The following is a 56,895-nucleotide window of genomic DNA, read 5'->3' on the forward strand; positions in this document are numbered from 1 at the left end:
TTCTCACAGACGCTTTGAAGAATTGATTGAAGAGCGTGCCAAGACGATTGATGGTATCCGAGTCACCATTGAGCGTATCCGCTACTTAATTGATTTAATCGCAAAACAGATCGAATTAGAGCAGCAGTGGTCGAACGCTAATCCTGACTCTAGGCTGAATACAGCTAGGGACGATGATCAGCCTCTAGGCAACGGGGCCTAGAGGCTGATCAAATTTTTTTGCCACCACCACATCTATGATGCACTCCTGACTGCGGCGCAACCAATCCGTCAGCCCCTCTTATTGGGAGTCTAACGGTGTGAATCTGGTTAATCTGCGATCGCCCAACGTAGATAGGGTTGGCCCTTCACCACGTTTTGATAGGTGATTTCGCTCAAAGGTCTCCCCTTTAAGGCATCTAGATCGAAGCGGAAGTAAGCGTTGCCAAATTGCAGCCAGATATTGTACTCAGGCGCGTTGGGAGCGACGACCCAGCCGACACAAGAAGCGTAGGTTTTCTGCAAAGGCGCACCATAGATCACCACGCGATCGCGCACATCCATAAACTTGGCAGGCGCTGAGGTGATCGCAGACATATTCATGATCACGGTGTTTTCGGCTCCGCCTTCGTGGTAACGCGAGGCAGTCCAGAGACGAATGGTAGAAGGACAATTCCCAGAAGACCGTCGCACTGGCAACGTGGTGTTGGGTGGCCCGGAGAGAATTTCTGGCACCTTGACTGGAGTCGTTCGGACGGCAGCGGATTGGGCGGTAGATTGGCTACTGGGTTGCGTGATCGCAGGGGCAGCAGTGGTTAGGAGCACTGACAGCAGCCCCACGGCAGTTGAAGCTGTGGTTTGAGCTGACCAAAAGTTTTTCATACAGAAAAGTTGGGGGTGAAGGGATGTGGATAACTCCAAGAACTTCACCCCCATTTCTTAAGCTGTATGCCAGTCTTTGATCTGTCTACTTATGTTTAGGCGGCTGTGAGCTCGGCGTAACCTTGCAGGTTCTCCGGTTCAAACTGACGCAGCACATGAGTTGCTTGGTGAGTCAGCTCTTCAGACCCTTGCACCACCACCAAGTATTTCCCTGCATTCAGGCGATTGCGGTAGGGCAGCGCATCACCACTTCCTACGGACAAACCCACGCCCCCACCAACCAAGAAAGCCCCCAAAGCCGCAGACGCAGCTCCCAGAAGCCCGCCAATAATATGGTTGCCAACCGCAGCGATCGGCAAGATAGCAATTCCGGTTAGATAGTTGAAGGCGTAACCCGCCACAAAGCCAAAAGGAATTAACCAGATAGCTAAGCTTGTCGCACCTTTTTTCGCTTGGCTATTGGGGTCAATCAAGCCATACTCATCTGCACTTTTGTAACCCCTGCCCAGAATATCTACCTGACTAAGAGGTAGACCTGATTTTTCCAAGGCTGTATAAGCGGCCTCTGCCTGGTTCCGATCGGGTAAAACCGCCACTAGATAATTCATACAATGTCTCACTTTCCCGCGCATCCTTTACCTTGAATGGTAAGTAGGTGAGTGAGGTCAGCTTCAGTCTGCGGGGAGAAATAGTCATGGCTTCGCTAACGATTGGGTGTGACGGTGACAACTTGCGTATCTGGGGCGATCGCTACCTGAGCCAAACCAAATTGCTCAATCACCCAGGCATTGGTTGTTAGGTGTAAGCTCACCTCTGCGACTCGGTATTGGCTCACCTCTGTAGCAAGAGCCGCAGGCAACAATAACTGATCGGCCAAATGCACATCTATCGGCGCATCTGTCGCCTGAAATGCCAGGAACTCCTGTACGGCCATTTCTGCGACTTTTTCCGCCGCTAAACCGACTTTGCCGATGGCACTGAACCCAGCCCGACTATGTTGGTATTCTGCGGTGAGAAACATCCCTGCCCCAGGCGCGATCCCTTTTGCTCGCAGGGGTTGCACATCGGATCGCAGTTGCGCTTGCTGTAACAGGTTATAAGCTCGGCTCGCCATCCGCTGAGGGATATGGGCAGGCAACTCTGTCACCACAGCCAATCCCTGTATCCGCTTCAGCTTGCCCCGCTCTAGCACTTCAATGCTTTGCAACGGTGTTTGGCTCCCTGTAATCTCTAGAGCGACCTCGCCGTTTCCCTGGGGATACCAACCCCAAGCTTGTAGTTGCATTTCTGCTTGCACTCCCATCTGCTGCACCATCGGCAGATACACTTGCTCAATGTAGGTGGCCGGTGGACTCCAAGCCACATGTGTGCCGCCTCGAAGGGTGACCTGGGAGTTCCCAGAACTGAGCGCCAAAGGTAGCAGCACCGTTTGCAAAATTAATGTGATGGCTCCAGCCGAACCTGCCCCTGTCGTTTCTGCCACATCAAATCTGTATTGTCCTGGTTGTGGCGACACCGTGGGCCGAAATTCTAGGGTAGTGGAGCCGACCGCATCTCCTAATAGCTCCGCTCGACATATCTCGGCAGCAGCTCGGACAGCCGTGAGGTGCTGAATCGCTAATCCTGGTTTCTTGCGTCCTGCTCGGATGCGATCGATCCGGATGGGTTGCCCTGTGATTGCCGCCAAACTCAAGCTGGTGCGGAGAATCTGGCCGCCCCCTTCACCATAGGAACCATCAATTTGCAACATAGCCTTACCCAACAGTTGCTTTCTTCTCTCTCAGGTTTACCGCACTATGCTTGTCGCCCACTCTCCCCTTTGACTACTGCTGCGGTAATGAGGTGAGCAATTCGCAGGGCTTCTGGCACATGGCCGCGATCGCTAAGACGAGGCAGCGCTTGAGCAATCAAGTCAGGCGCTGCCCCACACACTTGAAAGTAGAAAGGCGATCGCGCATAGATACAACCCGCTTTTTGCATCATCTCCAAGCGACGATCTGCTTCTGGTAATCGCTGCATCGCGTGTTTGACTGCCATCAAGTCAGGCTGCCGTCGCATCACTGCCGCACAAGGTTTACCGAGTCGTTCTGCCAGCAAAGGGAGATCAATCACATTGAAGCCGCCCAAGGAGATGCCATCGAGCAACACCAAATGCAATTGTGGCAAAAACTTCCGCCCGATCAGCAAACGACAAAGCTCCTCCGTGGCATCCCAGCCATCCGGTTGGATTTGTCCCCAAACCATGCCTTCAAACCGAGTCCCCGCACAAACGACTCCTGCGACTGGCACCGGATCAGGCGATCGCCGCACAAAGGGTGCATCATCAAACCCAATCACCCGAATCGTCCGATTGTTTCGCAGCAGCCCTTCTAAATCCATGCACTCTCGCTACAATCTTGAATCTCAATCTTCTCATCTCCAAGGCTGATGGATTGACTCTGGACTTGTGCCACTATGCGGGAAATTTGATGCAAGGGGAAATTGCAGTGGCGCTCAAAGGTGTGATTCTGGATGTTGATGGAACGTTAGTGTTGAGCAACGATGCTCATGCTCAAGCTTGGGTGGAAGCCTTTGCTGCTTTTGGCTATGAAGTTCCTTTTGAGAACGTGCGGCCCCTAATTGGCATGGGTGGTGATCACATCATTCCGCAGATGGTGTCAGATCTAAATAACAAAGAAGGGGTGGGAAAAGAGATTAGCACTCGCCGCAAAGAGTTGATGCTCAACAAATTTGGCAAGGAATTAGATTCCGCCAATGGTAGCCGAGACCTGGTGTTGAAGATGCAGGAGCAAGGCTTACACCTGATTATTGCGACTTCCGCTACTAAGGAAGAACTGAAAACATTACTAAAAGTCGCTCAAGTAGATGATCTGCTCCATGAAGCCACTGCCTCTGGGGATGCCGAACATTCTAAACCTGCGCCGGATATTGTGGAAGCAGCTCTAGCTAAAAGCCAAATGGCTCCAGGAGAAGTCGTGATGATAGGCGATACGCCTTATGACATTGAGGCAGCAGGCAAAGCGGGAGTTGGGGTAATTGCGGTGCGTTCCGGTGGCTTCCCAGATGAGCAACTGGCGGACGCGATCGCCATCTACAACGATCCAGCGGATATTCTGGCTCACTATGACAATTCTCCTTTAGCTCAGGCAGCATAGTCAGAGTAGTTTGAGGCAGCGACAATGGTGGAGCAATGGAGCAAGCCATAAAGTCAGGGACGCAAATAGGAGTTATTGCCGATACTCACGGGCTTTTGCGTCCTGAAGCGATCGCTGCCTTAAGGGGTTCTGATCTGATTCTGCACGCAGGAGACATTGGCAAGCCAGAGGTATTGGCAGGATTGCAAGCCATTCCTACTCCTGCGTCAGGGCAATCTCCCATGCCTGTCATTGCTATCCGAGGCAACAATGACAAAGCTAGTTGGGCGGAGGCGATTCCAGAGCAGGAGAGCATCAAAATTGCAGACATCTCCATCCACATGCTGCATATCCTCCAAGAGCTCAAGTTTGCTCCCCAAGCGGCTGGATTTCAAGTTGTGATTAGCGGACATTCCCACAAACCGTTGATAGAAGAACGGGGAGGTGTCTTGTATATGAATCCAGGGAGCGCCGGGCCAAAGCGCTTTAAGTTGCCTATTTCAGTTGCCCGTTTGTCCATAACAGGGGCGAAGGTACGAGCAGAAATCATTCAACTGGCTGTGTAATGCTTTCCAGGCAATTATAATTATCTGAGCGATCGCCTATTTAGGTTCGTATCAAGGGCGATCGCTGATTGGGTTCTCACTCAACCGAATAAATTGCTAAAGAAAGCAGGGTTGCTGCGGCGTAGCCAGTTTAATAAGGACAGGATGATCTGGAGGTTCACTTCATGGCAACTCCTGTGCATAACACCGCTAGCAATAGTCTTTGGCCGAGCCTGCCAGTGACGGCATGGCAAGATACCTATGCAACTCTGCATCTGTGGACTCAAATTGTCGGTAAGATTCGGCTCGCCCTGACTCCCAAATTGAATCACTGGTGGCATTCCACGCTGTATGTCACGCCCAGAGGCTTGACGACCTCTGCTATTCCTTACCAAACCCGTCTCTTTCAGATTGATTTTGACTTCCTCGATCACAACTTACGCATTGAAACGAGCGATGGCGCTACCAGAAATATCCCTCTCGTTTCTCGTTCTGTAGCAGATTTTCACCAAGAGATCATTGGCACCTTGCGTGAACTGGGGATTGCAGTCCAAATATGGACTATGCCGCAAGAAATCGCTGATCCCATTCGCTTTGAGCAAGACCATCAACATGCTACCTATGATCCACAGTATGCTCAGCAACTTTGGCAGATTCTGGTGCAAACACACCGGGTCATGACTGTATTTCGCTCCCGCTTTATTGGTAAAGCGAGTCCGGTACATTTCTTTTGGGGCAGCTTTGACCTAGCAGTAACCCGCTTCTCGGGTCGTCTTGCCCCAGAACATCCTGGTGGCGTTCCTCACATGGCCGATTGGGTAACCAGAGAAGCTTACTCGCATGAAGTGAGCAGTTGTGGCTTCTGGCCCGGAGGCGGCACCGTGGCGGAGCCGATCTTCTACGCCTATGCCTATCCTGGGCCTGAAGGGTTTCGAGATTATGTGATTCAACCTGCGGAAGCCTTCTACAGCCCCGATCTCCAAGAATTTGTTTTGCCCTACGCAGCTCTACAACAGGCAACCGATCCAGATGCCATGCTCCTTGCCTTCTTTCAAACCACTTATGAAGCTGCTGCCGACTTAGCTCATTGGGATCGAGCTGCGTTAGAGCCTACCAACCAGTAACAGCAAGATGCGCTCAATTCAATTATTCATTGCTACCAGTCTAGATGGATATATTGCCAGAACATCAGGAGACGTGGATTGGCTATTTACAGACCAAGACTACGGCTACACTGAGTTTTTTGAACAAGTCGATACAGTTTTGATGGGGCGTAAAACCTATGAGCAAGTTTTGGGCTTTGGCGAGTATCCCTATCACGGCAAAAAAGGATATGTTTTCTCCAAAACACAACAACAGCAACAAGATGAAAATGTAGAGTTTATCAGCGCTGATTGGGTTAACTTCCTAAACCAGTTACGTCGCGCTCAAGGGCAAAATATCTGGCTAGTAGGCGGCTCTGAACTCATTCGTTTTTGTCTCCAGCATGGTTTTGTGGATGAACTGATTCTCTCAATTCATCCCATTATTCTGGGTGGTGGCATTCCTTTAGTTGCTCATGACCCCACTTTAGAGACATTGCTAAAGCTGCAACATACCAAAACCTATGATACAGGGCTGCTACAAGTCACTTACTCGATTCAGCCATAGGTGAAAAAATAGCTGCTCAAGCTTGCGATCGCCACAGGCCAGACCCAACCCATTCTGTTAGAGCTAATTTTGCTGGGGGAATACTAGGGGGATTGGTAGAGTTTACTTAACTGTCACGATGGCCATCTCTAATCAGACCCGTAGGATTCTGTGGAAACGATCGGGCGATCGCTGTGCTGTTTGTCAGCGTCGATTGGTCGTGCATGCCACTGAATCATACTTAGAGTCGGCAATTGGGAATGAATGTCATATTGTGGCACCCAAACCCAATGGCCCCCGTGGTAATTTCCCGCTGACTGTGGAAGAGCTAGATGACTACTCCAATCTCATTTTGCTCTGTCAAATTCATCATCAACTGGTTGATGCTCAGCCCCACACATATCCTGTAGATAAGTTAAGGGAGATCAAGCGCAGACATGAAGCGTGGATCAGAGCTGCTTTTAACCTAGAGCCGCCAGCATCAGAACCAATTCAATCTCCTTTACTACTCTACCGAATGGAGACTGGTCTTCAGCTTATATCTTTATTGCGCGGTAGCCATGCTTCCCGGTTTCATCATGACCATCTAGATAGTGATAGAACCGAACTGGCAAACGAGTTTTTGCAAAACATTCAGGAGCGTCTTGATAGCTGGGATGCGATCGCCAGTCAAGATAGAATCAGTGCTCAACTTACACTAAACCGCGCTATCTGCAACCTAGAGGCGAATGGCTTGTTGGTTTATGCGGCCCGACAGCAGGAGCGACACCAAGTAGAAAATTTAGTCATAGATGACTGGCAAGTTGGTTACTTATTGGTCGTCAACCAAGCCAACCCCATCACTGCCAATCGGAGTGAAGCTCTAGAACGGCTGATGGGATTCAAGCTGGCAACAGATCGTGAGTTTGCCAGTTATATCCTGATTCAGCTACAACATGAACAAGTTCGATAAACAACGAATCAGTACCGCATCATCCGGGCTAAGCCTAAACTGACTCCTGTTTCTCGACTTGGTTCGTCTTGTACCAAGAACCAAACTCCTGTTTCAGGCTACCGATGCAGGAGTTAGATAAAGATTGGCGTGGCTTTTCCTGCCTGTCAGTAAATAGGCTGTGATGGCTCCTTTCCCCTTGACCTCAATTGAACCTCTAGGCTCGAAGCTGTAGTCATCTCGGAGGCATTCGTAAGTAGCCGCAGTAACTTGAATTTCTCCTGGTAACCCATGAGATTCCATGCGGCTGGCAACGTTGACGGTATCGCCCCATAGGTCGTAGATGAACTTCTTGGTGCCAATTACCCCAGCGACTACTGGCCCTGTGTTAATGCCAATTCGGAGGCTGCAATTTTGGTGATAGCGGCTATTGAATTTGTGAATCTCTTCACGCATGGCTAGAGCCATTTCGGCGATCGCTTGGGGATGGTCAGGTCGTAGCGTGGGTAAGCCTCCCACCACCATATAGGCATCTCCAATTGTCTTGATTTTTTCTAAGTCATATTGTTCGCTCAGGCGATCGAAGGCAGAAAAGATCTCATTCAACATCGCCACGAGTGCTTCAGGAGGAACTTGTTCAGCCAATTGGGTAAAGTTGACCAGATCCGCAAACAAAATCGTGGCCGAGGCAAAACCATCTGCAATATTGCTCTGACCGTCTTTGAGCTTTTGGGCAATGGGGGGTGGCAAAATATTTAGCAACAAGCGTTCTGATTTTCCTTGCTCGATCGCTAATTCCTGATTTGCAGACTGAAGTTGAGCCGTACGCTCAATCACGCGCAACTCCAACTCTTCAGAAGTTTGACGTAAGCGACCAATCACCAATGCAATTCCTGATAGCGCTAGGAGCGACAGAGTGGTGAGCATGAGGAAGGTGCCACGTAATCCAGCATTGGTTTGAGCCATAAACGTATCGAGCGGTCGTGTAATCTCCAGTGCACCTCGCACATCTCCGACCCGCCAATCTCGTTTCGGGCTATTGGGGTCATTATTATGGCAACTGACGCAACTAGCCTGCATGATGTCTGCTTGGGCATAGCGCAGAGCCGGACGACCTTGAAAAGTTTCGATTCTATAGAAGGGTTGCTCTGGATGTTGGGTCAGATAACGCAGCGCTTCACGCTCAAACTCATCTTTAGGGCCACCTTCAGCTTTTCGGCTAGGAAATGGGTAGTCACTATACAGCCGTACCGACATGCCAGGATTTTTGTCGCTCAGGTGATGGCTCAGCTCGATCAAATAGGTGGCTGGGACTGGGATTGCACCTGGCGTATTTGTGTAGTCATACGTCACTGTAATTCCGGGAACACCTGCGACTCGTCTGACCGCTTCGGAACTGTAGAGGGTACGAGCTTCTTCAATGGCTTGAGCGTACAAAGCAGCACTCTGAAGTGCCTGGGACTTAATCAAGCTAGATGAGAGCCGCGACATATTCCACAAAGCCCCCGACACCCCAGCAATGAATAGGAGAGTCAGAATCAAAACGGTTTTTCTATTCAGGAGTTGCAATAGAAATTGAATGCCGTTTGAGAAAAAATGACGGGTGGAACGCTCAAACGAGTTAGCGGCTTCTCGATGCATTACTCCTTTCCTGGTTGCTTGCGGTGTTGTCTCTCCATAACCAGTATCTACACCCATTCCGGAGTAATTACTTAGGCTCTGTATACTTTTCGTGCCAGAACCTAGTTTAACCGGAGAGCCACTCAGCAAAAAATCAGTTCATCATGACTTTATGGATTAGGTGCATATCAACTGCGATCGCTCACATAACTCGTCGTTCCAGCACCGCTAAATATCCAAAATCACCAGGGCTGTCCACCCATCTGCTGTCTGTTCTAGCTTGAATCGGTGTAATGTCACCGCTTTTACATCGACTCGCTGCTGGTGGCGTTCTGGATCAAGCTCTTCTCCCTTTGCCATTGCCGTTAGGTAATAAAGTGTATCCTTTTGCTCGATTTGTACCTGTTGGGGGCGCAGGAGGAGTTGTTCACTGTCTTTGTAGTAAACAAACTCTTGTAGAAAATTAAATAACAAGAGATCTAACTCGTCGTTATCTAGGGTAAAGGTGCGGGTTTCTTGAGGTGCGATCGCCTCTAGGTTATCAATCATGGTATTGGTAACGGCATCTCCCGCCGCCAAAAACACTTCCTCCAAATCCTTGCCCCAAGCTTGGAACGCTATATCCGCGATCGCAATATCTTCTAGAAATTCGTAAGACATACTATTTGTTGGTTAAATCGTAATTATCTTTTAGCTCTATGTTTACAGATCTAAATTGGTTCTACGTTGCTCTCAGGTAAGGGAAACCAAGCAGAGAAAGTGCTGCCAACTCCACAGGTAGAGGTAAACGAGACCTTGCCTCCATGTAACTCGACTAATCGCTTAGTCAGGGCTAACCCCAAACCTGTTCCTCCATGCCGTCGATCGGTGGCTCCATCTACTTGCTGAAAAGTTTGAAACAATAAATGTTGATCTTCAACAGGAATACCAATTCCTGTATCGCTAACGGATAACCCTACGAACATAGGAGTAGATGCACCCTGCAAAGTCGTTTCTTCCTCTACCTCCAACACATTGAAGCTCTGTAACTCCACATCAGTTACAACTTGAGTCCTCAGCGTAATGGTGCCGCCTCCTGGCGTAAACTTGATCGCATTGGATAGATAGTTCAGCAACACTTGTAAAATTCGCTGGCGATCACCCAGAATGAATTCACAAGCCAGAGGAAGTTCTTGAAATAACTGCTGCTGTTTACTCAAGGCTCGCACCTCTACCATTTCTAGAGCGGCTTGGCATAACGCTGCGAGATTCAGCTCCTCAAAATCAAGCTCTAGTTTGCCTGCTTCGATTTTTGCCAGATCCAACAAATCATTGATCAGTGCGAGTAAATGGTCGCCACTAGAGTGAATCAGGGATAAATACTGCTCTTGTTTAGGATTCAAAGCTCCAAAATTCTTTTGCAGCAACACGCTGGAGAAGCCTAGGATCGAAGTGAGGGGTGTCCGCAACTCATGCGACATATTCGTGAGAAATTCTGACTTTAAGCGCGAAACTTCGGTGAGTTGTTCATTCTGGGCTTGTAATTGGCGTGTTAACGCTTGCAATTGCTCGTTGGCTTGCTTGCGTTCGGTGATATCTTCCACAGTGCCCACATGACCCATGAGCTGACCATTATCGGCAAACAAAGGAGACGAGCGAGAATGTACCCAGCATACTGTCTCTCGCCGTTGGAAGCGAAACTCATCTGAGTACGCTTGGCCCGATGACGCGCAGTAAGACCAATAAGCGGCCACTCGCTCCCGATCTTCGGGATGAATCGCTTGAGCCCACCCTTCGCCTAAGGCTGCTTCAAAGGTAAGACCTGCGATCGCCTGCCAGGAAGGATTGGTATAAGTGCAATTTCCTTGAGTATCCGTGAGAAAAATCCCCAAGGGAGAACAGGCACTCAAAGAGCGAAAGCGTTCTTCACTTTGCCGCAGGGCTTCTTCCCCTTGCTTACGCTCAGTGATATCTAATGAGACTCCACAGAAAGCGTAAACTTCCCCACTTGCGTCCTGAAGCGGAAATTTGATGCGGAGGAAAGTATGAACGCCATCGGGTAAGGTCATATCATTCTCAAATGTCATGACTTTTGCTGAGGCAAAAATCTCTTCATTTTCTTGAAAGAACACAGCCGCTGCTTCAGGAGGCAAAAAATCGCGTAGATTTTGCCCTTCAATTGGGTTTCCGAAAAGTGGTCCAAATATCCGATACCATTCGGCGTTGGCAAACCTCATATAACCATCCACATCAATGATGTAGATGATGGCGGGAGTATAGTCTAGAAGGGCCTGCATTTGGGCGCGTGAGGCGGAAAGCTCTGCGGTTCGCTCTTGCAATTGCTGCGCCAATGACTGCAAGCGCTCCTCAGCCTGCTTACGTGCAGTAATATCTACACAAGACCCTTGAAAGAACTGCACTTGACCTGCCTCATCTCGCACAGGGACAGCCCGATCTAATATCCAATAGAGCGTGCCACTTTGATCTAGAATGCGATACTCGGCTTCAAAAGGTTGGGCTGTGGTCAGGCTTTCGGTGGACGCACGGATCACCCACTCTCGATCTTCTGGATGAATACTATCTATCCAACCGCTGCCCAGAATTTGCTCTGAAGTCAGTCCTAACCAAGAGCATAAGTACTGGTTCATAAACTCACAGCTAGAATTGCCAACAACATACAGCCCGACTGGGGCGTTGTCTAAAATGGCTCTCAATTGTTGCTGGGAATGCGACCCCGGTTGCGGGGGGGATGGAGGCGCATGAAACTTTTTTAGAAATGCACTGATCAAAATTCCTTCTAGTGCAAATACGCTTACTGGAATCAGGTCGTTTGGGGCAACGGCGATCGCCCCACTAGAGGTCAGAGATGGTGGAGAAGAGTAGGCGCAAGCAACACCCATCAGAACTGTAGCGAGGAGACCTGGCCCTAGACCTCCATATCTTGCACTCAAAATGACCGGGGCGAAACCAATCAGCCAAGGGTTTGCTGCAATCGTCGGGTCGGAGGCTAGCAAAATCAGGAGTGAGGCGATCGCAACTAGCAACACAGCGCCACCATAGCGCCAGAGTTGGGAGAGGGCGACTTCCAAAATGCTCTAACCTCCGTATTTCTCAACAAGCGGTCATGGTCAACAGTTCAGTAGAGTGTAACCAATTGACTCTGATTCATGCTATTGCGGAGAATACGCTTGTCTCAATGCTCACATAACTTGAGGCGCTGTAAGATTTCGGTTTGGTGCTCGTTCACCTGTTTGCCAATAAAGACTAGCTCTGTCGTTGCTTGCTCAAAGGGTTCGAAGTCCCAACGACCCGCAACAAAGTTAAATAGATAAATATCGTCTACAAACCGCACAAAGCCTTTAGCTCGATAGACGCTTGGAGCCAAGCTAGCGGCAAATTCTTCAAAACAGGCGCGATCGAACGTCGCAGGAGAGGTGTAGCTGAAGGAATCAAACTCTGGCTGGTGAATGTGATGGGGTGGTTGGAGCGATCGCTCCGCTTTGGCAATCCCAAACAATAAGGCTGGATCGATTTGACCACGCTGGGTGTGGAAGATGGGAGCCGTTTCGTTAAAGCGGTGAAGTTTAGTGGCGATCGCTTCCAGCTCACTCTCTGCCACCAAATCCACCTTGTTGAGCAAAATGGCATCGGCTGCCTCAATCTGAATTCGCCCAGTATGGCCGATTTGCGGATATTGAACCAAACCATCGGCATCAATCACGGTCACTACGCCATCGAGTCGCACAATCGGAATGCTTTCTTGAATGTCAAACACCAGCGCATCCGGTTCTGCTAAACCCGTGGTTTCTACCACAATTAGATCTGGATTGACGGTTTCAATAATCTCATTTATAGCCGCTTCAAACTCACCCAAGAGCGAACAGCAAACACACCCCCCACCCAAGTCAGCCATGCTCACATTCTGGCCTTGAATCACTTTGGCATCGATCGCAATCTCACCAAATTCATTCATCAAGATGGCAATCTTTTGAGGAATAGTAGCGAGAATATGCCGTAGCAATGTGGTTTTGCCACTACCGAGAGGGCCTGTGATCAAGGTTAGGGGGGTGCGAGTTGTCATAGGTTTGAGCCAATGTAGCAGCTTTTAGGGGTGTTAAGTTGGCTTGGAGGGCTGGCTGGTTTCTGTGGCAGTAGCGGGACGAGTGGCGACTGAACTGCGGAGGAGATCAAGTAGAACTTGGACGACACAAGCTAAGGCTACGAGCGTTACCAGATTCAGAGATGAGAGGCGATCGCCAACCATCGCCAGGAGCAGCACTAGAACGGCGGATGCAGTGCGATAAGCGCTCAAAATTTTGCGATACCTCGCAGTTCCCAAGGCGCAGCTCATGTAGTGAATCCCCGCTAACGCCAACAAACAAGTCGCGATCGCCGAGCACAACAGCCACCGTTCCGCACTAGAGGGAATGGCAGTAGCATCATGGGCAATTAGGTGTTCTACACCAACTCCAGCAGCGACCAATCCCATTGCTAGAGGCAGGTGAGCATAGAGCCAAGTGAGAGCAACCCGCATCTTGCCTACTTTCATCGACTTAAGGGGCGAGCCATCAGCCGTATCGAAGTACAACCACCACAGACTAAAGGCGATCGCCAACCCCAACAACCCTACAAGGATAGAGCCTAGGCTCCATTCATGTTCTGCCAACCCTCCCACTACGCCGATCACAGACTCACCCAAGACAATCAAGGTAAACAGTCCTATGCGTTCTAGAACGTGGGGCATACTGGGAGGAATTTTGGCAACGAGACGACCCGCAGAGAGCGGGGTAGAGAGGTCTATCGCTAAGCTCACCACCCACAGCCCTAATCGCAAAGGAGGAGGCAGAAAAGCTGAGACTAGCCAAAGTCCAGCACTTAGGCCAAAGCCAGTGGCATACCAAGTTGTCAGCGATCGCGCGGCTGGTATGTGATGTCCCGCATTGAGATACTGCAAGATCAAGGTGACACGAAACAGAACATAGCAGATGGCAAAGCCACTCCCGGAGCTGCTCAGCCCATGATGTACATTGACTGCCATTGCTGCGACGATCGCCATCTGGACTAAGGCAAACAAGCGATCGACAATGCTTCCGATATCAAAGCGAGTGGCGTAGAAGGTTGCTCCCACCCAGCACCACCAAATGGGCACAAATAAAATTGCAAATTTTAAGCAGCCAGTCCAGGAAATGTTGCCGCTTAAGCTATGGGCTAGTTCTGCGGTCGCAGCAACGAATACTAAATCGTAAAACAGTTCCAACCAGGTAGCGTGACGCTGAGACACTTGCTCTTCATCACGACGCAAACGGGGCGGTTGCCATAAAGCTTTTGTCATGGAACCTTAACTGCCTCAGCAACAGTGAGAAACCTTGACTACTAGTTAAACGGCTGGCTCGAAGGAAGTAAAGGGGCAGGGAGAACTCGCGGGTGATGGTTTAGTGGCTGGGCGATCGCGGCCCTTGCAAACCTCTCCCCAAACCCCTCTCCTGTAGGAGAGGGGCTATGAATCTGGCTCCTCCTTTCTTACAAGGAAGGGGGCTGGGGGTTAGGTGCCATCAACCTTTGATGTTGCCGATGGGGGTCAGGCGCGCCACCCGTTTGCTGATTCCTGCTAGCTCAGCGGCTTCGATCACATCATCTACATTTTTATAAGCACCGCCTGCTTCTTCAGCTAAACCGGATGCAGAAGTGCTACGGACATAAATGCCTTTAGACAGCATCTCCTTTTGCAGCACATCACCATTCCAGGTTTTGCGGGCTTTAGTTCGGCTCATTTTGCGGCCACTGCCATGAGCGGTACTGAAAAAAGTTTGGTCACCAGTTGGTACCCCCACTAGTAAGTAGGAACCCGTTTCCATACTGCCGCCAATAATCACAGGTTGACCGTACACTTTGTAGGCTTCTGGGACATCGCTCATATCAGGTCCAAAGGCACGAGTGGCTCCTTTACGGTGAACCAAGAGCGATCGCGCTTGACCATCTACAATATGTTGTTCTAGCTTGGCGGTGTTGTGGGCGACATCATAGACCATCTCTAGACCCAGGTCTTCGGCGGAGCGGCCAAACACCTCAGAGAAAACTTCCCGGATGCGATGCAAAATCACTTGGCGATTGGCGAAGGACATGTTGATGCCACACTGCATGGCCGCGAAGTAAGCTTGGCCTTCAGGGGAATCAAAAGGAGCGCAAGCGAGTTCTCGGTCCAGCACCTTAATGCCGTACTTGCTCTCCATCACTTTTAGAAATACTTGTAGATAATCAGTGGCGACTTGATGGCCAAAACCTCGACTACCGCAGTGGAACATGATCACCACTTGGTCGGGGATGGTAATGCCAAAGGCTCGCGCTAGCTCTCGGTCGTAAATGTTTTCTTTTTTAGCAACTTGAATTTCTAAGTAGTGGTTGCCAGAACCCAACGTCCCGATTTGGTTAAAGCCGCGATCGATCGCCTTTTCACTCACTTTGTCCGGATTGGCTCCGGCGAGGCAACCATTTTCTTCCATCAGTTCTAGGTCAGCTTCCCAACCGTAGCCATTGTCTACACACCAACGCGCTCCTTGCTTTAGCACTTGCCGAAAATCGTTGCGAGACAGTTTGACAAACCCTTTGCTGCCCACACCCGCAGGCACGCTTTTATACAGCTTGTCTACCAATTGCTTGATGTGCGGCTTAACTTCTTTATAGGTGAGATTCGTGACGACCAGACGCATCCCGCAATTGATATCGAAGCCAATGCCACCGGGAGAAATCACCCCACCCTGCTCGACATCCATTGCGGCCACACCTCCAATCGGGAAGCCGTACCCGAAGTGGCCATCGGGCATACAGAGGGCGTATTTGGTGATGCCTGGTAATGTGGCGACGTTGGTGATCTGGTCAATTACGCCTTCGTCTATGTCTTTGATTAGTTTCTCAGTTGCATAGATTCGGGCAGGCACCCGCATCCCTTCTTTATAAGAAACTGGAATCTCCCAGATCGTGTCAGAAACTTTTTTAGCAACTCGATGTAACGCTTCCATACCAGCGCTCCTGCCCTATCATTCCTACTTCTAAGCATCCCTTTGGGCGAGGATTATACATCCCTATAAAGTAGGAGACAGGCGCAGGAGTTGGCAGAGGCAGACGCCAGCAATTCTAGTCTTCAATTAATGGGAGATTAATGGGACGCTACATGCCGAATTGCGATCGCTGCTGTAAACAAACCCAGCCCCATCGCCAGCGCACCACCAGGAGATTCGCTCAATATTAATATCACCACAAGCATTGCCAAAGATAAGAAAATACTCATAGGGATAGCTCTACAAAAAAGAATTACTTTAAATTTCCCGAAAATCGCTGGTTAACCGCGATCGCTTTGTAACTTTTGTGTAAAAAGCTACAAATTACAGCCACGACGCTACCAATTCTCATCACCGTATCACAGCAAAACTTGGCTTGTCGTCACGTAGATCACAAGACAGCAAACCGCAGATCACAAATCTGTAGATGCCAGGTAGATGCTAGAAAAATTCCTGGTTTCTCTTAGTTCGCACAAATCAATCTGAAGCACTCTTCAGAGATACTGAGCGATCTTTAAGTGCTGCAATTACTGATTAAAGTTAGTTTTATTCCTGGCTCGCCTGAATCATTCAGATTTTTTGGCTCGACGGCCTGGGGTCTTTTCCCGCTGCTCTTTGCCACGCCGATTGCGACCGCGGGATTTTTCTTGTTGCTCTTGTTCCCGGCGAACCCGGCCTGGGACTTGCTCTCGCTGCTCCTGCTCCCGCCGACGGCGATCGCGCCAATCCACAGCGGTCAAATAGGCAACGCCACCAGTAACAGTGATCAACAGTCCGAGCGCAGCAATAACGAGGATGTTAGCAACAGTAGCTTCCACAATAACTTTTGAATGAAAACAATCAAGAACGAAAAAGATTTGCCTTTGAAGAATACTTAGATGCGTGAAGCCAATAACTCTAAGTTTGTTGATTGAGGCTTAACCCCACCCCGCCTATGGTACCCCTCTCCCTAGAGAGAGGGGACGGGGAAGGAGTTAAAACCCGTTACGGCCCCAAACCACCATCGAGATCGAAAAGGTAAAGACAGCGAGGAGAGAAACCCAGCCCAGCGTCAGAATATCCATATTGTTAAAGACAAGCCTATGAAACTACTCCGACCCTTATGATAATTCAAAACTTGAGCAATCAATGCCTCCATTTTGTCCGTCACTAGCTCAGCTCAACCCTGACAATTAATTGCAAATTTAGCGATCGGGTGGCCCAACCTGATACAATCGCGCCTTGACAGGATTGAGCAAAATTGCGCATGGTAAACGGGTCTTTCGAGCTGAATTTAGCAGAACGCATTGAATCGCTCAAAGCAGGAACCTTAGCCGCTTTGTCTGTCTGCGTGGCCTTTGCCGCGATCGCGCTTGTCAACAGTCAAGTTTTGGCTACCCAGTTTGCTAGCCTCGCCAGCCTACAAATCGCCAGTATCGAAGCCAATTTGCTCATTAGTGGTGCGATCGCCATTTTGGCGGGGTTTCTGTTCGGGGTCACCTACCGCTATGTGATCCGCGAAGACCAAAATCCGCACCTCAAGTCGGGTGTAGTATTAGCTTTTGGCTTAGTGCGTGGGTTGGCGCAGGTGGATGTGGGGTTCAACCTCCAAGGGACACTTTGGCCGTTTGGGGTGCTGGCGATCGAAAGTATCTGCCTGTTTGCGATCGCTCGTTTGGCCTTAGACTTTGCGATTCAGCAGGATTGGGTCAAACGGTTTAATTCCAACTAGGCTTTTCACCCAACCCCCTGGTTTTAGCTTGGGGTGAAACTGGGTTGAACTCAGCAATATTACGAATAAAGCCGCGCTAATTAGCTGATGCAGATTCCGTAAACAGTCTTAGAAAAATCATGACTAGATTGGGAAGTCTTAGGTCTAGTGTCAGTACTTTCTGCCCAAATTTTTGGCAACCTTAAGGCAACCTCAAAAGTTTAGGAAGCTGATGCTGCCCAAAATTAGCTTCTCAAGCAGCCCCTATGCACCATCCACTAGCAGCGACTTCTTGCCAGCCTCATCAGTTAGGCTTCACCCGCTCTCTAGGGCCTGTGCAAAATGGCGAAACCATGATTCTCGACCCTGACGGATATGTTTGCAGTTGGAATGCAGGGGTTCAAAACTTAGAAGGCTATCAGTCAGAGGAAGTGATTGGGCAGCATTTCTCTTGCTTTTTTCCGGCTGAGGATATGGAGCAAGGTCAACCTAGCCAAGTTCTGGCAACTGCGATCGCTCAAGGTCGTGTTGCTGAGGAGAGGTGGCAGGTTCGTAAAGACGGCTCTCGATATTGGGCCAGTGTGGTTCTAACCGCACTATTTGATATCAATGGACAACTCCAAGGGATTTCTCAAGTTACTCAAGACCTCACAGCCCGTAAACTTACTGCTGAAAAGGGTGTTGAAGACAAACGCTCTGAGGCAGAAGTCGCATTAAGCATGTCTCAAGCAGAGTTAATGACTCTATTTGGGGCGATGCAAGATGTGATTTTAGTGATTAGTGCTGAAGGCCGTTACTTAAAAATTGCACCGAGTTGCACTCCCCTCCTATACCGTCCTTCAACTGATTTGGTGGGCAAGACCATGCATGAGGTACTGCCTCAAGCAGCAGCAGACTTTTTCTTACACCACATTCAGCAAGCTCTAACGACACAAACCGCTGTCAAGGTTGAGTACAGTTTACCTGTTGAGGATCAACTGATTTGGTTTGATGCCACGCTGGTCGCCTTGACCGAACAATCTGTGTTGTGGGTAGCACGAGACATTAGCGCTCGCAAGCAGGCAGAGCAAGCGCTAGTGGATCAAGTGCGACTGGCTGCCTTCCGATCCGAGGTTGATGCTTCCCTGACTCGCAGTGATGACCTCCAGGAAATGCTCCATCAATGCACCAATGCGGTGGTGGGGCATTTAGATGCTGCCTTTGCCCGGATCTGGCTCCTCAACCCAGAAGAGAACATTTTAGAGCTGCAAGCTAGCTCTGGTCTCTACACCCATCTTGATGGTGCTCATGCCCGTGTCCCAGTCGGCCAGTTCAAGATTGGCCTGATTGCTGCCGAACGCGAGCCACACTTAACCAATACGGTGCTGGACGATCCTCGGGTTGGCGATAAAGCCTGGGCGCTGCGAGAGGGTATGGTGGCTTTTGCTGGCTACCCCCTCATGGTGGAAGATCAGTTGTTAGGTGTAATAGCTTTGTTTGCTCGCCAGCCCCTCAGCACTTCTACTCTAGATGCTTTGGCCTTTGTGGCTCAAGAAGTTGCACTGGGCATTAAACGTAAGCAAACAGAAACTGCCTTGCGCCAATCTGAAACCCAACTACGAGAAAAAGCCCAACAACTAGAATCAACGCTCTGGGAACTCCAACAAACCCAAACCCAAATTATTCAAAGCGAAAAAATGTCTAGCTTAGGGCAGCTTGTCGCTGGGGTGGCTCACGAGATCAACAATCCCGTCAACTTCATCTATGGCAACCTGAAACACGCGAACGAGTATACACAAGACCTCTTAGGGCTACTCCAGCTTTATCAACAACATTATCCCCATCCGATCGCAGCTGTGGAGGCGGAAGCAGCGGCCATCGATCTTGATTTCTTAGTGGAAGATCTGCCTAAACTGCTCTCTTCAATGAAAATAGGAGCCGAGCGCATCCGGCAGATTGTCGTCTCTCTGCGTCACTTCTCTCACATGGATGAGGCGGGGATGAAAGCGGTTAACCTCCATGAAGGTATTGACAGTACGCTGATGATTTTGCAGAATCGCTTCAAAGCTGGAGATGGCCACCTTGCCATTGAATTGGTCAAGAATTATGGTGATATCCCCTTGGTCGAGTGCTATGCAGGGCAGCTCAATCAAGTATTTATGAATATCCTCACCAATGCCATTGATGCTCTGGAGTCACAGAATCAACAGCGCTCCTTGCGAGACGCAGTTCAGAATCCAAGTCGAATTTGTATTTACACAGAGAGAGCCAGTGCTGATCGAGTCCGAATCAGGATTGCTGATAATGGACCTGGACTATCGCCAGTGGTTCAACAACGCTTATTTGACCCCTTCTTCACGACAAAGCCTGTCGGCAAAGGCACAGGTCTAGGCATGTCAATCAGCTATCAGATCGTGAAAGAAAAGCATGGCGGCTCTCTACACTGTGTTTCTGAAATTGGCCACGGTGCAGAATTTGTGATCGAGATTCCCATTAGCCAGGAGCCAAAATAAGCGATCAAGCGATCGCTAGCCTTGGATGCCTGAACTTAAGGCAGCGCAAATTCGGCAAACTCAACCGGGACAAACAACATCTGGCGATCAATGGCAGAGAGAATTTTGTGATTGGCGCGATCGGATTGGAGACACTGACAAACCAGGTGTGCTACATCAGCCCGATGAATCATGCCGGATACCTTCGGATCTTCTGTCAGCACTGCATTTCCGGTTGCAGGTTCAGACTTTAAGCCACCCGGTCGGACAATCGTGTAGTTCAAGCCACTAGCAATCAGATGTTGCTCTGCTTTCTCCTTCTCAATCAACACAGGCCGTAACGTCTCTAATGCCTGTGGGGAAAGAGCGACAATACTCTCGCCACTGCCAATAGAGGATACCAAAATAAATTTTGCGGCTCCTACTTTCACGGCTGCATCTATTAGGTTTTTGTTGCCTAGATAGTCGGCTCTTTCTCCATCCTTAGGCAAGCCACCAATGGTGCTGATCACAGCCTGAATTGGGGTTCCCTGCATTGCCTGCTCTACTTCAGCGGCGCTTAAAGCATCGCCCAGCACCACTGTAATGCCCATTGCTTCTAGTTCTGAGCGAGCTGCCTCAGAGCGCAACAGGGCCTTCACTTGGATGCCTTGTTCGACTAAACAACGAGCGATTTCTCGGCCTACACCCCGACTTGCACCTGCCAGGAAAACATAAGTCGTAGTCATCCCTAAATCTATCCTCATCAAGCCTGATTAGTTCCATAGTAGAGGTAGGCACAGCCAGAAACCCACCACTGCTCCTAGAGGATCATCAACAAAACTCGTTGCTAAAGATGCTGAAAGATCACAGAGAGATTGTTGGCAGGCATCGGTACCGTCTCCAATAGAGTCAGATTTTGAGCGTTGGCTGCTGCGACGACATCTTCTAAGTGCCGCACACCCCACTCCGGATTTTGCGATCGCAGCGTCTCATCGAAAAACTCATTGCTGGGAGCCGTGTGCTGTCCACTTTGCTGATAAGGGCCATAGAGATACAGAATGCCCCCCGCCGGAAGTATGCGTCCTGCGCCAGCCATTAGTCCTAGACAAGCTGACCAAGGCGCAATATGAATCATATTAATGCAGACGATCGCGCTAATGGGTGGCTCAGGCAGATCGTTGCCATCGCTGGCTATCTCAACAGGCCAAACAGGGTCACGGGCATCTAATTGTAAGGGCGATCGCAGCTGCTTGGACGGCCATTCTTGTTGCCACGCGGCAATGCTTGCCACCATTTCAGGATTGGGGTCGCTGGCCTGCCAAATTCTTGGTTGGAGGCGTGGTGCCAAGAAGATGGCATGTTCTCCAGTGCCACTGGCTAGTTCCAAGACTGTGCCTGTGTCAGGTAACACTCGCTGCAACACTTGCAAAATCGGCTCTCGGTTGCGAGCAGTTGCAGGCGCATGGCGACAAGCATGATTGTTCATTTGGTCAGTCAAACTGGCTTACCTCTCATTTCTCACCTTGCTCATCGTAATAGCCTGCTAGCAATCAGCATCAGTTACAGTGAGTAAATTGCCATTGTCATTTTTGTAGCTTAAGTTTCCTCCGTGCATGTAGCTATGCAACAAAACCATATTCCGACTCAACCTTCTATCAAAAAAGCAATTGTCATCGGCGGTGGTATCGGTGGCCTCACGCTGGCCCGGGCTTTTCTAGATGTCGGAATTGATGTTGAACTATATGAAAAGCGATCGCTGGATGCCATGCTCTCTGGGCCAGGCGGTATCTTTATTCAGCGCAATGCCATCCGCATCTACCAACTGTTATGGGCAGGTAAGCTTTACAACGCTCTTTATGAGAAGGGTGGCAAAATCCGCAAAGGAGGATTTTTTAATCAGAAGGGTCGCCCTTTATACCTCAATGCTCCAGAGTTTATTCAAGAAGAGAATTTAGGGATTTGTTTATTACGACCAGAGCTTCAGCAGATTCTCTATCAAGCTCTCCCTCCAGATAAGGTACATACAGGAGTCGCTTTTGAGAAATTTGAAGACTTGGGCGATCGCGTGCGAGTCTCCTTTCAAGATGGCAGCATCGAAGGAGATATCCTGGTGGGGGCAGACGGGCTGTATTCCAGGGTAAGAGCTAGTCTAGAGAATTGTGAGCGTTTGACACCACCAATTTATAGCGGCACCACTTGCTGGCGAGGTTATTTTTCTGGTGCTGGGCTGCCGTTGGACCCAGAATACAGTTGGTTGGAATTTTGGGGTAAAGGCAATCGCTTCGGCTACTTCGATGTTGGCGGCGGGCGCTTTTCGTTCTATGCCTTCCAAAACACCGCAATGGGGGGTGAGGACGCTAGCCAAGGCGGTGCTTTGCCCATGTTGCGATCGCTGGCTTCCAACTATGCTGAGCCAGTCCCTGCGATTGTGAATAGTCTGGGTGAGTATCCAATTTATCGGGATGATATTTTCGATCGCGAACCGTTGGGTCAGCAGTGGGGAAAAGGCCGAGTGACTTTAATCGGCGATGCTGCCCATCCCGTACAGCCTAGCTTAGGCCAAGGAGGTTGTATGGCCATCGAAGATGCTTTCGAGCTGGCTAAGCAGTTAAAGCAAGCAGGCGATCGCACCCAGATAGTATCCTTATTACGAGAATTTGAAGCTAGCCGCAGCCACCGTGTTGCTCAGGTATTTACCTCCTCGCGACAAGTCAGCCAACTGGGGCAGACTGACTCCGCAGTAGGTTGCTTCATGCGTAACTGGATTTATCAGCTGACTCCGACTTGGTTGGGAGATTTACAATTCAAGTGGCTCTTCGATTACCACCCTACTTGGAGTTAGCAAGATTGAGCGGATTCTGAAAAAGCTGCGGCAGCTCTATTCAGCCTAAGCGCGACTTGATTATTGAGGTGTTGGAGTTTCCTGAGCAGGCGTAGAATCAGGTCTCGTTTGCCGCGCTAAATATTGGCTCAAGGCATAAGCCAAGTCACCTCGCGTGATTGGCTGGAGCGGACTAATGCGGTTCCTTTCCACATTGACAAAGCCTTCATTCAGCGCCGTTGCCATGGCCTTACGTGCCCACGCAGGAATGTTTTGGGAGTCAGGATAGCGAGCCAAAATCGCCTCTACGGTTGCATCTGGGAACTGGTACACGCCATAGGCTTGAGCAAAAATTGCCAGGGCTTCGGCTCTAGTTATTTTCTGGTTGGGATAGAACAAACGACCGCGATAGCCTGTCATGGTCTTTGTTTTTAGCACCGTTTGGATGTCTTTATAGCCCCAGTAGTTAGGCGATACATCATCTACAGGCACTGGCTCACCTTGCTTAGCCGCCGCTCGCTGATTCAACTGAAACGTTTTGACTAAGATAGAAGCCAGCTCGGCGCGACTGAGCAAATCAGTTTCACGAAAATCCCCGTTACTATCTTTTGTCATCAAGCCAGCCGCAACTACCGCTGCGATCGGATCAGCGACAGGGGCGATCACTTCTACAGGTTCACCCAAGGGTGGTGTCTCAGGTACAGATTGCGCTTGCACTACCAATTGCAAGCCTTGTAGCAATACCACTAAAGAAATGGCGCTGAGTAAGCGGTGCATCTCTTACATCCCTCCTGACTATGCCAACTCTACAAATTGCCGATCGCTTAAACCCGGTAGAGCTTTTGAATTCAAACCTCTCGCCGGAGTTTTCAGATTCGGCTTAACGAACGTGCTAGAGATTGCGTCGTTCAGTCGGGTCAACTTAGTTGATGACCCCGATACCCAAGTTGACGAGGCAATTGGTTTTATGTTTCAGCAAATTTACTCATCAGCCTCGATTAGCGATCGCTTTGGTTTAGTTTGAGTCAGCGATCGCCGCCAACACGGCTTTTGGAGCCAATTTATCCTTAAACCAAATAATTTTTGCAGGAGTATCTTGTACCTTTACGCCTGCTTTTTCCAGGTTTAAGCGCTCGGAAATGGCCAAAATTAAGTTGTCGCAACCCGATTGGCGCACCTGGGAAAATTTCTTGCGGAGATATTCCGGTCGCCAGTAACCCACAATTTCGAGCAGAAACGTCCGACCGTCGGGATGTACAAGGCGAAAGTCGGGGATCATGACACTGCCCGGAATCGGGATTAAATCGACTTCTCGTTCCAATTGCCACTCAGATTTCAGAGAATCCCAGCGATCGGCAAAGGAAGCTTCCAACATGCTGTCGTAGGGCTTGCCAGGAGGGTAGTGAGTCACCAAACCACAATCGTCTTTGAGGCTGAAGTGGCGCAATTTGGGTTCATTCGTGTAAAAATCGCGGGTTTGCAAAGTGGCTTTTAGGTTCCACTTCGTCACATGCAGCATCGCCGGAATCAGTTTAGCGATATCCAAGCCGTAGCGGGTACTGACTTTGAACAAGCTAGCAGGCCCATCAATCGTGATCGTAAAGCCATGATCCGCGTCACCTTCAATGTAGGTCATCAGTTGAAACAGCTTCAGGTAACGGAACAGCAGCTTGTATTCACCCGGATCGTTGCGATGCACATTCAAGATAATGTGGCTGGCTTTGTAGAATACGCCCTGCACTTGTGACAAGTTGTAGCGATGCAGCAACGCTTCGGGCGTAGGTTCTTCAAATTGGGTGAGGATGCGGTTCTCTGCTAAGTCGGCATACAAGCCAGCGCGGATTTGGTCTGGGAAGACTTCTCGCTCTAGTTCTTTGCTCAACGAATCTGCCAACCGATCCAATGTTTGAGGAGTCGCTTGGGGGCTGGGCAGCGTATTCGCAGCAAAGGCAAAGACTCGTTCTCGCAACTGCTGCGGCTCTAGAGGGCTGATGATCTCAAACGTACACATAGCACTCTTGAGCAAATGCGCCAAACCCCGCTTCATGCGGTAGTCAGGGGTGTCTCCTTCGAGTTCTTGCAGTTGCCGATTCAGTTCTCCCTGCGTCTGCCCCACAACATCTCGAAACAACGAGATCAGCTCAGTGGCGATCGCTACATTTGTCGCCTCAAGCTTCAGGCGTTTCGGGATGATCTCCTCCCCACTGTATCGGTGAATCAGCAGCTCGGTGGGTAACATGGGCGCTTATCTCGTAGGGGCTAGAGGTAGGATTTGAGGGGACAATTTCTAATTGTCGGGGTTGCTGTGCAGGTTTGGGCTTGAATTTGGCAGTAGTCGGGGTAGTAGTGGAACGACGGCGATCGGAGATATTTTCTTCGCTGGTCTGCTCTGCCACCACTTCATACAGCATGGCTAATTTCTCGCCTTCTTTGCTTCTACGGAGCACGCGACCCAATCGCTGAATAAATTCTCGTTGTGAACCAGTACCAGAGAGAATCACGGCGACACTGGCTTCTGGTACATCAACCCCTTCGTTGAGTACGTGAGATGTCACCAGAGTTTTGTAAGTGCCGTTGCGAAAGCGGTCTAGAATCTCGTGGCGTTCTTTGACTGGGGTTTGGTGGGTCAACGCTGGAATCAAGAAATTTTGCGAGATCCGATAAACCGTGGCATTGTCGTTAGTGAAGATGAGGATACGCTCTGGATAGTGCTGCGATAACAGATCGGCTAAGACTCGGAGCTTTCCTTCTGTGCCTAAGGCGATCTCCTTCGACTCGCGGTGGGCTAACATGGCTCTGCGTCCTGCCTGCGATCGGGCACTCGCCTGCACAAACCGCTGCCACCCCTGCATACTCCCCAGGCGGATATTTACATCCTGCAAAAACTGATTGCGAGTTTTGATCAACTCATCGTAGCGATCGCGCTCTTGGGCCGAGAGTTTCACCTTAATCTGCACCACTTCATGATTCGCCAGTGCCGTTCCAGAGAGTTCCTCAGGCGTGCGGCGGTAGACTTCTGGCCCTACTAGAGTTTCTAAGTCGGTATGTCTACCATCGGTGCGTTCTGGAGTAGCCGTGAGTCCCAAACGGTAAGGGGCGATCGCAAACTCAGCAATCACCCGGTTGAAGTCACTGGGTAAGTGATGGCATTCATCAAAAATTAGCAGCGCATATTGGTTGCCCAAGGATTCTGCGTTGATCGCGGCGCTGTCGTAAGTAGAAACGAGGATGGGGGTGCGATCGCGGGAGCCTCCACCCAACAAACCAATCTCTACATCTGGGAAGGCAGCCATCAGGTGGGCGTACCACTGATGCATCAAATCTAAAGTGGGCACCACAATCAGCGTGTGACGAGGTGTGGCTTGCATCGCCATTTGCGCTAAGTACGTCTTCCCTGCCGCCGTGGGCAGAACTACCACGCCTTGTCGTCCTGCTTCTATCCAGGCCGCTAGCGCCTCGCTTTGGTGAGGATAGGGTTGCATCTCCACACTCGCCACCAAAGGCAATGGCGCAAAAATCCGCGCTTGGTCTTCAAAAGCGGTGCCGTCGGATTGCAGCGCTTCCACCAATTCGCGGTAGTGAATCGCTGGAATTCGGAAGCGTTCTACCCGGTCGTCCCAGGTGGCAAACTCAATCCACGCTTTACCTTTCGGTGGTGGATGCAGAATCAATGTACCCCGATCAAATGAGAGCGTAGGAGTGCGAGCCATCAGTCCCTAGCAGTTGTTCCCTTCCGCTCATTCTATAGGTTTAGTGAGATTCGGGCGATCGCTGTTGTGGGGAGGAACAGGCGTATTGAAATTTCTCCACAGAACCAAAGGAATGCTAAGCGACCCTAAAACAGCCACAGCAATCGTCATCACCCAAACAAGCCATCGACTGGGACGATAATCTCCTCGCTCGATTTGCCAAAACACCTGGTTGTAGTGCCAACCCGCGATCAAGATGGTGGCAATTCCCAGAATCACCAAACTCAATCCTAAGTTTGACGAGTTCAAAAACGGATGTACTCGCGCGCTCTGTTGCGTCAAAGTGATTTGCAGTTGCTGCAAAAATAGCCCGAAACGAGCGATCGCAAAGCCAAAGCCAATCAGCGCGATCGAGGTTCGCAGCCAAGCCAGAAAAGTCCGCTCATTGGCTTGGTGTTCGCGTTGGCGATCGACTGTCGGTTTTTGAGTCATAGTCTTAACCTAAGCGGGAGCTGTTCTAGGAGAAGAGTTACTGAAAATCCTAAAAGCTTAATTCAATATTCCATGCTAGGGTGAAGGTAGTGAAGACTATTTTTTACTATCTAATTAACTCTATCAGCATCTCTAAATCTGAATTTCTACACAATCTGATCTAGGGATTTTCTACAGCATGGATTCAATGTAAGCCGTCTATCTTGCGGTGTTGTAGAGATTAAAATAGACTTTCTGAAACCGAGATATTCAGGTGCTGAAGCACTTGGCATTTGAGGAATTGCTTAAAAATCAATAAAACTGTGGCTCTAGTTAAATGCAGATTGTTCGTATTAGCTTGAGCAGGAAATTTTCGTTGAATTAAGCGCTATGGCTTAGGTTCAATCAGCATTCAATCTAATAATAAAAACTGGGGATAAACAAGATGGATACTCAAGAATTTTTGCAACAATATGCAGCAGGAGAACGCAACTTTAGCAGAGTTAACCTAGTGCATGTGTGCTTAACAAATGCCAAGTTGGTTGGGGCACATTTAACGGGAGCGCACTTGGTTGGCGCAGACTTACGAGGCGTGGATTTGACCAATGCCCACTTAGAGCAAGCAAAACTGAATCAGGCTTGCTTGGCCGATGCAGAAATGATCGAGGTCTGCCTGATTAGCGCCGAAATGGTTGGGGCTGACCTCAGCGGAGCCGATTTAACCAAAGCCAATTTAAGCGGTGCTGACCTGCGGGGAGTCAAGCTGGGAGGAGCTGACTTGAAGGGCGCTAACTTAAGTAAGACAGACCTCCGGGGAGCCGATCTTAGGGGAGCAGACCTGAGTGGTGCAGATTTACAGGAAGCCCAACTAGAGGGGGCCGACCTAGATGGAGCCTATCTAGAAGCAGCAGACTTACGGGGAGCCGCGATCGCAGGTACAACTCTAAAAGGCGTAGGATTGGCTAGCACCCGCATGCCCGATGGCAGCGTTCATGCCTAAGGGAACGCTTTTAGCAAACGCATCATAGCCTGACCAAAGTAGGTTGGGCTTCCGGTACCACAGGGGTGATCGTGGGATCGTAGCCCAACTGCTCAGTAATGCGTTGTCTCGCTAAAGCCCGATATTCCCAAAAATGCTCCCCAGCGGCGCATAAGCCCAGATACATTGCCAGAGTTTGGGGCTTGTTTCGCGCGATCGCCCATAACTGTCGCCAAAACTGCCCGCGAATTTCAGGTCGTCGTATTCCTTGGTGCCAGATTAACTGACTTACCAGCCTTAATCCTCTACCTGGCGTAAACTGCATCATCTGCTTGCGGCCTGAGGGAGGCGTAATGTTGAGGCATTGCTGAAAAGACCGCCTCAAGTAGTTAGTCGGTTCATACAAGGTCCAAAAACCCTCTACATACTCTTTGGCAATCTCCGCGATTGGTCGAGTGGGAACGAAATTCATTAAAGTATTCTGGTCGCCGACATCCGTTACGCCCGTACCTGCAACCAATCGTTGCTCTTGTTGCAGCCGATTCCATAAAGCCGTATTAGGCAGAGCTTGTAGAATCCCAAGCATGGGTTGAGGGATATTGGTTTGTTCTACAAAGGCTTGAATTCGCTCTCCTGCACCTGTGCGCTCTCCGTCAAAACCCAGAATAAAGCCAGCGTAGATCAGCATCCCTGCGTCATTGATTTTGCGGCAAGCCTCGATCAGCGGGTTACGAGTATTCTGCATCTTGCGCGTTACCTGGAGACTGTCTTGATCCGGCGTTTCAATGCCGAGGAAGACTGCGTAGAAACCTGCTTCCCCCATCATCTGTAGCAGCTCGTCATCTTCTGCCAGATTGACGGACGCTTCAGTCATAAAGGTGAAAGGATAGTTGTGTTCCTGCATCCAGGGAATCAACTCTCGTAAAAAGCGTTTGACGTTGCGCTGATTGCCAATAAAGTTATCATCCACAATAAAGAGCGAGCCTCGCCAACCTAGGTCGTACAGCGCTTGCAATTCAGCTAAGGCTTGCTGCGGTTCTTTGGTGCGGGGCTTTCGCCCGTAGAGCGTGATGATGTCACAAAACTCGCAATTAAAGGGGCAACCCCGCGAAAACTGGATCGCCATCATGAAATAGGCATCTAGTTGCAGCAAATCAAAGCGGGGCGGAGGGCTTAAGCTAACATCCGGTTTTTCGAGAGAGCGAAAGATACCTTGAGATTCGCCTTGAGCGATCGCCGTCAAAAACTGCGGCACCGTCATCTCTCCTTCATCCAGAATCAGATAATGCGCTCCGGAGTCTAGGGCATCTTGTGGCACTGATGTAGGGTAAGGTCCGCCCACAGCTACTTTCTTGCCCAATTGCACTGCTTTTTGAATCAGGGCGTGGAAGTCTGGTTTTTGCACCAGCATGGCGGAGAGAATAACTATGTCACACCATTCCCAGTCCGCCTCGGTTTCAACTTTGACGTTGCGATCGTAAAACCGAATATCCCAATCTTGAGGTAAAAGCGCTGCAACTGTAATAATTCCTAAGGGAGGAATAGCCGCTTTGAGTCCAGCTATTTCCATAAAGCGATCGTACGACCAAAAAGACTGAGGAAACCGAGGATAGAGCAGTAATGCTTTCATAGAGTCCTTGGCGTAGCTTTAGACTTAACCTTGGCAGGAGAAAATACCCCTCACATCTCGCAGAAGGCAGATCTTCAAAGGCCAGATCACTGTCGCCGTTGTAACAGAGATTGTGTAGGGCTACGAGTTGCTTGAGGTTGCTAAGCTATGACGTCCTTCCAGCAGGGCACTCACTGCATTAACCACAACCTGAGCAGACCCCGCAAAAAATTTCTGGTCAATCTTGTCTGGGGTATCACTGGGCTGATGGTAGTGAGGCGTGCGGAAATTTGCTGTATCTGTAATTACTACTGCACCAATCCCTTTTTGCCAAAACGGAGCGTGATCGCTGCGGAGCAAGTCTGGAGTCAACAAACCTCGCAGTGGAATCGGCAAAGTAATCACCGCGGGTTGTCCAGGTTTTGCAGGCTGATGGAAAGCTTCTAGGAGTGGTAGATGTTCTTGATCGCCAACCGCTGCTAAAAAATCTCCTTGGCTCGTCTTCGGTTGGAAAGGTAAACCAACTGGATACTTTTGACATCCTGGTTCGTAGCAGGCATATCCCAACATTTCCGGGATAATCACGCCTTGCAGATCTTGTAGCAGGTTGGCATCGGAGGTAAAGGCAAAGCTACCGAGCAAACCCCGCTCTTCTTGGTCAAAAAAAGTAATTCTTAAGGTGCGGGGAGTCGATCGCGAGCCGAGTAACTGAGCTACCTCCAGCGTGGTTGCGACTCCGGTCGCATTATCATCAGCTCCAGGAGACCCCACCACCGTATCAAAGTGAGCGGCCACGAGAATGCTGCCTGCTTGCGGGTCAGTCCCTGCTCGCTCAGCCACCACATTCACCCCACTACTAAACACCTGTAGGTAAGGTTGCCAGCCTGCTTGCTCCAAAGCTTTCAGAATATATTCTCTCGCTTGCAGGCGATCGCTCTCACTGTGCCGCTCAAAGGCCAAAGCCTGCACATGGGCAAACAGCCGCTTGGAATCGACCGTAGGAGCATTAACCTGGGAAATTGAAGGAGCGGCGCTAGAGTCGGGCGCTGACGGTGAAAATTGGGACAACTGCTCAGATAGGGCTGTATCCTTGCGAAAGTGATTCACAGCTAGATAAGCAGGCGATCGCCCATGCCAGTTTTGGCCTGCCACTAGCCCTATCAGCACCGTTAGTAAAAAGAGCGATACCCAAATCCATTGCCGCTTCCGCATAATTCGCCTGCCGCGATCGCAACTTGGTAATCCTAGCTCGTTTGCCATCCTGGTTGCAGGCAGCCTTTGCAGTCAAGATAGAACTAGAAGCCGCAATAGAAGTCGAGATCTATCAGCTTCTCAGATTACTGCTCCTGTTTTAGGAGAACGACTATGCTCCCCAAATTAGCAATTGCATTCACTGGCACATTGGCAATGCTAGCCATCGTTATAGCTAGCATTGCTCCCGCGATCGCTAGGGAAGAAGTCCCCATCAATAGCATCATCATTAGCGGTGTAGATGGCACTGGCACCGCCTTTGCCAGTCTCTCAGTGCCCGATCGTGGCAATGACCGAGCCTCCTTCGATAGCGAACTGAGTCTTTATGACCTCCACATCGCCAAGATGTATGAAGTCACTGATGCTTTATGTCAACGTCGGTTCACTTTTCCTTTTAACCAGCCGATTCAAGTTTTTCAATGGTCTTATTCAGCCAATAGCATCCCCATTGGTCAATTGCAGATTAGCTGCCGTGAAGCTGAAGATGTTGCCAACACCTATGGACGAGCCTTTTTGTCAGAATCCACCGTGATCCGCCGACCTCTAAGCGCGGACTCATCGCCCAGTGCCGAGATTCTCCAAATCCCCACCCTGAATCTCGCAGGATACCAAGTGCCCCTATGGAAAAGCTATACCCGTCGCCTACGGCTTAGCGGCAACTACTAGCGTTAAGTTAAGGCGCAGCCTCAGCCTGTTTTCGCTTGGCGTAGTCAAAGTTGCGCTGGTACTCCTGCAACTTAGTTTGTGCCGTTTCGTAGTTGGCGCTATCAGGTGAAACTTCTTCTAGAAGCAGGATCGCTTGGTTCCACTGACTCGCCACAGCAGACCAATCTTCCTGAGTTTCGGCTGACTGCCCCAAAGTTGAGGCTTTTGTGGCTCGATTGATCGCTTGCCGAAATGGATCATTGGCATCTACTGGCTTAGTAGATTGAGTTAGAGCCGTTTTCGGGGATGCAGTCGGCGTTGTCGCTGGCAGCTCAGGAGATGTTGCTGGATCGGAAAGCGAAGGTGCGGTGACAGGTTCAGGCTGCGGAAGTTGCCGCTGTTGATAAGCATCAATACCAAACCAGGTACCAGCAACAATTGCAATTCCAGAAAGCACCGCCATTGTGATTTTGAAGATGCTGTAAGGGCGATCGCCCAACACTTCTCCCGTTTGGGCATTCACCATCACCTGATACTGCTTATTGTTGAAGCGGTAAGCCGAAAGCCACACAGGTAAAAGAATGTGCTTAAAGGTAATGGCACTATAGGCCGTGGAAACAGAATGCACTCGCTGCTCATCTCCCCCAATATTGCAGCATACATCCGAGTGAATCACTGGAGCCATCTTGCCTTTAGCGGTTTCAAATCCTTCTTGCAAAGTGACTTGATACCGTTGAGCCTTAAACCCTGCCAAAAACGAAGGATTATAAGGAGCCAACCGAGACAAATCCCAAGGCTCCAACTCTTCTAGGCGCTCAATATTTGCAGACTGTGAAGCTGCTACCAACACATCATCAAAGAAGCGATCGACTCGACCAGATACAGAATTCCAGCGAGTATGCCGCACTTGGCGAGTCTTAGTGACCGTTTTGCCCTCAGAATCAGTTTCTTGATAGGTTTCTGTCACATAGTAATAAGTCCCCCGCTCCCCTTGGTAATGGCTGACCGTGAAAGAATCGTAGGTCCAGAAAGGCAGGTACATGCCTTGCAAACCTTCATGTTGTGCCATTTTTTTCAGACCATTGGGTGCAAACCAAAGCTTGCCTAACCAGTGGTGAATTTTTTCACGAGCGGCTTTTTGCCCCACACTAAACGGCAACACGGCCTCTGGGGTAATAAGGGGATCTGCTGACTTGGGCTGAGCCACAATACTGGTGGCGCAGAAGGGACATAGCCCAGCCACATCGGGTGGCTCAAACTCAATTTGCGCCCGACAGCCCGGACAAGCCACTTCCAGCGCCGTCGTTGAGAGCGCTGCCATTTTCGTCCGACCTGTATTGAGATATTCCTCATACGATCGCTCCACCACTTGCTCTGCACTCTGAGGAATAAGTTCCTCTCGACCGCAGTAAGGACATTTCAGTTGACCTGCTTGAGGGTTGAACTGCAAACTTGCCCCACAACCAGGGCAAGGAAATTGTTTAATCAGGGGTTGAGTAGCGGTCATGGGGGTTCGTTTAGCTCACCGGAGGCGCAGGTGGAATTGAGGCTAGAACTGTGGCTAGCTCAGGCACTTCTGCAGCCAACTTCCAACTTTCCATCCCCGATCGCCATACGTGAGTTTGAGTCGTTAAGCCATTTTGAGGTAGTTGCTCTGGCGTAAATGGCCCCAGATTCTGACCACCCCGCGAAACAAACCACTGAATTTGGACAGGTGGTGGAGGGGGTGTTGTAAGCGCAGCGGGAGGTGCCACAGGTGCAGGCGGTGCCGCTTGCCCACCTTGAAGATTAGAGATGAGCTGCTGCCCCATCGCCAAACCCACGCCAAAATCCAGTGCTTGATTGCCGCCCCCCGGATTGTTAGCCGAGGCCTCAACCGCGTTAGCTGCTTGGAACTGAGCATATTGCTGCATGTTGCCCAAAATGCCCATCGACGCTCGCTTATCTAGGGCAGTCTCGACTTCAGGGGGTAGCGAGACGTTCTCAATTAGTAACTGAGTGAGTTCCAGCCCAAATTGCTGCACCTCTGGCTGCATCCCAGCCCGGATGGTTTCGCCCATCTCCCCGTAGCGAGAAGCAAAATCAAACAAGGCAATGTTGCCTCGGCCAAACCAGGTGGCAAAGGCCGTGATGATCATGTTGCGGATTTGATCGCTGACTTCATCTACCTGAAACAGGCCGTCCGTACTTACGAGCTGGCGAATCAGTTGAGCCGGGTCTGCCACTCGGATGTTGTAGCTGCCAAAGGCCCGCAGACGAACTGGACCTAATTCTGGATCGCGAATCGTAATGGCGTTGGGTGTGCCCCACTTCAAATTGGTAAAAATCTTGGTGTTGAAAAAGTAAACTTCTGCTTTGAAGGGAGAGTTAAACCCATACTTCCAGCCGCGTAGGGTGCTGAGAACAGGTAAATTTTGTGTCGTTAATTCGTAAAGCCCAGGACTAAACGTATCTGCAATTTGCCCTTCGTTGACGAATACAGCCTTCTGCCCAGGGCGTACCGTCAGCTTAGCCCCCATCTTAATTTCGTTGTTGTGGCGCTGAAACCGATAGGCGATCGTATCGTTGCTTTGATCGAGCCACTCAACGATATCGACAAATTCGCCTTTAATCTTGTCAAAAATGCCCACTCGGTTTTCTCCTAGATTTACCTGAGCTAGTCCTTAGACTCGTAATCGTTTGGTTGTGCTACTGGATACCTATCTACTTAGTGCCCATTTAGTAGGCAGAGTCATCATCTGAGTTCAAAAATCTTGGATGAAGTTCCAGAAAAAGCCATTTAGCTACACAAACCTTGACGAGCTGAGCTGAAATCAGTAACTTTCAGGAAAACTTTATGAATTTTGACGAAAACGGGCAAACTGAACTAGGGGAAATTCGGGAGCCATGCTACCTAGAATTCGCCTCTCGTGAGTCGCGTCCCTGCATAGAACCGTGAGGTGGAGCCATGAAAATCATGCACAGAGCAATCACAATTTTGGGAGCCCTTGTTCTTTTGGGTGGATTAAGCCCAGTGGGACTGGCCCAATCGGAAAAAACCAAGCAGCCTAAGGCTCAAGATTTCTATCGCAGCGGAGCCCAGCAAGCCAAACAAGAAAATTACGATGCGGCTCTGAAAGAATTTGATCAGGCGATCGAGCTGAATCCGAATTATGGGTCGGCTTATGTGAATCGTGGCTACATTCGGTCTACGCTGGGCGATAAAGAAGGGGCACTCGCTGACTTCAACCAAGCGATCGAGCTGAATCCGAATGATCCGACGGCCTATGTGAATCGGGGCAATCTTTATTACCAAGGTGGCAACTCTCAAGCGGCCTTAGAAGACTTTAATCAAGCGGTTACGCTCAAGTCTGACTATGCTGCTGCTTATCTCAACCGAGGTTTTGTACATTCTTCTCTAGGAGAGAGCCAAGCCGCTCTGGCAGATTTTGACCAGGCAGTGAAGCACAACTCTAACTACGCAGAAGCTTATTTGAACCGAGCAGTCATTCGGGCCGCTCTAGGCGATCGCAATGCCGCTCTAGACGATCTCGATCGTGCTGTGCAGCTCCAGCCTAATTATGCGGAAGCTTATTTCAATCGGGGATTCGTCCGCGCCGCAAATGGTGACCAAACGGGGGCGGTTGACGATTTCACAGCGGCTATTCGAGTACGCTCTAGCTACGCGGAAGCCTACGGAAATCGGGGTTTTGCGCTGGTAGCGATGGGACAACCTCAGGTGGCGATCGCTGATTTCAATCAAGCTATTCAACTACAGCCCAACTACGCAGAAGCGTATAAGGGTCGAGGGGATGCTCGTGCAGCTTTAGGTGATCAGCAGGGAGCAACCAGCGATTACTCTCAAGCCCTGGAGATCAACCCCAACTATGCGGTGGCCTACGCGACTCGGGCTAAGGCTCGCTCGAATGCAGGAGATGCTCAAGGAGCGCTGGAAGACTACACCCAAGCGCTGAGCATGAACGCCAGCGACGATACTGCCTATACCGAGCGGGGCATGAACCGTAAAGCTGCTGGAGACCCAGATGGAGCGATTGAAGACTATAGCCAAGCCATTCAAATTAATCCAGGCAATGCGGATGCCTATTTCCAACGAGGCTTACTGCAATTGAGCCAAGGCAATCGTCAACAGGCATTGGCAGATATGGAAACAGCTGCAAATCTCTATCTCAAATTGGGTCAAGCCGATGGTTACCGTAATGTCTTGGCTCAGCTCAACCAAGTCCGCTAAACCTGTTTAGTGGCTGTCTCTCTGGTAGTGAACTGTCAGATTTCAAGACCTGCGATCGCACTGGCTAACGATGATCTAACTAACGATCTGGCTTGGTCAGTGTGCTTGGTCAGTGCGGTTATTATGGATACTGAGTTTTTGAGTTTGCCACTTAAACTTCTTCGGGTTGAGGCTCGTCTAAGTTCGTAAGGCGATTGCTTGTGAGTAGCTCATTGACTTGCTCTAAGCTCCAATAATGATCCAGGCGATCGCTTACTAACGGCAGAAGCATCTGGACACGGTCTTCTAGCTCTACCAAATATTCTAAAAGCTCCATAGAACTTAATTACTCCCCCTAAGTGACTTCATTCGCACTCATTTTTATTGCTGTTAACTCCATCCCTAAGGCTTTCCAGCACTCAGCATCTCTTGACTCATTGTGTAATTCTTAGGTACTAGAAAAGCGACTTAAATACCAAGAATACGTGATTTTCATCACAGACTAAAACGGCTCAGTCAGACTACCGGGAGCTTTTGATCTGCTTACTATACTCACTCAAAGGCCACTTCAGCACTAATAGCTATAGAAGCAAGCCATTTCCAGGAGGTTTTGTATTCCTACACACTGGAAAATTTTAGTAGCTTACCAGATTAATTTTGCTCGACTGTGGAGAAGGAAGTTGTTAGACCAACCATCTCCACAGTCATAACTCTGGTAAGTACTGTGATGTAGTGAATTACAGGGAGTGATCAAGGATTTAGCATGGATGTGAATCAGATTTATCAGCAATATGCCGATGGGGAACGTGACTTCAGAGGCGTAGATTGGAGCGATGTTGACTTATCAAACGCCCATTTAATTGAGGTTGATTTAACTGGAGCTAACCTCAGCCGCGCTAACTTAGCTGGCACCAATTTAGCCTTAGCTAAATTAACAGGAAGCAATTTGAGCAGTGCTAACTTGAGCCGTACTAACTTAACCGGAGCTGACCTAAACCGAGCAAATCTCCGGCGAGCAAAGCCTGTGGGGGCTATTCTGATCGGGGCGGATCTAAGTCAAGCAGATTTTTCAGAAAGTGATTTGACAGGAGCCATTCTCAGTGCGGCTAATCTGCAAGGCATCAATTTGCGAGCCGCAGTTTTGCGAGAAACGGATTTAGTCGGAGCTAATTTAACTGGAGCGACTTTGCAGAAAGCGAATCTGAGTGATGCCAATCTAAAAGGGGCGATTCTACGCAGCGCTGAACTAGTAGGTGCCAACTTAACCCGGGCTAACTTGGCAGGAGCAGATTTGCTAGGTGCCAACTTGAGGGATGTGATTATGCTTGACAACATCATCTACGAATAGCCATCATTTTTGGGCTAAGGATAAGTGGTTGTTAGGTGAGGTGTGCATGCAGAAGTGGGAGTATTGCGAAGTTTTCTATTTTGTCAACCGGGTTGGTTCTACCTCGACCCTAAGGCTACAGCTCAATGGGGAACAGCAGAATAACGTTTCTAGCGTGATTGAGTTTCTGAATCGACTCGGTCGGCAAGGATGGGAACTGGTGAGCCATGTGGTCAACCAAGAGATCATCTCGCGAGATGATTACGGCAAGTATATGTACACCAGTACCTTCAACACGCTGACCTTCAAACGCCCTCTACCAAGTTAGAAGAGCTAGACTACTAGCTTTTCCCCAACGATTACTTGCTCACGGGTTGTGCATCTCAGCCATATGATTCACTCACAGATCTCCGTTGGCCCAATGCTCCTCCCGTGAACTGAAAGTTAAGCTGACACTACTGTTTTTCAAGCGTTTGCAAGACTCGCAGCGGTTTTGCAACAGTTTTGCACGATTAGCCACAGTTTAGACTTATACCAATTTCTAAAAATCGGGCTACAAATGATTGGCTGTAGGGGCGAACGGCCATTCGCCCCTACGAATATCTGTAAAGAGAATTTAGAGAATTGGTATTACCCAACTAACTCGAAGCAGCACTGGATCGGAGACTGCTCAGTATAGGAATGGCAGTAGTGCCGCTTGGTAAGATTTTTGGTGGTATTTACGGTTTTGGCTAATTACTAGCTAACTACCAGGCAATACTTTGTCATGTCTCCGTCTCAGTAGATCTACTCTCCACCAAGCTGCTCAGTTGCAAAGATCGGGGTTAGTACAGATCCGGAATCATCCAGTCGGGCTTTGTTGTCAACTCTATTGCTAGTTTTTCTTGCAGGTTCTAGTGACGCTGGTACCCGCCTGCCTTTAAATCCAGATTTCCTAAAGCTTAAATTACCCTTTTAAGTGGCGATATTCGGTGGATTATCTGAGAACCTAAAGAGAGACTGTGATTATACGGGATCTTAATTCCTTACGATTACTCAGTATAATTAGCACCTTGCTTAGATAGTGGTGATCGAGGAATCATCAGCCACCGTACGTATTCATTCAACAGCCCTATTGGAGAATGCATCTAGCATGGAAACTTTAGCTTTTGTTCATACCGCCGTCGCCTACGCTGACCCTGATTCAGAGCCACAATTTTCTTTCCGGCCGCTTAACTTCAAACTCCTCAATTCTGGATGGATGAGCTTTGCCGCGATCGCGATCGGCTTGGCAATTCTCAGTACCACTTCAGATGCAATGGCGGCAGTTATAAAACGTGGCTCTAGTGGCAGTCTCGTCGGCACTATACAGTCCGCCTTGGTCAATCGTGGCTACAACACGGGTGGCGTGGATGGTGTTTTTGGTCCTGCGACTGAGTCGGCTGTCATTCGCTTTCAGCAAAAACAAGGACTGAGCGCTGATGGCATTGTCGGTGCGGCAACAGCGGCGGCTCTAGGCATTAATAACGGTAGCATCACTGGTGGTGGTGGTGGCGGTGGCGGCGGTGCTCCTGGCACTTACACCGTTACTGCCGGAAGTGGGTTACTGATTCGCTCCAGCCCTAGTCGAGGAAGTGCGGTAATCGGCAGTTTGGGGTACGGCGGGCAAGTGAGTGTTACCAGCAATCGGGCCTCCGGGGACGGTTACACATGGGCACAGCTTGCGGGCGGTGGCTGGGTAGCGGCAGACTACCTCAGCGCTGGCGGCGGCGGTGGCGGTGGTGGCGGTGGCGCTCCGAGTGGTGCGGTCACGATTTCGACCAATGGCAGCGCTCTCAACATTCGCTCTGGCCCCGGTGCTGGCTACGGCGTAGTTGGCAGTTTGTCCAATGGCTCACAAGCTAGCATCACTGGGCGCACCTCCAACGGGTGGTATGAATTGGCTAATGGGGGCTGGGTTTCTGGCTCTTGGATTTATTAACTTCAATCTAATAACTTCCGATCTTCAGCGCCCAACATATGGGGCTACGGGTAGGGAGAAATCTAAGGGAGCGCGATCGCCTAGTTGTTGGGTTGCAGCCGAGGACTGATTTGCCGTTTGCCATTGGCTGAGCACCTGAGTAACCTGCGATCGCGTCATCCCAGGTTGGATTTCTGGGCGATACAACATCCGAAGCAGCGTCTTATCAATTTCACTGTATTCGGTGGGGTCAGTCCAACCTTGGAAAAAGATGCTGTCGGGGTAGCGGCTAGAATCTTGCATCAAGCCGAGCGATTGGGTCAGTTCTTCGCGGATCAGGTGCGATCGCTCCTTCTGGCTCACCCCGACGGTCGAAATCAAAATTTTGGCATTATAAATGGTATTCTGCTGGTCCCAATACGTCCAGAAAAAGCCGTAATTAAGCGCTTGGTAGTTCGGTTCATACCGCCGGAAATCGGACTCCGGTACAAAGTAGATTTCCATGTTGGGGTTGTCTTGATCCATTTGCAGTTGCAGCCCCTCTGTGACCCCCTCAATATCTTGGATAACTGCCTGTAACGTGCGTAGATCTTCTGCGGTGGGCGACCCATGAATTTTTATCTTTACCGGACCCTGCCATTTCCGCACCCTAGAATCTGAGGCACCAAACTCGCCACCCATTGCCACTTCTAAGAAATAGCTGATTTGCTCTGGGGTGTAGCTAGGTAGCCCTAGGCTCTTGGGGCGCAGCGTTGTTACCTTTGTGGGGTTTGCTGAGCTGGGTTGAGGACGAACGGCGATCGCAGGCGAGGCCACAGAAGACGAAACTAACGGAACTGACCGAACTGGCAACGGCGATCGCTGCATCTGTACCAAGTCACTCCGCACCCAGCCTGCTAAGCGACCTCGCTCAAAGCGAACATAACTCCAATTTGCACCATCTCGCCCCCGCGCTTCTCGCAACACCTCAACGCGATCGCCGACCCACCCTGTAGAAACCAGAGATGCGACCGTGGATGGGGCTGAACGCACATTAATTTGCGAATCTGCATACCTCGCTTGCAACATCGCAGGTTTCGCCCAACTCGGCAACCCTACACTCAGGGCGATCGCCGTAGGAGTCAAGGCAAACAGAACCATCTGACGCATCGCCGCTAGCAGACTGAGTTTCACTGTCATGGTGCTCTTAAGTTTCAAAACGCTGGGGGGTACTAAACATAATTCCCCACTTTATTCGGAGTGTCTGGTCCCACATCCGTCTGATTTACCCAAATTGATTGACTGAACACATGGGTGCGAGAAATTGGCGCGAAAAACTGGCGCGATCGCCTTCTCAGTCGCGGCAAGCCACAATAGTCTTTACGGGTGTCTTGTCCCCAGACCCAGAAGCGAACCCGTAAGGGGAGCCATTGTGTAAATTACTTGGAGAAATTGCGTCATGACCCTTGCCCAACTATTTGATGGTGCCAATCTGTTTGTGCTGCCTTTTTGGGCGTTGATGATTCTGCTGCCCAACTGGAGTGTGACTCGGCGCGTCACGAGTTCGCTGCTTCCGTTTGTGGCCTTAGCCGCTCTCTACCTCTATCTGTTTGTCAGCACGATTACGCCGGAATCAGCTGAAGCTTTGTCTAACCCTCAGCTAGCCGATATTGCTCGGTTTTTTGCGGTCGAATCTGCTGCCGCTACAGGTTGGGTGCATTTCTTGGTCATGGATTTGTTTGTCGGTCGCTGGATTTATTGGGAAGGTCAGCGCACTGGCATTTGGACCATTCACTCGATCGCCCTTTGTTTATTTGCGGGTCCTCTAGGTTTGCTGTCTCACATCCTCACCACCTGGATCACCCAAACCTGGTTTAGCTCACCTACACCTGCAACCGAGACAGCAGAAGCGACATCAAAAGCATCATCACAAACTTAGACTTGATACTGTTGCCGCTCAGACTTCAACGCTGCCTTGACGCGCTCATACTCCGCTTCAATGTGTTGCATCAGTTCTCTGGCTAATTCGATTTCGTTAGGATAAGCGATCGCGCCTAGCTCTTCACATAGGGCTGCCAGGGTTTTAGCTCCTAAAGTCACGCTGCTGATTTTCAGACTATGGGCGGCCTGCTGCAATAAATCCAGATCTTCCTGAACGATCGCCATCCACATGCTCTGGAGCACTTTAGCGCCATCTTCCAAGTAGGTGTCGATCACTTCGACTAAAAATTCAATGGCATTCTCGCCTACCAACTCTTGTAAGGCTTGTAACGCCTGTCGATTCAGCACATCTTCTGGCGATCGCGTTTCTCCACTCCGTAAGGTTTGGCTTTTGGAGGGACAACTATTTAAGGCTTTCACAAGCGTATCTAGTCGAATCGGCTTGCTCACATAGTCATTCATACCAGAGGCTTTGCAAAGCTCGCGATCGCCCTGCATAGCGTTGGCAGTCATGGCAATGATGTAGGGGCGGGTGTCTGGGGACCACTCCTGACAAATACGGCGAGTGGCAGTGAGGCCGTCCATTTCTGGCATTTGCACATCCATCAGGACCAGGTCGTAAACCTGTCGTCGCAAGGCCGAAAGCACCTCTAAGCCATTAGCCGCAATATCTGCTCGGTAGCCCAACTGTTGCAACAAATGCAAAGCGACTTTTTGGTTCACCACATTGTCTTCGGCCAGCAAAATTTTGAGAGGATGACGTTCGGCAATTTGGGCATCAAAGCGAGAGAAACTAGAGCGCGTTGAGCGTGCTGGGGTAGGCACTCCGGCAAAAATTTCATTCAAGGCATCATAAAAGTGGGATTGTTTCACAGGCTTGCTCAGAACTGCCGCAAAGTTTGCGCTTTGCCTTTCAATCCCAGATTGTCGGAGGGTCGTCAATAAAATCAGTAATAACTGTGAGCAATCTTGTTGCTGGCGGATGGCAGTAGCGAGCGTTAAACCATCTGTGGTGGGCATTTGCTGATCAATCACAGCAACATCAAACTGTTCTCCTTGACGTAACCAAGTCAACGCCTCTGTGGCGGAGCTGGCTGCTCGTGCCCGCATGCCCCAAGACTGAGCTTGTAGCATTAAATTCTGCCGACTGGTAGCATTGTCATCCACGATTAGCAGCCGTTTCTTGGCTAAGCTGGGCAACCGCATATTGAAACTGGTTGATAAGTCCTCCGCAACTTGGGCAATCACGGAGAAGTAGAAAGTAGAGCCAGCGCCCACCTCACTATCTACCCAGATCCTGCCTCCCATCATTTCGCTCAGACGCTGGCTAATCACCAGCCCCAAACCTGTACCGCCATATTGACGGCTGGTGGAAGAGTCAATCTGGGTAAACGGTTGAAACAAGCGGTCGAGGCGATTGCTGGGAATCCCTACTCCCGTATCGCGAATGGCGAATCTCACGGCATATTCTGTATTGTCAGAAGACTCAGCATTGTAGCTACGCAGTAGTTGACGTGCCTTAACTTCTACGGTCACTTCGCCAGTTTCCGTAAACTTGACGGCATTGCCAATCAAATTCACCAAAATCTGCCGTAGCCGAGTGACATCACCCACGAGCGCCACAGGCGTATTTGGCTCAATGAGATAAGCCAGCTCTAAATTCTTCTCAGCCGCTCTGGGGGCCAGTAAATCTAGAACGCCTTCAATACAGGTGCGTAAGTCAAAGGGTTGCTCTTCTAGATCCAGCCTGCCCGATTCAATTTTAGAGAAGTCGAGAATATCGTTAATGATGGCAAGTAACGATTCGCCGCTGGTACGAATAGTTTCAGCAAAGTCTTGCTGCTGAATGGTGAGAGGGGTATCCAATAACAACCCTGTCATCCCAATCACCGCATTCATCGGTGTCCGAATTTCGTGGCTCATCGTGGCCAGAAATTCACTTTTAGCTCGGTTGGCGGCTTCGGCTGTCTGCTTAGCTTTTTCTAAGGCTAGATATTGCTCAGTTAAGCGTTCTCTTTGATCAGTTTCTTGTTCTAGGAGGCGGGCTTGGGCTAGAGCAATGCCTACTTGGTCAGCTACTGCTTCTAGCAAACTAATTTCTTCTAGAGTCCAATGGCGATAGGCATCACACTGATGCAGAGAGATGACGCCATTGGGTTCGCCTTGATAGGAAGTCCGCACAGCCAGTAGCGACTTCAAGCCCATTTGCTCCCAGGCCGCGATCGGATTCTGAAAGGATGAATCGATGCTGATGTTATCAGCCGCGATCGCTTGGTCCTGCGCTAACACAGAAATGATAAACGGATTGCTAGCAACTGGAACATTGATTGGAGACACCGAATCATAACCAGGCTCTAAATACTCAGCCACGACTGGAATTTGGGGCGAGGGACTGGTGACATAAGTCCGAATCAAGCAGCGATTGACACTAAATGCTTGACCAATCTGCCACACCGCCGTCCGAAAAATTTGTTGAGTATTTAAGCTCCGCCGAATCTCCTGCGTAATCTGTTTTAGCAATACAGCTCGATGAAACTGCTGATGGAGTGCTGCCTTCGCTTGTTGCCGCTGAGTAATGTCTCGATAGCTAATGACAGTTCCCACAATCTTGTCACCAATCTTCTGCGGCTTGGAATAACGCTCAAAACTTCTGTCATCCTTCAACTGGAAAATAGCACAGCTCACCGCCTCAGGCCTTGTATAGGACTTCTGAACTTGAGCGAGAAACTCTTCTGGTTCTTGCAGTTGCCCTAGAGCAAAGTCAACAAACTGCTGATCCTGCCGCGATGCCATAATTTCATCAGAAACTTGCCATAGCTCGACAAATCTGCGGTTCCAAATCACCATCTTTCCAGTGGTATCCACTGCTAAGATGCCGTCAGCGGTTGACTCTAAGGTTGCCTGTAGCAGGGAAAAAGATTGATCTAGCTCTTTCTCGGTAGAGCGCCGTTCTGTGACATCAATTCCAGTCGCAACGACATACTCCACCACTTCAGCACAGTCTAGGAGCACTGTATTAGACCAAGCAATTAAACGGCGATCGCCCTCTTTAGTCAGCCAATAATTTTCATGGTGGTTAGGAAATTGCCCTGCTCGTAACTCGGCAAATACAGCCTGAACCATTGTGGTCTCTTCAGGGACGGTAAAAAGATCCCAAAAAGGTTGACCTCGCACTTCAGCAAATGAATAACCTGTGATTTGCTCACAGGTGCGATTGAAGCGCACAATTCGTCCTTGAGTATCCAGCACAATCACTAAAGCAGCAGAGGTGTCTAGGATAGTGGACACAAAATTGCGCTCTTGCCATAGAGCTTCTTCTATTTGCTGACGCTCTCGGACTTCTCGATCTACCAAGTAGTAAACGATTGAAAGAATCACAAGATACAGCAATAGCCCCACCGAGAACATCACCAGCGTTTGTTGAGTGCTGGTTGCAGTTGCTTGTGATTGTTGTCGCAGCAATTGCTTGGCTTGTTGCTGCATTGCTACAGTAAGCTCTTGAATATCATCAAGGTTGTCTTTATTTTCATCTGCCAGTACACGCTGTACGGCGGACTCCAGTCCGTACTGGCTACGCAAATCAATGGTTTGCTGTAGCTCCATCAGCCTTCGGGAAATTAACGTCTCTAAGGCTTTAAAGTTTCGCTGTTGGCTGAGGTCATGATGAGTCAAGCTGCGGAGCTGATTTAGGTCTTGCTTAATACCCTGCAAAGCCTCTTTGTAAGGGGCTAAATAATAGGTTTTACCTGTGATCAAGTAGCTCCGCTGGTTGGCTTCAGCTTCTTTGAGTTGGGCGACAGTATCTCCTAAGCTCTCTAACAAATAATGGGTTTGCTCAACCGAATTGCTGGCTATTTGAAGCTGAGTGGCACTTCGATGTGCCGCAAACCCAGTCATCAACAAAACGCCTGCTACGAGGGCAAAACCACTGCGAATCTTAAAACGCAGGTGATATCGCTTTTTTTCCGGCTGCTTGCGCTCGACTGCGGTATGGGCAAGGCTGGCTAAATTACGCCGCAACTCTAGTTGGGTTAAGACTTGACGAGCTAGAGCGTATAAGGCTTCAATTTGCCAATCACTGAGCTGACGGGGTACATAGTCAATCACGCAAAGAGTCCCTAACGGATAGCCTTCTGGCGTGATCAAAGGGACGCCCGCATAAAAGCGGATATGGGGTGCTGAAGTAACGAGAGGGTTGTTGGCAAACCGCTCATCCGCTAGTGCGTCTGGAATAATGAATATTTTTGGTTTGTGGAGAGCATGGGCACAAAAGGCAACGTCTCTAGGAGTCTCCTGAACATTCAACCCCACCTTTGATTTGAACCATTGTCGCCTTGCATCTACCAGGCTGACTAAGGCAATGGGAGTTTCACAGATCTGAGCTGCTAGACGAGTCAAGTCATCAAAGGCTTGTTCTGGAGCCGTATCCAGAATGTTGTACTGAGAGAGAGCTTCAAGCCGTGCTGATTCGTTGCTAGGCAGAGGTGCCTTCATTGTCAATCTCCCATTGAGCAGCCCATTCTCGTTCGTGCTGTTAATGCTGTTAATTTTAGCGATCGCCACCAGCGCGACCCAACAGCGCTAGATTTGGCCCAGAAGCGGATTGATGGTTGATTAAACTTTGTGCAAACATTCAATCATTCCTAGGCTGCTAGCCTTCAACACCCAGTCCTTACCTCAAACCTACCCAAACCTTGGTTGAACCCGCCCAGGCTCAGAAGTCTCAGGCTACCCAAGTCTAGTGGTAACTAACACTGTCCTGTAGTATTCCCGAAAAATCACTTTCGGCAATGGTCCCGCTCGCAGAACAGAATCATTGCTGAGATCACTGTTGAGGAGACCCGCTTATGTTTCAACGCTATCAACTCCATCGACCGACTGGTTTAAGCTTGCCATATCCTTACTTGTATCACTGCACACAGCTAGCGATCGCGTTGGTTTCCAGTTGTGCAGTTGCCTTAGCAGTGGGGCAGTCTAGTCTAGCCGCTTTTATCTCACCCCAACGCAGTCAGCAGGGAATGGTGGTGTCGGCTCATCCCCAGGCAAGTGATGCGGGACTGACGATGTTGCGGCAGGGCGGTAATGCCGTAGATGCAGCCGTTGCTACAGCCTTTGTCCTCTCAGTCGTAGAACCTTTTTCGGCGGGCATCGGTGGGGGTGGCTTCTTGCTATTCCATGCGGGTAAAACGGGTAAAACCACAGCCCTAGACTTTCGCGAGCAAGCACCGCAATTAGCCACTCGCAATATGTTTTTAGATGCGCAAGGACGAGTCCGCCCCCAAACCAGTGTGGATGGACATCTGGCGGTGGCAGTGCCAGGAACGGTGGCGGGACTTTATGAAGTGCATCGCCGCTATGGCCAGTTGCCTTGGGCGCAAGTGGTCAATCCAGCGATTCAATTGGCACAAGGCGGTTTTGAGATAACGCCTCGCTTTGTGGAGTCTGCCGCAGCCCGTAAAGCAGTAATTTTGCGGAATTCAGCAGCACGGCAAGTTTTTACTCGCGATGGTGTTTTCTATGAAGTCGGCGATCGCTTAGTGCAGCGCGACTTAGCCAAGACTTTGCAAGCGATCGCTCAAGATCCCCAAAGCTTTTATCGAGGTTGGATTGCGGCGGCGATCGCCCGTGATATGGCTAAAAATGGCGGCTTAATTACAGCTAAAGATCTCCAGCTTTATCGCCCAACTTGGCGCACTCCGATTTGCGGCCCGTTTCGGCAATACCAAGTTTGCTCTATGCCACCCCCTTCGTCTGGGGGAGTTCACTTATTAGAAATTTTGAATATTGTGGGCTGTGCCGACCTCAAGAGTTGGGGTTGGCACAGCCCTGATGCGTTGCATTTGCTGGCCAGCGCCATGCAGATTGCCTATGCCGATCGCGCGGTCTTTTTAGGCGATCCTAAGTTTGTCCAAGTTCCTGTTAAAGCTCTGACCAGTCGAGCTTATGCGGCCACAAGGCGTCAAGAAATTCCACCTCGACAGGCCCGCTCCTCCAAAGTCGTTAAGGCGGTTGATCCAGCGGTTCTAAAACGGTTTATGACAACAGCCGAGTCTGATGATACGACTCACCTGACTGTAGTTGACCCAGTTCGCAATGCGGTCAGCCTCACCTTTACGGTCAACGGCCCGTTTGGAGCTGGAGTCGTGGCACCCGGCACAGGAATTTTGCTCAATAACGAAATGGATGATTTTGCGATCGCCCCTGGCATTCCCAATCTCTATGGGCTAGTGGGGAATGATGCCAATGCAGTTGCCCCTGGCAAAATTCCCCTGTCCAGCATGACCCCAACCATCGTGACGGAGCGCGGAAAACTGCGCTTAGCCGTAGGCTCTCCCGGCGGTAGCACGATTATTACTACGGTCCTCCAGATCATTCTGAACGTTCTGGTCTATGACATGGATGCTGGGGCTGCCGTTTCTGCCTCTCGCATCCATCACCAATGGCTCCCCGATGAACTTAGGGTAGAACCTTGGGGACTGGATGCAGCCACGCTGAAGGACTTGCGACAGCGTGGCTATCAGATTCAGGAGCGAGCTCCTTGGGGAAATGCCAATTTGATTGTGGTAGCGCCCAATGGACAGCTAGAAGGAGCCGTTGATCCTCGTGGAGAAGGAGCAGCCCGAGGCTTATAACTTCAATTATGAAATTGATGGAACCGAGTTTGGTTTGAACTTAAGAGAGCTAGGCGTAGCGCAAAACTGCTGGAACTTACGCAGCCCGCCGTACCACTTCTAGCTCTAGCATGGCGTCGATCATGGCCCAAGCTTTGCCTAAAGCTTCATTCAATTCAGTAACTCGAATGCCATAACGCACTTTGCCGCGTTGCCACTGCAACCATAAACCGCGATTTTGCTCTGATTGCTTCAAATAAATTGGAATGGTGTGGTAAGTCGTGTAGGGTTTTAAAGGAGCCATTACTAAAACCTCGATGCCAAAAATGGTGATATTTATTCAAAAAATAATTGTGGACTGCACCCAGGTAATCGTAAGAATTTAATGCTATCTATCCGTAGATTCTAGTGGAATGCTGAGGCAGCTCAATCTATCTTTTTAGATAAATTATTAATTCCCTCTAAAGATATATAGAAATGTAGCGATCACTCTCAGTAGTTATTTTTTGTGGCTGTGGAATACAACTTAAAAGCTAGCTGAAATAGTTTTTAGTTAAATATAAATACTGACTCTTAAAGCTGTGCAAGTTTCTAGCAAACTTATCTTTTTTAATAGAAAAATTAGCTAATCCTGAATTTCGGGGCTGACGGGGTTATTACCAATTCACTTGGTGAAGCGCCTCTTACAACTCACCAACCTGAATCAATCTGATCCATCATTTTAGAGTTGCTATATTCCTACTCAAATCTCAGAGTTGGCTGAAATTGAGGTGAGAGATTAGGATAGAGGCTTCGATCGCAGATTGCAGTGAGCAGATTGCAGTGAATAGAGCCTGACCGACTCATTTGGGAGTCAATGCTATGGAAGCTATGGAACCAACAATGACTCACGCCCTAAAAGAGTGGGCTGTTGCTGTCAGTGCCTTGGTGCAAGGGCAAACCATTTTGCTACTGCGGAAGGGGGGCATCAAAGAGCAAGGAGGTACTTTTAGAGTGGCTCATGACTCAGTGGTGCTGTATCCCACCTATGAGCACCAAAAACCTGATTTGCTCAAACCTGTCTATGCCGCTCAAGTTCAACCTGTAACATCCGGTTGGCACCCTGAGACTGTGCCAATCAGCGCTTGGGCTCAAATTACCCACATTCTTCAGGTCGTAGAGGCAGCAACTGTCGCTCAACTCCTGCCCTACCACATTTGGAATGAGCGGTTTGTCAGCGATCGCTTAAAGTGGAAACCCCGCACCCCGCTCTATCTCTTATTATTGCGGGCCTATCGCCTGCCCCAAACTCAAATGATTCCCTATCGTTTAGAGTATGGAGGTTGTCAGTCTTGGATTGATTTAGCTACTCCAATATCACTGGTTGACTCAACTCCAGTGCTCAGTGACGCAGAGTACGCTCGCCAAACTGAGGGGATTCAGGCGATGATCAACGAATCGATTGTGAAGACCACAGCAACTTCTCTATAAAATAGCGCTATCCCACGGACGCATTCCTCAATTAGCAGTCACAACTATGCCTAAGCAAAGAACTCGGTTAGCTCCTCGCACACCTGCTCGTGAAAGACAGCCTTTATCTTTTACCTTAGAGGATATTACGCAAAGGGATTTCTTTGTCGCTTTAGGAATTTGGGTGATTTTAGAAGTTCTGGGTCTGGTGCTGTTTCCAGCCCTAGGACTCATTCAACCAGGCGATCGCTTGAATGGCTGGATCGCAACTAGTGTGCCAGTCGGAGTCATTGGGGCGTTTTTAGTTGGGGCAAGCTCCCAGTACATCAACGTCACAGTTGATCGCGCAGACAGAACCAACAAGCCTTTGCAGATTTTATTAGGACAAGCTGTGGGTTGGCTGGGTCTAGCTGGCGTGCTCTTCCCATTGCTTGTAGTAGCTGTTGAATTTTTCACTAAGACTCTTGGCAAAGCGGGCTGAAGCTGAGTTGCCGTTCTACCAGCGGAGCTACGTCTATTTCTTTGGGGCTGTGCTTAGCTTGGGCGCTAGCTCGCTGGTCAACTTACGGGTGATATAAATTACCAAGCTCTTTTTTCTCAGCGTTCTTTACTCAGGCTTCATCATCGTTGCGCTGAGAGTTGGATCGATGAAGTTGGTGCTTGTGCTGAAGGAACTGTTCGCTTGAGTTGAGAATGGCCTGAAAGGAAAGCAACCGCAGCAGTAATGGCGATCGCGTGAATTACAACAGCGCTGCGAGAGGAGAAGGAGTCAGACATGACGACAACAGGAAATGAATGCCAATTTTGTTATGACATTCCCTCTGGCTCCTCCGGGTGATCCTACAGGTATTTCTCTGTAATCTCTGTCACAACTAGTCCTGTTCGGTCAAATTGTTCAACCAAATGTCTATGCAGTGGTGCGATGGCGATCGCTCAGTAACTCTGTTGTTCCAGGATCTGTTGCCCTAGGATCTGTTGCCCCAAGATTCAGTCATGACTTCTCAAATTCCCACCAACTCAGACCCCAACCTTTTCGATTCGCTCACGCCCGCTCCTTTACTCAACAAACCTTCGCTGGAATCTCTAGGCGAGTTGAGAGCCAGAGCCTTAGAGCAGATCCGAGCGGGTTTGCGGCCTGGACAGCAGCAAATGGCGGATTGGCGAGGTGGCCCTCTGGCAGTCTCAGCAGTTCCGGGTGCAGGAAAATCAACTGGGATGGCAGGGGCAGCAGCGATCGCGATCGCCCGTTACCAGTTGCATAGCAGCCGTCAATTGGTGGTCGTCACCTTTACTCGCTCGGCTGCCGCCAACATCAAGGCCAAAATTCGCCAAGCGCTGCGAACCATGTCTCTGCCTCAGGGTGGCTTTTTGGTACAGACATTGCACGGCCTAGCGTTGAACATTGCCACTCGCCATCCTGAGCTTTCTGGACTTAACTTAGAGCGTCTGACTTTAATCTCTCCGACACAAAGTCACCGTTTAATTCGGGCTTGTATTGAGCAGTGGATTGCGGATCATCCATCGCTATACCAGCGCTTGTTAGAAGGGCAACATTTTGATGGAGAAGAGACCGAACGGCTACGGCGGCAGTCAGTCCTACGAACAGAAGTCTTGCCAGAACTGGCGCAAACGGTCATCCATGAAGCCAAGAGTTCTGGCTTGCTGCCCCAAGATTTGCAGCGCTTAAGCAAAGAGATTACCTCTGATGAATATTCCGTCTTAGAAGTCGCAGCAGGGCTGTATGAGCGGTATCAAGCTTTGCTGCGATCGCGAGATTTTATCGACTACGACGAAATGATTTTGTCTGCCTTGCGAGTGCTAGACAATGACAGTGCTCGTCAGCTTTGGCAAACTCAAACATTCGCTGTGTTTGAAGACGAAGCCCAAGACTCCACACCGCTCCAAACCAAGCTACTGGAGATTCTATCTACTAATCCCAGCGATGCCGAGCAACTACCCAACTTAGTGCGGGTGGGCGATCCCAACCAAGCAATCAACTCCACTTTCACCCCGGCTGACCCCATTTTCTTTCGTGACTTCTGCGAAAATTGCAGCACCCAAGACCGACTCGTGACGATGGATCAAGCGGGTCGCAGCACCCAGATCATTATTGATGCCGCTAATTTTGTCTTGGCCTGGGTAAATCGTACCTATGGAACTCCGCGATCGCAGACCTCGCTAGCTGCCAACAGCACTACCTTACCTTTCCGACCCCAGCACATTCGCCCGGTTGATCCCGAAGATCCTCAACCGGATGCCAACCCCACCCCTACGGGGCGAGGGCTAGAGCTATACACTCCCCGCGACACCTATCACACCGTGGAGCTGATTGGGCAGCGGGTGATCGAACTGTTTGCTCAAGACCCCCAAACGCAAGCGGCTATCTTAGTCCGCGAAAATAAACAGGGGCGCTTTATCGCGGAGCGCCTAAGTTATCTCAAGCCAGACTACGGTATTGAAGTTTATGATGTCGGCGATCGCGATCGGCATTCGCGGGTTCCAGGGGAGATCCTGGCGCTGCTGCAATTCATCGATCGCCCTCATTCTCCCGATAACTTAAAAGCAGCGCTCACGGTTTTAGTCGAGCGGCAGTTAATCCCCTCGCAGGATTTGAATGCGATCGCCAGCCTACCAGAGCAGTTGCTATATCCTGGACCGCTTGATCCCCCGCAAAGCGATCCGGTGCAGAAAGCCCGCCGTTTCTGTACGAGTTTGCTACGAGCCCGCTTGGAATTGCCGCATTATCAATTCATTTCTTTCCTAGCTTTGGCGCTGAACTATGACCAAGCCGAACTGGCCACCGCAGATAAGCTAGCCGAACGCATCGCGCAGCAAACAGTGGGGGATAGCTCCATGACCGCGATGTTGATGCGGCTGAGCGAAATCGTTAGTTCAGAAAAATTTGAACCTGTGGAAACAGAAAACTCAGAAGCTCGTTACACGCGATCGGGCCAACTAACCATTATCACGATGCACAAGGCCAAAGGGTTGGATTGGGATTACGTATTTCTCCCCTTTCTACATGAGCAAACGATCCCTGGCGGTCTGAGGATTCTGCCTCAATCCCAATTTCTTGGCGATTTTACGCTTTCTGAGGTTGCTCGTGCCCAGATTCGCGCTAGCCTACATGGTCAGTTTCCTCTCCCTGATGTTGCGACTGCCTGGGAGCGAGCAGGGCATCTGAAACTAGCTGAAGAGTTTCGGCTACTCTATGTCGCCATGACTCGCGCCAAACGGTTGCTGTGGATGTCTGCGGCCCAAAAGGCACCTTTTACTTGGGGTAAGCCTAACAATCTAGAAGACAAAAAACCCTGCCCCGTGCTACCCGCGCTAAAGCGCCAGTTTCCAGAAGCAGTGGTTTCAATAGCCGTACAGCCAAACTAGTTATTTTGTCAGTCGAAGTTTGAGCTTGCTGCCTAAACCAATTGCCCCTAGCAGCAGTAAGCCTATCCCAGCGGTTGGTTCAGGTACGGACTGAGCTGGGTCTTGACCTGGTTTAGTTTCAGGCTTGGTCGGAGTATTTGGTATGTCTGGGTCAGCTCGGTAAATTCCTTCTGTACCGTCTGCTAGTTGGGCATAGAACGTGAGTTGCCCAGCATTGTTTAACCCTTCGCGCGAGAACCACAGGCTCGCTACCGTAGACCCAAAGAGTGGGTCACCAGGAATATTCTGCCAAGAATTCCCAGCTGCAATGACTTTATCGGCTATGGGATCAGGCCCCGTAAAGATCCCAAGCCCCCCTGCTTTCAAGGGGGCAAAAAAAGCGACTGTACCTGCATTGTTGATCGATGGAGTGCCGAAGCTAAAGGAGGAAAACGCACCATTGCTGTCTGCAACCAAGGTTGAAGTGGTACCATCACTCTTAAAAATTCCTCCTAGAGTGGTGCCAAAAGCGCCTGTTACAAAAGCAACGGTGCCTGTATCGTTGATCGATGGGTAGCCAACAAATCCAAAGGTTCCGGTCGAGGCGATCGCTCTGCCATCTGTAGTGGTAATCTTTCGCCCTACCTCTGTAGTCACATAAGCCGCGGTACCAGCATTATTAATTGAGGGAGAATCAGTGCTCTTAAAGAAGCTGTCACCCACTTCAGAAATCACGGTTGTTGTTGTGCCGTCACTAATAACGACATTCGCTTTGCCATAAAAGGAATCGGTGAAGAAAGCAACAGTTCCAGAGTCGTTAATTGAAGGTGGCCCAAATTCTAATCCAGTGAACGGAGCAATAGTGGCAGCGGTCTGACCATTACTAGCAAAAATTCCGCCACTGCCTGAGTCTAGAAAGCCAGTGAAGGCTACAGTTCCTTGATTGTTGCTAGACAGAAGCGTATCAAAGCTCCTGAAAACACCGCTTGTATCAGCAATGGTTGTGGTTGTTGCCCCATCTCCAGCAAAAATACCTGTCTCCCCTACATCTAAACCAGCCCAAAAAGAAACGATGCCGTGATCGTTAATCACTGGAAAGCTACTGAAGGAGCTAAACTGACCACTTGTATCAGCAATTCTGGTAAACGTATAAGCTTGAGCTTCTGCACTAGCTAAAAAACTGACAGTGACTCCCACAACTGCCACTGGAAAGGCGACATCTAACTTCATATCCCTGAATATCCCTATACGCAGCTTCATAAGTTCTCCTGCTTTCTAACCCAGAAAATTTGGGATTTGCGTAGAATTACATTGACGTGGCTGAATTATGGCTGAGACGGGTAGAAAATGGCTTTTGGCCGAGCAGCTTTTTACCAATCATTCACATCAACTTGCCATTACTTGATGAAAAGTAATTAGATTTACCACTTATAAAAAATGCGATCGCCCTTAGATTTCTCTAGAGTTGCGATCGCACTAAAAACTAATTTTGGCCAAAGTCTAAATCGGAAACTTACTGAAAGTTTTTGGGGCCTTGATAGCCTGAGAGCTCAGCTAGCTTTTGTAGAGATTGGGTTCCTCCGAAAAACTGTCCATTCACTTCCCAGGTAGGATAGCCTTCAATTTTCTGAGCTTTGCAGACTTCAGGTTGAGCATTTTGTCCACTTGGATCACATTCAATGTAATTGATTTGTTTGGCACCTTCACGACCAAACAGTTGCTTCTGGTCATTGCAATGGGGACACCAGTAAGCGCCATACATTTTGGCCCCGACTTGAGTCAGATGCTTTGCTAGCGCGATTTGGGCAGGGTTAGAAGGGGTTGTTACTAGGGCACCAGCTTCTCCAGCGCCAGAACCAGAGGCATTGGTATTCCCAGCCCCATCGATATTGGCATAAACTCCCAGCGTCCCGACTAAGGTCACTAATCCAACGGCCACACCTGTGAAAAAGATTTGACCCACATCCTCCCAGGTTCGGCCCAAGACTGTCAGGACGAGGAAACTAACTGAGAATAGCGCCGATGCTAGACAGTAGAGGCACAACGCCTTAATCTCGAATGCCAGCAGGTACATTAAGTAGCCGCTAAACACTGTCATGGCTGTGCCGATCGCTAGCATTAGCGGCCAAGTCCAGTTCTCTAACTTAGAGCGCAAATCTTTATTGGCTGAAGCATTCACCAGTAAAGGCGCGATCGCCAGAATCCCCATGCTGGCGTAGCCCAAAAAGCCAAATAAGGTCAGTGGCAAACCAAATACTGTGGCGTAAGGGCTAGAAAGTACCTGCTCGCAACCGCTCGTTGGGCAGGCAGCAGACCCTCCCGCCAGTTTGGTAATGGTTAGGTAGCCTGTTCCTAAAGCTCCCACAGCCGCGATCGCGGCAATAATTAACCGAGACCAGCGATGAATCCAAGGAGTAGAACGTCGGCGTCTCATAAAACCCCTATGCAATTAACTGAACTTGATCATTGCCAATTTAGCTTATAGCAACCCATCTAGTGAGTTACCACTCCAATGTTTATTAGAGTCTTATTCTGAATAAGAATGAGCCGTAACTGAAGGCATGGCCTTGGCTTGCCCTTTCATCGCTAAACTGCGACGCATTGATTCCACAAAGCGGCTCACCCGAATTGGGTCTACAGGCTGTTCAATGCGACCATGCCGTTTTAGCGAGCTAGAGACAATCACCCCATCCGCTGCTTGAATCAAAGTCGGAATGTTTTCCCAATCCGCGCCACTACCAATAAATACAGGCGTGCCATTTGCTGCCGCAGTCGCCAGTTCCAAATCTTCTAGGCTAGGAGGACTGCCTGTGGCCCAACCAGACAAAATCACCCCATCCGCTAAACCGCGCTCAATGGTTTCTTGCACCGCTGTGGTCAAATTAGGTGATCCCAGGGGTCGGGCGTGCTTCACCAACACATCTGCCAGGATTTTGACATTGCTGCCCAGTTCTCGACGATAGCGTAAGAGTTGATGCGCTTGCCCTTCGATCAGACCTTGATCTGTTGCCATCACCCCGGTTAACACGTTGACGCGAATAAAGTGAGCTTGCACACAAGTCGCGATCGCCATCGCACTCTGAGCATCGTTACGCAAGACATTGATCCCGATGGGCACCGTCACCAGGTGCATCAGCCGTTGCACAATCAAGCTCATGGCACTCACCACCGCCGGATCAACCCGATCTTTGGCGAAGGGAGCATCAAAAAAATTTTCGACGATAATGCCGTCTACGCCACCGGATGCCAAAGCCGTGGCTTCCTGCTCGGCGCGATCGATCACAGCTTTGAGGCTCCCTCCCCAACGCGGCGAGGCTGGTAAAGGCAGCAAATGCACAACACCAATGATGGGATTAGCGGTTTTGAATATGTGATTTAAGTCCACTTGCTTCAAATATCTCGGACTCAGCGGCAAAGGTCAGATAATCAAAATGATAACTTCTTACCGCGCTTCTATTCGCCGCAAAAATTGATTCGCTAGATTACCTTTGGCCCCACGCTTCTGTATTACAGACAAACTGTAAGCCTGTCTCAGACTTGCGATCGCTTTTGCAAAATCACTTTAATTAGCTTAGATAAGGCCGAAGTGAGCCTCAACCAGTTGCTAAGCACTAATCGTTATTGAAGCAGCTTAATATGTTGTAACCGTCAAATTGTGCGATATGATGAACATTCGTGCTTATTTAGCGATTGCAGTCAACGGCCTCCATCGGAAAGCAAACCAGCGGGGGTGGAAAGGCGATCGCAACACTCTTAACGACCTGACCTATCCCTGTCTCAACGCTTACTCAATACTTACCGAATTCTGAACTTCATGGGCAATAAGCCAACTATTTCCGTCGCACATTTAGGCTGCGAGAAAAATCGGATTGATACTGAACATATGCTCGGTCTGCTCGTGGAAGCAGGCTATCAAGTTGACACCAACGAAGACTTAGCTGATTACGTCATCGTCAACACTTGCAGTTTTATTCAAGCGGCGCGAGAAGAATCTGTCCGCACCATTGTGGAACTGACTGAAGCCAACAAGAAAGTGGTAATTACAGGCTGTATGGCGCAGCATTTCCAGCAAGAACTGTTGGATGAGTTACCCGAAGCAGTTGCTTTAGTTGGTACAGGTGACTACAACAAAATCGTCAATGTGATTCAGCGGGTAGAAACAGGGGAGCGCGTCAAGGAAGTAACGGCAGAGCCGACTTACATTGCTGATGAAACCACGCCTCGTTACCGCACCACCACTGAGGGCGTAGCTTATCTACGAGTGGCAGAGGGTTGCGATTACCGCTGTGCGTTCTGCATTATTCCGCACCTGAGAGGCAATCAGCGATCGCGCACCATTGAATCGATTGTGGCCGAGGCTGAGCAATTGGCAGCTGAAGGGGTGCAAGAGATTATCTTGATCTCTCAAATCACCACTAACTATGGTTTGGATATCTACGGCGAGCCGAAACTGGATGAATTGCTGCGGGCTTTAGGGAAAGTCAATGTGCCTTGGATTCGCATGCACTATGCCTATCCGACCGGGCTTACCCCCAAAGTTATTACCGCCATTCAAGAAACTGCTAACGTTCTGCCCTATCTAGATTTGCCGTTGCAACATTCTCACCCAGAAATTCTGCGGGCGATGAATCGGCCTTGGCAAGGTCGCGTCAACGACAGCATTATTGAGCGGCTGAAAACTGCTCTACCAGATGCGGTTCTGCGTACCACCTTTATT

At 49.8% G+C, this 56,895-nt stretch carries 54 protein-coding genes (2 of these 54 only partly in view); 23 read left to right on the forward strand and 31 right to left on the reverse strand.

The annotated features are described in order from the left end of the window. Positions 1-202, forward strand: partial view of a hypothetical protein gene (locus NDA01_RS07345; RefSeq protein ID WP_348227426.1) — the 3' portion only. The gene continues 5 nt to the left of window position 1, outside the view; the window shows 202 of its 207 coding nt (coding positions 6-207); the start codon falls outside the window, past its left edge; it ends in the stop codon at positions 200-202. 107 nt (positions 203-309) lie between these two features. On the opposite strand, the gene NDA01_RS07350 is transcribed toward NDA01_RS07345, so the two are convergent. From NDA01_RS07350 to NDA01_RS07365, 4 genes are all read right to left on the reverse strand, one after another. Continuing rightward, a complete protein-coding gene (locus NDA01_RS07350) occupies positions 310-861 on the reverse strand; it encodes a hypothetical protein (protein WP_348227427.1) in 552 nt (183 codons plus the stop codon). A 95-nt stretch (positions 862-956) separates the two neighbouring features. Further along, positions 957-1,469, reverse strand: coding sequence for a hypothetical protein (locus tag NDA01_RS07355; RefSeq protein ID WP_348227428.1), 513 nt, complete (start codon positions 1,467-1,469; stop codon positions 957-959). Between the two features lie 95 nt (positions 1,470-1,564). After that, entirely contained in the window at positions 1,565-2,611 is a 1,047-nt protein-coding gene (gene rtcA, locus NDA01_RS07360; RefSeq protein WP_348227429.1) for an RNA 3'-terminal phosphate cyclase, read from the reverse strand. A gap of 44 nt (positions 2,612-2,655) precedes the next feature. Beyond that, a complete protein-coding gene (locus NDA01_RS07365; protein ID WP_348227430.1) occupies positions 2,656-3,240 on the reverse strand; it encodes an endonuclease dU in 585 nt (194 codons plus the stop codon). Between the two features lie 89 nt (positions 3,241-3,329). Here NDA01_RS07365 and NDA01_RS07370 point away from each other — a divergent pair, with 89 nt between their 5' ends. From NDA01_RS07370 to NDA01_RS07390, 5 genes are all read left to right on the forward strand, one after another. Then, positions 3,330-4,016, forward strand: a complete 687-nt coding sequence (locus NDA01_RS07370; RefSeq protein WP_431193340.1) for an HAD family hydrolase — start codon at positions 3,330-3,332, stop codon at positions 4,014-4,016. A gap of 35 nt (positions 4,017-4,051) precedes the next feature. Further along, entirely contained in the window at positions 4,052-4,561 is a 510-nt protein-coding gene (locus NDA01_RS07375) for a metallophosphoesterase family protein (protein WP_348227431.1), read from the forward strand. Between the two features lie 164 nt (positions 4,562-4,725). Continuing rightward, positions 4,726-5,664 (forward strand): DUF5996 family protein, encoded by a 939-nt coding sequence (locus NDA01_RS07380; RefSeq protein WP_348227432.1) that lies wholly within the window; start codon positions 4,726-4,728, stop codon positions 5,662-5,664. 7 nt (positions 5,665-5,671) lie between these two features. Continuing rightward, entirely contained in the window at positions 5,672-6,190 is a 519-nt protein-coding gene (locus tag NDA01_RS07385) for a dihydrofolate reductase family protein (protein WP_348227433.1), read from the forward strand. 118 nt (positions 6,191-6,308) lie between these two features. Continuing rightward, positions 6,309-7,121 carry an HNH endonuclease gene (locus NDA01_RS07390; protein WP_348227434.1) on the forward strand — a complete coding sequence of 271 codons (813 nt, stop codon included), beginning with the start codon at positions 6,309-6,311 and terminating at the stop codon, positions 7,119-7,121. Between the two features lie 93 nt (positions 7,122-7,214). Here NDA01_RS07390 and NDA01_RS07395 read toward each other — a convergent pair whose 3' ends face one another. The 9 genes from NDA01_RS07395 to petN form a co-directional block, all read right to left on the reverse strand. Further along, positions 7,215-8,741 (reverse strand): adenylate/guanylate cyclase domain-containing protein, encoded by a 1,527-nt coding sequence (locus NDA01_RS07395; RefSeq protein WP_348227435.1) that lies wholly within the window; start codon positions 8,739-8,741, stop codon positions 7,215-7,217. 207 nt (positions 8,742-8,948) lie between these two features. Next, on the reverse strand, positions 8,949-9,380 hold the full coding sequence (locus tag NDA01_RS07400; RefSeq protein ID WP_348227436.1) for an archease: 432 nt from the start codon (positions 9,378-9,380) through the stop codon (positions 8,949-8,951). Between the two features lie 50 nt (positions 9,381-9,430). Further along, complete coding sequence (locus NDA01_RS07405) at positions 9,431-11,788, reverse strand: PAS domain S-box protein (RefSeq protein WP_348227437.1); 2,358 nt, start codon at positions 11,786-11,788, stop codon at positions 9,431-9,433. A gap of 104 nt (positions 11,789-11,892) precedes the next feature. Beyond that, positions 11,893-12,780 carry a CobW family GTP-binding protein gene (locus NDA01_RS07410; RefSeq protein ID WP_348227438.1) on the reverse strand — a complete coding sequence of 296 codons (888 nt, stop codon included), beginning with the start codon at positions 12,778-12,780 and terminating at the stop codon, positions 11,893-11,895. Between the two features lie 33 nt (positions 12,781-12,813). Then, entirely contained in the window at positions 12,814-14,031 is a 1,218-nt protein-coding gene (locus NDA01_RS07415) for a low temperature requirement protein A (protein WP_348227439.1), read from the reverse strand. 220 nt (positions 14,032-14,251) lie between these two features. Continuing rightward, complete coding sequence (locus NDA01_RS07420; protein ID WP_348227440.1) at positions 14,252-15,715, reverse strand: RtcB family protein; 1,464 nt, start codon at positions 15,713-15,715, stop codon at positions 14,252-14,254. 137 nt (positions 15,716-15,852) lie between these two features. Next, positions 15,853-15,984, reverse strand: coding sequence for a hypothetical protein (locus NDA01_RS07425; RefSeq protein ID WP_255524968.1), 132 nt, complete (start codon positions 15,982-15,984; stop codon positions 15,853-15,855). Positions 15,985-16,320: 336 nt separating this feature from the next. After that, positions 16,321-16,572, reverse strand: a complete 252-nt coding sequence (locus NDA01_RS07430) for a hypothetical protein (RefSeq protein WP_190437040.1) — start codon at positions 16,570-16,572, stop codon at positions 16,321-16,323. Between the two features lie 156 nt (positions 16,573-16,728). Further along, on the reverse strand, positions 16,729-16,818 hold the full coding sequence (gene petN / locus NDA01_RS07435) for a cytochrome b6-f complex subunit PetN (protein WP_190436771.1): 90 nt from the start codon (positions 16,816-16,818) through the stop codon (positions 16,729-16,731). A 182-nt stretch (positions 16,819-17,000) separates the two neighbouring features. Between petN and NDA01_RS07440 the strand changes: the two genes are divergently transcribed. Next, on the forward strand, positions 17,001-17,465 hold the full coding sequence (locus NDA01_RS07440) for a hypothetical protein (protein ID WP_190436773.1): 465 nt from the start codon (positions 17,001-17,003) through the stop codon (positions 17,463-17,465). Positions 17,466-17,710: 245 nt separating this feature from the next. Next, positions 17,711-19,936 (forward strand): PAS domain-containing sensor histidine kinase, encoded by a 2,226-nt coding sequence (locus NDA01_RS07445; RefSeq protein ID WP_348227441.1) that lies wholly within the window; start codon positions 17,711-17,713, stop codon positions 19,934-19,936. A gap of 35 nt (positions 19,937-19,971) precedes the next feature. On the opposite strand, the gene NDA01_RS07450 is transcribed toward NDA01_RS07445, so the two are convergent. Next, positions 19,972-20,643, reverse strand: coding sequence for an SDR family oxidoreductase (locus tag NDA01_RS07450; RefSeq protein ID WP_348227442.1), 672 nt, complete (start codon positions 20,641-20,643; stop codon positions 19,972-19,974). A gap of 101 nt (positions 20,644-20,744) precedes the next feature. Next, positions 20,745-21,395 (reverse strand): DUF938 domain-containing protein, encoded by a 651-nt coding sequence (locus NDA01_RS07455; RefSeq protein ID WP_431193341.1) that lies wholly within the window; start codon positions 21,393-21,395, stop codon positions 20,745-20,747. A gap of 123 nt (positions 21,396-21,518) precedes the next feature. Here NDA01_RS07455 and NDA01_RS07460 point away from each other — a divergent pair, with 123 nt between their 5' ends. Continuing rightward, a complete protein-coding gene (locus NDA01_RS07460) occupies positions 21,519-22,739 on the forward strand; it encodes an FAD-dependent monooxygenase (protein WP_348227443.1) in 1,221 nt (406 codons plus the stop codon). Positions 22,740-22,799: 60 nt separating this feature from the next. Here the strand turns inward: NDA01_RS07460 and NDA01_RS07465 are convergent, their stop codons facing one another. Next, positions 22,800-23,495: an S-layer homology domain-containing protein gene (locus NDA01_RS07465; RefSeq protein ID WP_348227444.1), complete on the reverse strand. Its 696-nt coding sequence runs from the start codon at positions 23,493-23,495 to the stop codon at positions 22,800-22,802. 112 nt (positions 23,496-23,607) lie between these two features. Here NDA01_RS07465 and NDA01_RS07470 point away from each other — a divergent pair, with 112 nt between their 5' ends. Next, positions 23,608-23,742 carry a hypothetical protein gene (locus tag NDA01_RS07470; protein WP_348227445.1) on the forward strand — a complete coding sequence of 45 codons (135 nt, stop codon included), beginning with the start codon at positions 23,608-23,610 and terminating at the stop codon, positions 23,740-23,742. Here the strand turns inward: NDA01_RS07470 and NDA01_RS07475 are convergent. Genes NDA01_RS07475 through NDA01_RS07485 form a run of 3 tightly spaced genes read right to left on the reverse strand, consistent with a single transcriptional unit; the run spans position 23,734 to position 26,899 of the window. After that, on the reverse strand, positions 23,734-24,957 hold the full coding sequence (locus NDA01_RS07475; RefSeq protein WP_348227446.1) for a DUF790 family protein: 1,224 nt from the start codon (positions 24,955-24,957) through the stop codon (positions 23,734-23,736). The two genes, NDA01_RS07470 and NDA01_RS07475, sit on opposite strands and share 9 nt — an antisense overlap. Further along, the gene (locus tag NDA01_RS07480) at positions 24,887-26,428 is read right to left on the reverse strand and encodes a DEAD/DEAH box helicase (RefSeq protein ID WP_348227447.1); all 1,542 of its coding nucleotides are present in this window, start codon (positions 26,426-26,428) and stop codon (positions 24,887-24,889) included. The genes NDA01_RS07475 and NDA01_RS07480 overlap by 71 nt, the downstream gene beginning before the upstream one ends. Before the next feature lie 27 nt (positions 26,429-26,455). Further along, positions 26,456-26,899: a YidH family protein gene (locus NDA01_RS07485; RefSeq protein ID WP_190436795.1), complete on the reverse strand. Its 444-nt coding sequence runs from the start codon at positions 26,897-26,899 to the stop codon at positions 26,456-26,458. 424 nt (positions 26,900-27,323) lie between these two features. On the opposite strand from NDA01_RS07485, the gene NDA01_RS07490 reads away from it, so the two are divergent. Next, complete coding sequence (locus NDA01_RS07490) at positions 27,324-27,878, forward strand: pentapeptide repeat-containing protein (RefSeq protein ID WP_348227448.1); 555 nt, start codon at positions 27,324-27,326, stop codon at positions 27,876-27,878. 22 nt (positions 27,879-27,900) lie between these two features. Here the strand turns inward: NDA01_RS07490 and NDA01_RS07495 are convergent, their stop codons facing one another. Beyond that, positions 27,901-29,487, reverse strand: coding sequence for a B12-binding domain-containing radical SAM protein (locus tag NDA01_RS07495; protein WP_190436801.1), 1,587 nt, complete (start codon positions 29,485-29,487; stop codon positions 27,901-27,903). A 120-nt stretch (positions 29,488-29,607) separates the two neighbouring features. Further along, positions 29,608-30,726, reverse strand: coding sequence for a M28 family peptidase (locus NDA01_RS07500; protein WP_348227449.1), 1,119 nt, complete (start codon positions 30,724-30,726; stop codon positions 29,608-29,610). A gap of 105 nt (positions 30,727-30,831) precedes the next feature. Between NDA01_RS07500 and NDA01_RS07505 the strand changes: the two genes are divergently transcribed. Continuing rightward, positions 30,832-31,383 (forward strand): hypothetical protein, encoded by a 552-nt coding sequence (locus NDA01_RS07505; protein ID WP_348227450.1) that lies wholly within the window; start codon positions 30,832-30,834, stop codon positions 31,381-31,383. A 7-nt stretch (positions 31,384-31,390) separates the two neighbouring features. Here NDA01_RS07505 and NDA01_RS07510 read toward each other — a convergent pair whose 3' ends face one another. Continuing rightward, positions 31,391-32,869: a TFIIB-type zinc ribbon-containing protein gene (locus NDA01_RS07510; protein ID WP_348227451.1), complete on the reverse strand. Its 1,479-nt coding sequence runs from the start codon at positions 32,867-32,869 to the stop codon at positions 31,391-31,393. Positions 32,870-32,879: 10 nt separating this feature from the next. Continuing rightward, positions 32,880-33,992: an SPFH domain-containing protein gene (locus tag NDA01_RS07515; RefSeq protein WP_190436808.1), complete on the reverse strand. Its 1,113-nt coding sequence runs from the start codon at positions 33,990-33,992 to the stop codon at positions 32,880-32,882. Between the two features lie 326 nt (positions 33,993-34,318). Here NDA01_RS07515 and NDA01_RS07520 point away from each other — a divergent pair, with 326 nt between their 5' ends. Continuing rightward, complete coding sequence (locus tag NDA01_RS07520) at positions 34,319-35,590, forward strand: tetratricopeptide repeat protein (protein ID WP_190551473.1); 1,272 nt, start codon at positions 34,319-34,321, stop codon at positions 35,588-35,590. A 151-nt stretch (positions 35,591-35,741) separates the two neighbouring features. On the opposite strand, the gene NDA01_RS07525 is transcribed toward NDA01_RS07520, so the two are convergent. Beyond that, positions 35,742-35,906, reverse strand: coding sequence for a hypothetical protein (locus NDA01_RS07525; RefSeq protein ID WP_348227452.1), 165 nt, complete (start codon positions 35,904-35,906; stop codon positions 35,742-35,744). A 426-nt stretch (positions 35,907-36,332) separates the two neighbouring features. Here NDA01_RS07525 and NDA01_RS07530 point away from each other — a divergent pair, with 426 nt between their 5' ends. The 3 genes from NDA01_RS07530 to NDA01_RS07540 all read left to right on the forward strand — a co-directional run bounded on the left by NDA01_RS07530 (position 36,333) and on the right by NDA01_RS07540 (position 38,856). Continuing rightward, positions 36,333-36,917, forward strand: a complete 585-nt coding sequence (locus tag NDA01_RS07530; protein ID WP_190563640.1) for a pentapeptide repeat-containing protein — start codon at positions 36,333-36,335, stop codon at positions 36,915-36,917. A 46-nt stretch (positions 36,918-36,963) separates the two neighbouring features. Then, complete coding sequence (locus NDA01_RS07535) at positions 36,964-37,224, forward strand: DUF4177 domain-containing protein (RefSeq protein WP_190436816.1); 261 nt, start codon at positions 36,964-36,966, stop codon at positions 37,222-37,224. 804 nt (positions 37,225-38,028) lie between these two features. Next, positions 38,029-38,856, forward strand: coding sequence for a peptidoglycan-binding protein (locus NDA01_RS07540; protein WP_348227453.1), 828 nt, complete (start codon positions 38,029-38,031; stop codon positions 38,854-38,856). 24 nt (positions 38,857-38,880) lie between these two features. Here NDA01_RS07540 and NDA01_RS07545 read toward each other — a convergent pair whose 3' ends face one another. Continuing rightward, positions 38,881-40,014, reverse strand: coding sequence for a DUF2927 domain-containing protein (locus tag NDA01_RS07545; RefSeq protein WP_348227454.1), 1,134 nt, complete (start codon positions 40,012-40,014; stop codon positions 38,881-38,883). A 259-nt stretch (positions 40,015-40,273) separates the two neighbouring features. Between NDA01_RS07545 and NDA01_RS07550 the strand changes: the two genes are divergently transcribed. Then, positions 40,274-40,753 (forward strand): ABA4-like family protein, encoded by a 480-nt coding sequence (locus tag NDA01_RS07550; RefSeq protein ID WP_348227455.1) that lies wholly within the window; start codon positions 40,274-40,276, stop codon positions 40,751-40,753. Here the strand turns inward: NDA01_RS07550 and NDA01_RS07555 are convergent. After that, positions 40,750-45,249, reverse strand: a complete 4,500-nt coding sequence (locus NDA01_RS07555; protein WP_348227456.1) for a response regulator — start codon at positions 45,247-45,249, stop codon at positions 40,750-40,752. The genes NDA01_RS07550 and NDA01_RS07555 overlap by 4 nt on opposite strands. A gap of 353 nt (positions 45,250-45,602) precedes the next feature. Between NDA01_RS07555 and ggt the strand changes: the two genes are divergently transcribed. Next, positions 45,603-47,387, forward strand: coding sequence for a gamma-glutamyltransferase (gene ggt / locus NDA01_RS07560; RefSeq protein WP_348227457.1), 1,785 nt, complete (start codon positions 45,603-45,605; stop codon positions 47,385-47,387). A gap of 76 nt (positions 47,388-47,463) precedes the next feature. Here the strand turns inward: ggt and NDA01_RS07565 are convergent, their stop codons facing one another. Then, positions 47,464-47,670, reverse strand: coding sequence for a hypothetical protein (locus tag NDA01_RS07565; RefSeq protein ID WP_190436828.1), 207 nt, complete (start codon positions 47,668-47,670; stop codon positions 47,464-47,466). Positions 47,671-48,227: 557 nt separating this feature from the next. On the opposite strand from NDA01_RS07565, the gene NDA01_RS07570 reads away from it, so the two are divergent. Then, entirely contained in the window at positions 48,228-48,836 is a 609-nt protein-coding gene (locus NDA01_RS07570; protein WP_431193342.1) for a DUF1802 family protein, read from the forward strand. 46 nt (positions 48,837-48,882) lie between these two features. Beyond that, on the forward strand, positions 48,883-49,296 hold the full coding sequence (locus NDA01_RS07575; RefSeq protein WP_190436831.1) for a hypothetical protein: 414 nt from the start codon (positions 48,883-48,885) through the stop codon (positions 49,294-49,296). 140 nt (positions 49,297-49,436) lie between these two features. Here NDA01_RS07575 and NDA01_RS07580 read toward each other — a convergent pair whose 3' ends face one another. Next, positions 49,437-49,592, reverse strand: a complete 156-nt coding sequence (locus tag NDA01_RS07580; RefSeq protein WP_190436834.1) for a hypothetical protein — start codon at positions 49,590-49,592, stop codon at positions 49,437-49,439. A 216-nt stretch (positions 49,593-49,808) separates the two neighbouring features. Here NDA01_RS07580 and NDA01_RS07585 point away from each other — a divergent pair, with 216 nt between their 5' ends. Beyond that, complete coding sequence (locus NDA01_RS07585; protein ID WP_348227458.1) at positions 49,809-52,199, forward strand: ATP-dependent helicase; 2,391 nt, start codon at positions 49,809-49,811, stop codon at positions 52,197-52,199. Here NDA01_RS07585 and NDA01_RS07590 read toward each other — a convergent pair whose 3' ends face one another. The 3 genes from NDA01_RS07590 to btpA all read right to left on the reverse strand — a co-directional run bounded on the left by NDA01_RS07590 (position 52,200) and on the right by btpA (position 55,563). Continuing rightward, positions 52,200-53,438 (reverse strand): choice-of-anchor tandem repeat NxxGxxAF-containing protein, encoded by a 1,239-nt coding sequence (locus NDA01_RS07590; RefSeq protein WP_348227459.1) that lies wholly within the window; start codon positions 53,436-53,438, stop codon positions 52,200-52,202. A gap of 253 nt (positions 53,439-53,691) precedes the next feature. Further along, entirely contained in the window at positions 53,692-54,612 is a 921-nt protein-coding gene (locus NDA01_RS07595; RefSeq protein WP_348227460.1) for a vitamin K epoxide reductase family protein, read from the reverse strand. Between the two features lie 93 nt (positions 54,613-54,705). Next, on the reverse strand, positions 54,706-55,563 hold the full coding sequence (gene btpA / locus NDA01_RS07600) for a photosystem I biogenesis protein BtpA (RefSeq protein WP_348227599.1): 858 nt from the start codon (positions 55,561-55,563) through the stop codon (positions 54,706-54,708). A 277-nt stretch (positions 55,564-55,840) separates the two neighbouring features. On the opposite strand from btpA, the gene NDA01_RS07605 reads away from it, so the two are divergent. Both NDA01_RS07605 and rimO read left to right on the forward strand, forming a co-directional pair. Continuing rightward, positions 55,841-55,987: a hypothetical protein gene (locus NDA01_RS07605; protein WP_190551454.1), complete on the forward strand. Its 147-nt coding sequence runs from the start codon at positions 55,841-55,843 to the stop codon at positions 55,985-55,987. A gap of 5 nt (positions 55,988-55,992) precedes the next feature. Further along, a protein-coding gene (gene rimO / locus NDA01_RS07610) for a 30S ribosomal protein S12 methylthiotransferase RimO (protein WP_348227461.1) crosses the window boundary here: on the forward strand, positions 55,993-56,895 show its 5' portion. It continues 414 nt past the right edge of the window; only the first 903 of its 1,317 coding nucleotides appear in the window; the start codon lies at positions 55,993-55,995; its stop codon lies off the right edge, out of view.

Source organism: Trichocoleus desertorum AS-A10 (assembly GCF_039962155.1).
In the GTDB taxonomy this organism is placed as follows: domain Bacteria; phylum Cyanobacteriota; class Cyanobacteriia; order FACHB-46; family FACHB-46; genus Trichocoleus.

What these genes read in the sequence shown, in the direction of transcription:
- NDA01_RS07350 (WP_348227427.1), bottom strand. Translation starts at nt 861, where the DNA reads ATGAAAAACTTTTGGTCAGCTCAAACCACAGCTTCAACTGCCGTGGGG.
- NDA01_RS07355 (WP_348227428.1), bottom strand. Translation starts at nt 1,469, where the DNA reads ATGAATTATCTAGTGGCGGTTTTACCCGATCGGAACCAGGCAGAGGCC.
- rtcA (WP_348227429.1), bottom strand. Translation starts at nt 2,611, where the DNA reads ATGTTGCAAATTGATGGTTCCTATGGTGAAGGGGGCGGCCAGATTCTC.
- NDA01_RS07365 (WP_348227430.1), bottom strand. Translation starts at nt 3,240, where the DNA reads ATGGATTTAGAAGGGCTGCTGCGAAACAATCGGACGATTCGGGTGATT.
- NDA01_RS07370 (WP_431193340.1), top strand. Translation starts at nt 3,330, where the DNA reads ATGCAAGGGGAAATTGCAGTGGCGCTCAAAGGTGTGATTCTGGATGTT.
- NDA01_RS07375 (WP_348227431.1), top strand. Translation starts at nt 4,052, where the DNA reads ATGGAGCAAGCCATAAAGTCAGGGACGCAAATAGGAGTTATTGCCGAT.
- NDA01_RS07380 (WP_348227432.1), top strand. Translation starts at nt 4,726, where the DNA reads ATGGCAACTCCTGTGCATAACACCGCTAGCAATAGTCTTTGGCCGAGC.
- NDA01_RS07385 (WP_348227433.1), top strand. Translation starts at nt 5,672, where the DNA reads ATGCGCTCAATTCAATTATTCATTGCTACCAGTCTAGATGGATATATT.
- NDA01_RS07390 (WP_348227434.1), top strand. Translation starts at nt 6,309, where the DNA reads ATGGCCATCTCTAATCAGACCCGTAGGATTCTGTGGAAACGATCGGGC.
- NDA01_RS07395 (WP_348227435.1), bottom strand. Translation starts at nt 8,741, where the DNA reads ATGCATCGAGAAGCCGCTAACTCGTTTGAGCGTTCCACCCGTCATTTT.
- NDA01_RS07400 (WP_348227436.1), bottom strand. Translation starts at nt 9,380, where the DNA reads ATGTCTTACGAATTTCTAGAAGATATTGCGATCGCGGATATAGCGTTC.
- NDA01_RS07410 (WP_348227438.1), bottom strand. Translation starts at nt 12,780, where the DNA reads ATGACAACTCGCACCCCCCTAACCTTGATCACAGGCCCTCTCGGTAGT.
- NDA01_RS07415 (WP_348227439.1), bottom strand. Translation starts at nt 14,031, where the DNA reads ATGACAAAAGCTTTATGGCAACCGCCCCGTTTGCGTCGTGATGAAGAG.
- NDA01_RS07420 (WP_348227440.1), bottom strand. Translation starts at nt 15,715, where the DNA reads ATGGAAGCGTTACATCGAGTTGCTAAAAAAGTTTCTGACACGATCTGG.
- NDA01_RS07425 (WP_255524968.1), bottom strand. Translation starts at nt 15,984, where the DNA reads ATGAGTATTTTCTTATCTTTGGCAATGCTTGTGGTGATATTAATATTG.
- petN (WP_190436771.1), bottom strand. Translation starts at nt 16,818, where the DNA reads ATGGATATTCTGACGCTGGGCTGGGTTTCTCTCCTCGCTGTCTTTACC.
- NDA01_RS07440 (WP_190436773.1), top strand. Translation starts at nt 17,001, where the DNA reads ATGGTAAACGGGTCTTTCGAGCTGAATTTAGCAGAACGCATTGAATCG.
- NDA01_RS07445 (WP_348227441.1), top strand. Translation starts at nt 17,711, where the DNA reads ATGCACCATCCACTAGCAGCGACTTCTTGCCAGCCTCATCAGTTAGGC.
- NDA01_RS07450 (WP_348227442.1), bottom strand. Translation starts at nt 20,643, where the DNA reads ATGACTACGACTTATGTTTTCCTGGCAGGTGCAAGTCGGGGTGTAGGC.
- NDA01_RS07460 (WP_348227443.1), top strand. Translation starts at nt 21,519, where the DNA reads ATGCAACAAAACCATATTCCGACTCAACCTTCTATCAAAAAAGCAATT.
- NDA01_RS07465 (WP_348227444.1), bottom strand. Translation starts at nt 23,495, where the DNA reads ATGCACCGCTTACTCAGCGCCATTTCTTTAGTGGTATTGCTACAAGGC.
- NDA01_RS07475 (WP_348227446.1), bottom strand. Translation starts at nt 24,957, where the DNA reads ATGTTACCCACCGAGCTGCTGATTCACCGATACAGTGGGGAGGAGATC.
- NDA01_RS07480 (WP_348227447.1), bottom strand. Translation starts at nt 26,428, where the DNA reads ATGGCTCGCACTCCTACGCTCTCATTTGATCGGGGTACATTGATTCTG.
- NDA01_RS07485 (WP_190436795.1), bottom strand. Translation starts at nt 26,899, where the DNA reads ATGACTCAAAAACCGACAGTCGATCGCCAACGCGAACACCAAGCCAAT.
- NDA01_RS07490 (WP_348227448.1), top strand. Translation starts at nt 27,324, where the DNA reads ATGGATACTCAAGAATTTTTGCAACAATATGCAGCAGGAGAACGCAAC.
- NDA01_RS07495 (WP_190436801.1), bottom strand. Translation starts at nt 29,487, where the DNA reads ATGAAAGCATTACTGCTCTATCCTCGGTTTCCTCAGTCTTTTTGGTCG.
- NDA01_RS07500 (WP_348227449.1), bottom strand. Translation starts at nt 30,726, where the DNA reads ATGGCAAACGAGCTAGGATTACCAAGTTGCGATCGCGGCAGGCGAATT.
- NDA01_RS07505 (WP_348227450.1), top strand. Translation starts at nt 30,832, where the DNA reads ATGCTCCCCAAATTAGCAATTGCATTCACTGGCACATTGGCAATGCTA.
- NDA01_RS07510 (WP_348227451.1), bottom strand. Translation starts at nt 32,869, where the DNA reads ATGACCGCTACTCAACCCCTGATTAAACAATTTCCTTGCCCTGGTTGT.
- NDA01_RS07520 (WP_190551473.1), top strand. Translation starts at nt 34,319, where the DNA reads ATGCACAGAGCAATCACAATTTTGGGAGCCCTTGTTCTTTTGGGTGGA.
- NDA01_RS07525 (WP_348227452.1), bottom strand. Translation starts at nt 35,906, where the DNA reads ATGGAGCTTTTAGAATATTTGGTAGAGCTAGAAGACCGTGTCCAGATG.
- NDA01_RS07530 (WP_190563640.1), top strand. Translation starts at nt 36,333, where the DNA reads ATGGATGTGAATCAGATTTATCAGCAATATGCCGATGGGGAACGTGAC.
- NDA01_RS07535 (WP_190436816.1), top strand. Translation starts at nt 36,964, where the DNA reads ATGCAGAAGTGGGAGTATTGCGAAGTTTTCTATTTTGTCAACCGGGTT.
- NDA01_RS07540 (WP_348227453.1), top strand. Translation starts at nt 38,029, where the DNA reads ATGGAAACTTTAGCTTTTGTTCATACCGCCGTCGCCTACGCTGACCCT.
- NDA01_RS07545 (WP_348227454.1), bottom strand. Translation starts at nt 40,014, where the DNA reads ATGACAGTGAAACTCAGTCTGCTAGCGGCGATGCGTCAGATGGTTCTG.
- NDA01_RS07550 (WP_348227455.1), top strand. Translation starts at nt 40,274, where the DNA reads ATGACCCTTGCCCAACTATTTGATGGTGCCAATCTGTTTGTGCTGCCT.
- NDA01_RS07555 (WP_348227456.1), bottom strand. Translation starts at nt 45,249, where the DNA reads ATGAAGGCACCTCTGCCTAGCAACGAATCAGCACGGCTTGAAGCTCTC.
- ggt (WP_348227457.1), top strand. Translation starts at nt 45,603, where the DNA reads ATGTTTCAACGCTATCAACTCCATCGACCGACTGGTTTAAGCTTGCCA.
- NDA01_RS07565 (WP_190436828.1), bottom strand. Translation starts at nt 47,670, where the DNA reads ATGGCTCCTTTAAAACCCTACACGACTTACCACACCATTCCAATTTAT.
- NDA01_RS07570 (WP_431193342.1), top strand. Translation starts at nt 48,228, where the DNA reads ATGGAAGCTATGGAACCAACAATGACTCACGCCCTAAAAGAGTGGGCT.
- NDA01_RS07575 (WP_190436831.1), top strand. Translation starts at nt 48,883, where the DNA reads ATGCCTAAGCAAAGAACTCGGTTAGCTCCTCGCACACCTGCTCGTGAA.
- NDA01_RS07580 (WP_190436834.1), bottom strand. Translation starts at nt 49,592, where the DNA reads ATGTCTGACTCCTTCTCCTCTCGCAGCGCTGTTGTAATTCACGCGATC.
- NDA01_RS07585 (WP_348227458.1), top strand. Translation starts at nt 49,809, where the DNA reads ATGACTTCTCAAATTCCCACCAACTCAGACCCCAACCTTTTCGATTCG.
- NDA01_RS07590 (WP_348227459.1), bottom strand. Translation starts at nt 53,438, where the DNA reads ATGAAGCTGCGTATAGGGATATTCAGGGATATGAAGTTAGATGTCGCC.
- NDA01_RS07595 (WP_348227460.1), bottom strand. Translation starts at nt 54,612, where the DNA reads ATGAGACGCCGACGTTCTACTCCTTGGATTCATCGCTGGTCTCGGTTA.
- NDA01_RS07605 (WP_190551454.1), top strand. Translation starts at nt 55,841, where the DNA reads ATGATGAACATTCGTGCTTATTTAGCGATTGCAGTCAACGGCCTCCAT.